The 57,671-nt window shown below is 34.8% G+C and carries 62 protein-coding genes and 1 pseudogene; 31 read left to right on the forward strand and 32 right to left on the reverse strand.

The annotated features are described in order from the left end of the window. Nucleotides 1-10 precede the first annotated feature (10 nt). The 3 genes from ACFX4N_RS27435 to ACFX4N_RS27445 all read right to left on the reverse strand — a co-directional run bounded on the left by ACFX4N_RS27435 (nucleotide 11) and on the right by ACFX4N_RS27445 (nucleotide 1,303). On the reverse strand, nucleotides 11-490 hold the full coding sequence (locus tag ACFX4N_RS27435; protein WP_053488408.1) for a site-2 protease family protein: 480 nt from the start codon (nucleotides 488-490) through the stop codon (nucleotides 11-13). Between the two features lie 380 nt (nucleotides 491-870). Further along, nucleotides 871-996, reverse strand: coding sequence for a hypothetical protein (locus ACFX4N_RS27440; RefSeq protein ID WP_255263101.1), 126 nt, complete (start codon nucleotides 994-996; stop codon nucleotides 871-873). 31 nt (nucleotides 997-1,027) lie between these two features. Further along, entirely contained in the window at nucleotides 1,028-1,303 is a 276-nt protein-coding gene (locus tag ACFX4N_RS27445) for a GlsB/YeaQ/YmgE family stress response membrane protein (RefSeq protein ID WP_192100856.1), read from the reverse strand. A 279-nt stretch (nucleotides 1,304-1,582) separates the two neighbouring features. On the opposite strand from ACFX4N_RS27445, the gene ACFX4N_RS27450 reads away from it, so the two are divergent. After that, on the forward strand, nucleotides 1,583-2,023 hold the full coding sequence (locus tag ACFX4N_RS27450; protein ID WP_192100857.1) for a cell wall hydrolase: 441 nt from the start codon (nucleotides 1,583-1,585) through the stop codon (nucleotides 2,021-2,023). Nucleotides 2,024-2,540: 517 nt separating this feature from the next. Next, nucleotides 2,541-2,981: a YitT family protein gene (locus ACFX4N_RS27455; RefSeq protein ID WP_340643117.1), complete on the forward strand. Its 441-nt coding sequence runs from the start codon at nucleotides 2,541-2,543 to the stop codon at nucleotides 2,979-2,981. Nucleotides 2,982-3,112: 131 nt separating this feature from the next. Here the strand turns inward: ACFX4N_RS27455 and ACFX4N_RS27460 are convergent, their stop codons facing one another. The 5 genes from ACFX4N_RS27460 to ACFX4N_RS27480 all read right to left on the reverse strand — a co-directional run bounded on the left by ACFX4N_RS27460 (nucleotide 3,113) and on the right by ACFX4N_RS27480 (nucleotide 6,546). Then, complete coding sequence (locus ACFX4N_RS27460; protein WP_192100858.1) at nucleotides 3,113-3,790, reverse strand: DUF421 domain-containing protein; 678 nt, start codon at nucleotides 3,788-3,790, stop codon at nucleotides 3,113-3,115. A 320-nt stretch (nucleotides 3,791-4,110) separates the two neighbouring features. Next, a complete protein-coding gene (locus ACFX4N_RS27465; RefSeq protein ID WP_192100859.1) occupies nucleotides 4,111-4,590 on the reverse strand; it encodes a site-2 protease family protein in 480 nt (159 codons plus the stop codon). 374 nt (nucleotides 4,591-4,964) lie between these two features. After that, complete coding sequence (locus ACFX4N_RS27470; protein ID WP_274598754.1) at nucleotides 4,965-5,090, reverse strand: hypothetical protein; 126 nt, start codon at nucleotides 5,088-5,090, stop codon at nucleotides 4,965-4,967. 34 nt (nucleotides 5,091-5,124) lie between these two features. After that, the gene (locus tag ACFX4N_RS27475; RefSeq protein WP_192100860.1) at nucleotides 5,125-5,397 is read right to left on the reverse strand and encodes a GlsB/YeaQ/YmgE family stress response membrane protein; all 273 of its coding nucleotides are present in this window, start codon (nucleotides 5,395-5,397) and stop codon (nucleotides 5,125-5,127) included. A gap of 777 nt (nucleotides 5,398-6,174) precedes the next feature. Further along, nucleotides 6,175-6,546, reverse strand: coding sequence for a hypothetical protein (locus ACFX4N_RS27480; RefSeq protein WP_377263442.1), 372 nt, complete (start codon nucleotides 6,544-6,546; stop codon nucleotides 6,175-6,177). Nucleotides 6,547-6,668: 122 nt separating this feature from the next. Here ACFX4N_RS27480 and ACFX4N_RS27485 point away from each other — a divergent pair, with 122 nt between their 5' ends. After that, nucleotides 6,669-6,800: a hypothetical protein gene (locus ACFX4N_RS27485; RefSeq protein WP_377263443.1), complete on the forward strand. Its 132-nt coding sequence runs from the start codon at nucleotides 6,669-6,671 to the stop codon at nucleotides 6,798-6,800. Nucleotides 6,801-6,836: 36 nt separating this feature from the next. Further along, the gene (gene gdh, locus ACFX4N_RS27490; RefSeq protein ID WP_192100862.1) at nucleotides 6,837-7,622 is read left to right on the forward strand and encodes a glucose 1-dehydrogenase; all 786 of its coding nucleotides are present in this window, start codon (nucleotides 6,837-6,839) and stop codon (nucleotides 7,620-7,622) included. 82 nt (nucleotides 7,623-7,704) lie between these two features. On the opposite strand, the gene ACFX4N_RS27495 is transcribed toward gdh, so the two are convergent. Beyond that, the gene (locus ACFX4N_RS27495) at nucleotides 7,705-7,845 is read right to left on the reverse strand and encodes a hypothetical protein (protein ID WP_377263445.1); all 141 of its coding nucleotides are present in this window, start codon (nucleotides 7,843-7,845) and stop codon (nucleotides 7,705-7,707) included. A gap of 288 nt (nucleotides 7,846-8,133) precedes the next feature. Here ACFX4N_RS27495 and ACFX4N_RS27500 point away from each other — a divergent pair, with 288 nt between their 5' ends. Next, nucleotides 8,134-9,114, forward strand: a complete 981-nt coding sequence (locus tag ACFX4N_RS27500) for an aldo/keto reductase (protein ID WP_192100863.1) — start codon at nucleotides 8,134-8,136, stop codon at nucleotides 9,112-9,114. Nucleotides 9,115-9,339: 225 nt separating this feature from the next. Here the strand turns inward: ACFX4N_RS27500 and spxA are convergent, their stop codons facing one another. The 3 genes from spxA to ACFX4N_RS27515 all read right to left on the reverse strand — a co-directional run bounded on the left by spxA (nucleotide 9,340) and on the right by ACFX4N_RS27515 (nucleotide 11,593). Then, entirely contained in the window at nucleotides 9,340-9,738 is a 399-nt protein-coding gene (gene spxA, locus ACFX4N_RS27505; protein ID WP_192100864.1) for a transcriptional regulator SpxA, read from the reverse strand. 494 nt (nucleotides 9,739-10,232) lie between these two features. Beyond that, complete coding sequence (locus tag ACFX4N_RS27510; protein WP_029325524.1) at nucleotides 10,233-11,045, reverse strand: MetQ/NlpA family ABC transporter substrate-binding protein; 813 nt, start codon at nucleotides 11,043-11,045, stop codon at nucleotides 10,233-10,235. A 35-nt stretch (nucleotides 11,046-11,080) separates the two neighbouring features. Next, nucleotides 11,081-11,593, reverse strand: coding sequence for a GNAT family N-acetyltransferase (locus ACFX4N_RS27515; protein WP_098383264.1), 513 nt, complete (start codon nucleotides 11,591-11,593; stop codon nucleotides 11,081-11,083). A gap of 142 nt (nucleotides 11,594-11,735) precedes the next feature. Between ACFX4N_RS27515 and ACFX4N_RS27520 the strand changes: the two genes are divergently transcribed. Continuing rightward, nucleotides 11,736-12,650: a LysR family transcriptional regulator gene (locus ACFX4N_RS27520; protein ID WP_029325522.1), complete on the forward strand. Its 915-nt coding sequence runs from the start codon at nucleotides 11,736-11,738 to the stop codon at nucleotides 12,648-12,650. A 1,070-nt stretch (nucleotides 12,651-13,720) separates the two neighbouring features. Continuing rightward, a complete protein-coding gene (locus ACFX4N_RS27525; protein WP_192100865.1) occupies nucleotides 13,721-14,599 on the forward strand; it encodes an Rpn family recombination-promoting nuclease/putative transposase in 879 nt (292 codons plus the stop codon). Nucleotides 14,600-14,833: 234 nt separating this feature from the next. Here ACFX4N_RS27525 and ACFX4N_RS27530 read toward each other — a convergent pair whose 3' ends face one another. Beyond that, a complete protein-coding gene (locus ACFX4N_RS27530) occupies nucleotides 14,834-15,628 on the reverse strand; it encodes an SDR family NAD(P)-dependent oxidoreductase (RefSeq protein WP_377263448.1) in 795 nt (264 codons plus the stop codon). A gap of 154 nt (nucleotides 15,629-15,782) precedes the next feature. Then, a complete protein-coding gene (locus tag ACFX4N_RS27535; protein ID WP_192100867.1) occupies nucleotides 15,783-16,625 on the reverse strand; it encodes an aldo/keto reductase in 843 nt (280 codons plus the stop codon). Between the two features lie 807 nt (nucleotides 16,626-17,432). Between ACFX4N_RS27535 and ACFX4N_RS27540 the strand changes: the two genes are divergently transcribed. The 3 genes from ACFX4N_RS27540 to ACFX4N_RS27550 are packed head-to-tail and all read left to right on the forward strand — an operon-like array spanning nucleotide 17,433 to nucleotide 19,474. Further along, nucleotides 17,433-17,636: a hypothetical protein gene (locus ACFX4N_RS27540; RefSeq protein WP_244659752.1), complete on the forward strand. Its 204-nt coding sequence runs from the start codon at nucleotides 17,433-17,435 to the stop codon at nucleotides 17,634-17,636. A 12-nt stretch (nucleotides 17,637-17,648) separates the two neighbouring features. After that, nucleotides 17,649-18,782, forward strand: coding sequence for an FtsK/SpoIIIE domain-containing protein (locus ACFX4N_RS27545; RefSeq protein WP_192100868.1), 1,134 nt, complete (start codon nucleotides 17,649-17,651; stop codon nucleotides 18,780-18,782). Next, nucleotides 18,779-19,474, forward strand: a complete 696-nt coding sequence (locus ACFX4N_RS27550; RefSeq protein ID WP_098547484.1) for a hypothetical protein — start codon at nucleotides 18,779-18,781, stop codon at nucleotides 19,472-19,474. Before ACFX4N_RS27545 ends, ACFX4N_RS27550 begins: the two co-directional genes overlap by 4 nt. Before the next feature lie 741 nt (nucleotides 19,475-20,215). Here the strand turns inward: ACFX4N_RS27550 and hutH are convergent. The 7 genes from hutH to ACFX4N_RS27585 all read right to left on the reverse strand — a co-directional run bounded on the left by hutH (nucleotide 20,216) and on the right by ACFX4N_RS27585 (nucleotide 30,753). Then, nucleotides 20,216-21,754 carry a histidine ammonia-lyase gene (gene hutH, locus ACFX4N_RS27555; protein ID WP_199866528.1) on the reverse strand — a complete coding sequence of 513 codons (1,539 nt, stop codon included), beginning with the start codon at nucleotides 21,752-21,754 and terminating at the stop codon, nucleotides 20,216-20,218. A gap of 143 nt (nucleotides 21,755-21,897) precedes the next feature. Then, nucleotides 21,898-23,271, reverse strand: a complete 1,374-nt coding sequence (locus tag ACFX4N_RS27560) for an MFS transporter (protein WP_192100869.1) — start codon at nucleotides 23,269-23,271, stop codon at nucleotides 21,898-21,900. Nucleotides 23,272-23,734: 463 nt separating this feature from the next. Continuing rightward, a complete protein-coding gene (locus tag ACFX4N_RS27565) occupies nucleotides 23,735-25,069 on the reverse strand; it encodes an MFS transporter (RefSeq protein WP_377263451.1) in 1,335 nt (444 codons plus the stop codon). Between the two features lie 106 nt (nucleotides 25,070-25,175). Further along, nucleotides 25,176-26,159: an agmatinase family protein gene (locus ACFX4N_RS27570; protein WP_192100870.1), complete on the reverse strand. Its 984-nt coding sequence runs from the start codon at nucleotides 26,157-26,159 to the stop codon at nucleotides 25,176-25,178. After that, nucleotides 26,134-27,429, reverse strand: a complete 1,296-nt coding sequence (gene hutI, locus ACFX4N_RS27575) for an imidazolonepropionase (protein WP_192100871.1) — start codon at nucleotides 27,427-27,429, stop codon at nucleotides 26,134-26,136. Before hutI ends, ACFX4N_RS27570 begins: the two co-directional genes overlap by 26 nt. 19 nt (nucleotides 27,430-27,448) lie before the next feature. Next, the gene (gene hutU / locus ACFX4N_RS27580) at nucleotides 27,449-29,116 is read right to left on the reverse strand and encodes a urocanate hydratase (protein ID WP_377263454.1); all 1,668 of its coding nucleotides are present in this window, start codon (nucleotides 29,114-29,116) and stop codon (nucleotides 27,449-27,451) included. 149 nt (nucleotides 29,117-29,265) lie between these two features. Beyond that, nucleotides 29,266-30,753: a helix-turn-helix domain-containing protein gene (locus ACFX4N_RS27585; protein WP_192100873.1), complete on the reverse strand. Its 1,488-nt coding sequence runs from the start codon at nucleotides 30,751-30,753 to the stop codon at nucleotides 29,266-29,268. 255 nt (nucleotides 30,754-31,008) lie between these two features. On the opposite strand from ACFX4N_RS27585, the gene ACFX4N_RS27590 reads away from it, so the two are divergent. Then, entirely contained in the window at nucleotides 31,009-31,119 is a 111-nt protein-coding gene (locus ACFX4N_RS27590) for a small, acid-soluble spore protein, H family (protein ID WP_377263456.1), read from the forward strand. A 269-nt stretch (nucleotides 31,120-31,388) separates the two neighbouring features. Here the strand turns inward: ACFX4N_RS27590 and ACFX4N_RS27595 are convergent, their stop codons facing one another. From ACFX4N_RS27595 to ACFX4N_RS27620, 6 genes are all read right to left on the reverse strand, one after another. Next, nucleotides 31,389-31,616, reverse strand: coding sequence for a helix-turn-helix transcriptional regulator (locus ACFX4N_RS27595; RefSeq protein ID WP_053488389.1), 228 nt, complete (start codon nucleotides 31,614-31,616; stop codon nucleotides 31,389-31,391). Nucleotides 31,617-31,940: 324 nt separating this feature from the next. Then, entirely contained in the window at nucleotides 31,941-32,420 is a 480-nt protein-coding gene (locus ACFX4N_RS27600; protein ID WP_192100874.1) for a MerR family transcriptional regulator, read from the reverse strand. 146 nt (nucleotides 32,421-32,566) lie between these two features. Further along, entirely contained in the window at nucleotides 32,567-32,725 is a 159-nt protein-coding gene (locus tag ACFX4N_RS27605; RefSeq protein ID WP_157835298.1) for a hypothetical protein, read from the reverse strand. 93 nt (nucleotides 32,726-32,818) lie between these two features. Next, nucleotides 32,819-33,607: a ParB N-terminal domain-containing protein gene (locus ACFX4N_RS27610; RefSeq protein ID WP_192100875.1), complete on the reverse strand. Its 789-nt coding sequence runs from the start codon at nucleotides 33,605-33,607 to the stop codon at nucleotides 32,819-32,821. 109 nt (nucleotides 33,608-33,716) lie between these two features. Then, nucleotides 33,717-35,021 carry a replication protein gene (locus tag ACFX4N_RS27615; protein WP_377263459.1) on the reverse strand — a complete coding sequence of 435 codons (1,305 nt, stop codon included), beginning with the start codon at nucleotides 35,019-35,021 and terminating at the stop codon, nucleotides 33,717-33,719. A gap of 524 nt (nucleotides 35,022-35,545) precedes the next feature. Continuing rightward, a complete protein-coding gene (locus ACFX4N_RS27620; RefSeq protein ID WP_192101398.1) occupies nucleotides 35,546-36,112 on the reverse strand; it encodes a hypothetical protein in 567 nt (188 codons plus the stop codon). Nucleotides 36,113-36,583: 471 nt separating this feature from the next. On the opposite strand from ACFX4N_RS27620, the gene ACFX4N_RS27625 reads away from it, so the two are divergent. The 8 genes and pseudogenes from ACFX4N_RS27625 (at nucleotide 36,584) to ACFX4N_RS27660 (ending at nucleotide 40,997) form a co-directional block, all read left to right on the forward strand. Continuing rightward, entirely contained in the window at nucleotides 36,584-36,883 is a 300-nt protein-coding gene (locus ACFX4N_RS27625; RefSeq protein WP_328251595.1) for a C40 family peptidase, read from the forward strand. 14 nt (nucleotides 36,884-36,897) lie between these two features. Then, a complete protein-coding gene (locus ACFX4N_RS27630) occupies nucleotides 36,898-37,479 on the forward strand; it encodes a MerR family transcriptional regulator (RefSeq protein ID WP_192101397.1) in 582 nt (193 codons plus the stop codon). 10 nt (nucleotides 37,480-37,489) lie between these two features. After that, a complete protein-coding gene (locus ACFX4N_RS27635) occupies nucleotides 37,490-37,855 on the forward strand; it encodes a hypothetical protein (protein WP_192101396.1) in 366 nt (121 codons plus the stop codon). Further along, complete coding sequence (locus tag ACFX4N_RS27640; protein WP_301264717.1) at nucleotides 37,849-38,376, forward strand: hypothetical protein; 528 nt, start codon at nucleotides 37,849-37,851, stop codon at nucleotides 38,374-38,376. The genes ACFX4N_RS27635 and ACFX4N_RS27640 overlap by 7 nt, the downstream gene beginning before the upstream one ends. A 125-nt stretch (nucleotides 38,377-38,501) precedes the next feature. Beyond that, entirely contained in the window at nucleotides 38,502-38,687 is a 186-nt protein-coding gene (locus ACFX4N_RS27645) for a hypothetical protein (RefSeq protein WP_377263462.1), read from the forward strand. 15 nt (nucleotides 38,688-38,702) lie between these two features. Then, nucleotides 38,703-39,263 (forward strand): hypothetical protein, encoded by a 561-nt coding sequence (locus ACFX4N_RS27650; protein ID WP_053488379.1) that lies wholly within the window; start codon nucleotides 38,703-38,705, stop codon nucleotides 39,261-39,263. A gap of 123 nt (nucleotides 39,264-39,386) precedes the next feature. Then, nucleotides 39,387-40,339 (forward strand): annotated as a pseudogene (locus tag ACFX4N_RS27655) (toprim domain-containing protein). Beyond that, complete coding sequence (locus ACFX4N_RS27660; protein WP_192100989.1) at nucleotides 40,332-40,997, forward strand: restriction endonuclease; 666 nt, start codon at nucleotides 40,332-40,334, stop codon at nucleotides 40,995-40,997. Before ACFX4N_RS27655 ends, ACFX4N_RS27660 begins: the two are co-directional and overlap by 8 nt. A 340-nt stretch (nucleotides 40,998-41,337) precedes the next feature. On the opposite strand, the gene ACFX4N_RS27665 is transcribed toward ACFX4N_RS27660, so the two are convergent. Continuing rightward, nucleotides 41,338-41,853 (reverse strand): DinB family protein, encoded by a 516-nt coding sequence (locus ACFX4N_RS27665; protein ID WP_192100990.1) that lies wholly within the window; start codon nucleotides 41,851-41,853, stop codon nucleotides 41,338-41,340. 390 nt (nucleotides 41,854-42,243) lie between these two features. Here ACFX4N_RS27665 and ACFX4N_RS27670 point away from each other — a divergent pair, with 390 nt between their 5' ends. The 3 genes from ACFX4N_RS27670 to ACFX4N_RS27680 all read left to right on the forward strand — a co-directional run bounded on the left by ACFX4N_RS27670 (nucleotide 42,244) and on the right by ACFX4N_RS27680 (nucleotide 44,786). Further along, nucleotides 42,244-43,173 (forward strand): DMT family transporter, encoded by a 930-nt coding sequence (locus tag ACFX4N_RS27670; RefSeq protein ID WP_192100991.1) that lies wholly within the window; start codon nucleotides 42,244-42,246, stop codon nucleotides 43,171-43,173. A 50-nt stretch (nucleotides 43,174-43,223) separates the two neighbouring features. Beyond that, on the forward strand, nucleotides 43,224-43,784 hold the full coding sequence (locus ACFX4N_RS27675; protein WP_053488415.1) for a cysteine dioxygenase: 561 nt from the start codon (nucleotides 43,224-43,226) through the stop codon (nucleotides 43,782-43,784). Between the two features lie 642 nt (nucleotides 43,785-44,426). Further along, nucleotides 44,427-44,786, forward strand: coding sequence for a winged helix-turn-helix transcriptional regulator (locus ACFX4N_RS27680; RefSeq protein ID WP_053488375.1), 360 nt, complete (start codon nucleotides 44,427-44,429; stop codon nucleotides 44,784-44,786). 72 nt (nucleotides 44,787-44,858) lie between these two features. On the opposite strand, the gene ACFX4N_RS27685 is transcribed toward ACFX4N_RS27680, so the two are convergent. Beyond that, nucleotides 44,859-45,386, reverse strand: a complete 528-nt coding sequence (locus ACFX4N_RS27685; protein ID WP_098548338.1) for an NAD(P)H-dependent oxidoreductase — start codon at nucleotides 45,384-45,386, stop codon at nucleotides 44,859-44,861. Nucleotides 45,387-46,167: 781 nt separating this feature from the next. On the opposite strand from ACFX4N_RS27685, the gene ACFX4N_RS27690 reads away from it, so the two are divergent. The 6 genes from ACFX4N_RS27690 to ACFX4N_RS27715 all read left to right on the forward strand — a co-directional run bounded on the left by ACFX4N_RS27690 (nucleotide 46,168) and on the right by ACFX4N_RS27715 (nucleotide 52,190). Next, entirely contained in the window at nucleotides 46,168-47,784 is a 1,617-nt protein-coding gene (locus tag ACFX4N_RS27690; protein WP_192100992.1) for an FAD-dependent oxidoreductase, read from the forward strand. Between the two features lie 104 nt (nucleotides 47,785-47,888). Further along, nucleotides 47,889-48,452: a methyltransferase family protein gene (locus ACFX4N_RS27695; RefSeq protein ID WP_192100993.1), complete on the forward strand. Its 564-nt coding sequence runs from the start codon at nucleotides 47,889-47,891 to the stop codon at nucleotides 48,450-48,452. Between the two features lie 896 nt (nucleotides 48,453-49,348). Beyond that, complete coding sequence (locus ACFX4N_RS27700; protein WP_192100994.1) at nucleotides 49,349-49,963, forward strand: polysaccharide deacetylase family protein; 615 nt, start codon at nucleotides 49,349-49,351, stop codon at nucleotides 49,961-49,963. 241 nt (nucleotides 49,964-50,204) lie between these two features. Beyond that, nucleotides 50,205-50,540 (forward strand): hypothetical protein, encoded by a 336-nt coding sequence (locus tag ACFX4N_RS27705; protein ID WP_377263467.1) that lies wholly within the window; start codon nucleotides 50,205-50,207, stop codon nucleotides 50,538-50,540. A gap of 1,132 nt (nucleotides 50,541-51,672) precedes the next feature. After that, a complete protein-coding gene (locus ACFX4N_RS27710; RefSeq protein ID WP_029325514.1) occupies nucleotides 51,673-51,870 on the forward strand; it encodes a DUF2292 domain-containing protein in 198 nt (65 codons plus the stop codon). 158 nt (nucleotides 51,871-52,028) lie between these two features. Further along, on the forward strand, nucleotides 52,029-52,190 hold the full coding sequence (locus tag ACFX4N_RS27715) for a hypothetical protein (RefSeq protein WP_192100995.1): 162 nt from the start codon (nucleotides 52,029-52,031) through the stop codon (nucleotides 52,188-52,190). A 45-nt stretch (nucleotides 52,191-52,235) separates the two neighbouring features. Here the strand turns inward: ACFX4N_RS27715 and ACFX4N_RS27720 are convergent, their stop codons facing one another. Next, nucleotides 52,236-52,436: a hypothetical protein gene (locus ACFX4N_RS27720; protein WP_098240055.1), complete on the reverse strand. Its 201-nt coding sequence runs from the start codon at nucleotides 52,434-52,436 to the stop codon at nucleotides 52,236-52,238. Nucleotides 52,437-53,116: 680 nt separating this feature from the next. Between ACFX4N_RS27720 and ACFX4N_RS27725 the strand changes: the two genes are divergently transcribed. Then, entirely contained in the window at nucleotides 53,117-53,359 is a 243-nt protein-coding gene (locus tag ACFX4N_RS27725) for a hypothetical protein (protein WP_053488370.1), read from the forward strand. 162 nt (nucleotides 53,360-53,521) lie between these two features. Here the strand turns inward: ACFX4N_RS27725 and ACFX4N_RS27730 are convergent, their stop codons facing one another. Further along, the gene (locus ACFX4N_RS27730) at nucleotides 53,522-54,073 is read right to left on the reverse strand and encodes a L,D-transpeptidase (protein WP_098547487.1); all 552 of its coding nucleotides are present in this window, start codon (nucleotides 54,071-54,073) and stop codon (nucleotides 53,522-53,524) included. 166 nt (nucleotides 54,074-54,239) lie between these two features. Here ACFX4N_RS27730 and ACFX4N_RS27735 point away from each other — a divergent pair, with 166 nt between their 5' ends. Next, nucleotides 54,240-54,428 carry a ribbon-helix-helix domain-containing protein gene (locus ACFX4N_RS27735; protein ID WP_029325517.1) on the forward strand — a complete coding sequence of 63 codons (189 nt, stop codon included), beginning with the start codon at nucleotides 54,240-54,242 and terminating at the stop codon, nucleotides 54,426-54,428. A 972-nt stretch (nucleotides 54,429-55,400) separates the two neighbouring features. Here ACFX4N_RS27735 and norA read toward each other — a convergent pair. Beyond that, nucleotides 55,401-56,600, reverse strand: a complete 1,200-nt coding sequence (norA, locus tag ACFX4N_RS27740; protein WP_192100996.1) for a multidrug efflux MFS transporter NorA — start codon at nucleotides 56,598-56,600, stop codon at nucleotides 55,401-55,403. Nucleotides 56,601-56,744: 144 nt separating this feature from the next. On the opposite strand from norA, the gene ACFX4N_RS27745 reads away from it, so the two are divergent. Continuing rightward, nucleotides 56,745-57,572, forward strand: coding sequence for a MerR family transcriptional regulator (locus ACFX4N_RS27745; RefSeq protein ID WP_192100997.1), 828 nt, complete (start codon nucleotides 56,745-56,747; stop codon nucleotides 57,570-57,572). Nucleotides 57,573-57,671: the final 99 nt, after the last annotated feature.

Genomic DNA, 57,671 nt, shown 5'->3' on the forward strand with positions numbered 1-57,671 from the left:
TTCAGCTTTATTAATCAGGGTTACATGTTATTTTTCCATATCTCAATGCATCATAAATAGCACGTCCATCGCTTGAAGTTGTTTCTGTAAATTTAATAGGCAATAGTGAGAAGACAATATAATAAACAGAAAAATAGACAAACTGGTAAGAAAAGAGACTTGCTGAAAGGATGTCAGCCATAACTAAGCCATTTATAAGGAAAATAGAGGCTAAATTAGCAATGGCACCTCCAGCATAGACACAAGCATGGGTAAATCGATTGTCGTATTTTAGCTTTTCATATACACAAAAAGAATCCAAAAAGTAAACAGATTTTATTTTAATTTTCTTCCATTTAAAAATTGTTTTTCCTTTTCCAATGGTAAAATCCACTCTCCCTCCGAAAAAGATCGCCATGATAGAATGACCTAATTGATGAACAAGAGACACAAGTGGTAGTACAAGTAAGAAAGAAAACAAGAACTTAGGCATATCACTGAATCCAAACACACTTCCATCTCCTTTATTATGAAATGATTTACTAAATCGTTTGCTTATTAAAATAGATAAAATCTATTTTAATAATGGACAGACTTTTCTCAACAGAGGTTGTGCCTTTTTAATCATATGTACAATCATCCGTCTGGCATCCTAAAAGGTCTTTAGTTGGAGGCTAGGACCAATCAATTTTTAATAAAGTAGTAGTTAAAGTTATTAATAATCTTTGAGCATTGCTTATAAAGAAGAATATCTTTACTTTATTTTCAAACATTCTCCATAACAATAAACGACCCTATGTATCGTAAACAAAGTTACTAAGGTCGCTTATGTTATATTCTGATTTATTATTCTTTTCTCTTTTTCTTTATAATAAAATATTTGGTTTGTCATTAAGTTTCTAACAGAATTTCGTTATCATGATTAATTTGATCGAACAAATAAGTAAGGTAAGATTCTAGTTCAAATTGATCGTTTTCAACAAAATCATCTAACACAGGCTTACTTTCTTCTTCCATTTTTAATCACTCCAACTTAATTTTTTTCGATTTATTTTGCATGATGACCGTGATTGTTTTTTTGTCCCATCTTTCTTAGAACAAAGCTTACAATTAACACCAGAATGATTGCTCCAATTATGGCTGGAATGATGGCAAAACCACCAATAAATGGTCCCCAACTTCCCAGGATCAGACCACCTAACCAAGAACCAATAAAACCAGCGATAATATTACCAATAATGCCTCCAGGAACATCACGTCCTGTAAGTAAACCAGCGAGCCACCCAATAATTCCACCTACAATTAGCATCCATATAATTTCCATCCATAGTACCCTCCTTTTAAAATAGTTAGTTGACTTTACCCCCGACTAAAACTCATTAATCCTGTTATTTTTTTCCTTAATAAAGTTTTTCTCCTGATGTACTAAAATCATATAGCTTTGCTTGCAATCTATTTTTGTTCTTTTGGACACCTTCTAATGTCTCGTCCATTTTATGAAAAATATAAGTGACTAGACTAACCCCCAGCGTATAAATTGCTATCTTATAAACAATGACATCAATATAGGCTTTTTTTCATACTATATTTTGGGGGTGAGTAAATGGCAAGAGTAAGTTACCGAAGTGCAGACATTAACTTAATGGCAAGGATGATGCGAGCAGAAGCTGAAGGTGAAGGAAGACTAGGGATGTTATATGTCGGAAATGTAATTGTTAATCGTCTTGCAGCAAATTGTATAGATTTTAAAAATTTAAGAACCGTTTCACAAGTCATTTATCAAGTGCAGGGGGGGAACTTTTCGTTTGAAGCTGTTCAAAAAGGCAATGTTTTTTATCAAAGAGCAAGAGGTGTTGAAAAAAGATTAGCAAAGCAGAATTTGGATTATTGGAGGCAACACCCAGCGAAATATGCTCTTTGGTATTTTAATCCACATGCTCCGTGCCCTCCAACATGGTATGGTCAACCTGCATCTGGTCAATTTAAAAATCATTGTTATTACGAACCAAAACCTGATACATGTGCTAGTGTTTATAGAGGTTAAGTTATTGAGGAGTTATGATTAATTCTGGAGTAGTATGGTGGAACTGCGAATACAACATTTTAGTCGTAGGTGCTGGTAGCTAGCCCTATTTATTCAATGCAACTCCTATAGATCTTGTAACAGTGGCCGATTGAAAAAAAATTCGCCCCCACCGTAGCCTATTTCTTTAATCTTTGTTTTGATGTATTTTTATCTGGCGAAATAAAAAAGGGGATTCCTGGTTAACAGGTATCCCCTTTTTTATATGAAACATAATAATCATTTATACAAGAAAGTAAACATCTATGAAGTAAACGTAGTCTATTTATTTTCGTATAATCTAGCAATAATCCTCATATTAATAGAATAAAGGACTAGAAAGAATGCGAGTGAATAGAATGAAAAGAAAATGGATCATGATTGGACTGGGTGGTATGTTTATCGGGATAGGAATCAATTTATTTATTCTTCCCTCTCACATTATAAATGGGGGGTATTTGGGATTAGCTTATTGTTAAAGTACCTACTGGGGTTTAAGGTGGGCATTAGTATCGTTTGCATTAACATTCCCATTTATTTATCAGCTTTAAAACATAACCGTTCATACTTTTACAATAGCTTATTTGGTTTAACCATTACATCTCTCGCTATTGATTTGCTCTTCCCTTTAAATGGAATTTTTGACCTCCCTGTTTTTATAAGCGCCTTACTAGGTGGCCTAACCATTGGGCTGGGGGTAGGAATTATGCTTAGACATAATACATGCCCTGGGGGAATCGATCTTCTTGCTTTTTTACTTTCAAAATGGACATCTGTGAATATAGGGTTCCTCCTTCTTCTCATAGATACTTCTATTGTTTTGATTGGCTTATGTATAGTTGGAGACAAAACCCTTATCTATTCACTCATCACAGTAGGAGGAGTGTCCGTAACGGCAGGTATACTAACTTCATTTAGGTCTGTTATTTACTTACGATAGAGATAAAGTAGTGTACATAGGACACTGCCTTATTTCTACGGTTTGAATAAATCTTATGTAATTTCTTATTAGGGGAAATATTTTACTAACTAAATACTATGTAAATTGCACACGAACACATTTAAAAATCTTCACTGGTAAGTTTGTACAAAGAGTCCGTCATCTTCTAGCCATTCGGCTAAAAAGATAGATTTATACTCAGTTATCCTTTGAGATGAGAGTTGAGCTTTTAACCACTCTTCATTAAAACCTAAATCTTTTACTTCATCCCATAAGACTTCGCCGTCCCGTATAAGGGTAACAGGAACGTAAACTGGTTTTACAGGCATATTAAAATCTTCTTGGGTAGTTTTTTGATATTTGGTCTTCTTTAGAATGCTAATCGAGCCATTTGCTTCTAAATAACAAAAAGCAACTTCTCGAATAGAGAAAGTTTCACTTTGTCGAAGTAGGCTTTGCAGCTGATTAATGTTCATTCGATTTTTTCTTAACTCTTCTCGATCAACTATCCCGTTTTTAATAAGAGCAGAGGGTTTTCCTTCGACAATGCCACGAAATGATAAATATTTTTGCCCAAGGTACTCAACTATAAAAAGTAAAAGAGCCCATAATCCCATGGAGTAAATAATATAGAAAACACCAATTTGATGATCATATAATGCGTTTCCTAATAATTCACCGAGTACTATAGAGGCAATAAAAGTGAAGGGAGTAATTTGATTAATAATCTTTTTCCCTACAAACTTGACGATGATAAAAAGGAGAAAAAATCCGGTAATAATTTCTATGGTTAGGTACATGATTTTCATAATATAGATGCTCCGATCTCACTCTATGCATTATAAGTTTATTTGTTTTTACTTACTATTGCTTATAATACAAATTTGTAACAAATTTATACCTGTATAAAGATTTAGTTTCAAATAAGAAAACCCTTCAATAGAGAATATATTTTACTTGGATCCATACAGAATATACATTTACTAACAATTCGTTAGAGAAACGCCTTTCAATGGGCGACTCTAACTTGCTGTATCCCGTCGGAGAAGCGTTACATTAAGTTTTCAAATTGGCGTTACAATATGTAGCTTCGCAAGACCTGTATCTTCAAGTTACGATTTTAGCTTTATTAATCAGGGTTACATGTTATTTTTCCATATCTCAATGCATCATAAATAGCACGCCCATCACTTGAAGTTGTCTCTGAAAATTTTATGGACAGTAGCGAGAAGACAATATAATAAACAGAAAAATAGACAAACTGGTAAGAAAAGAGACTTGCTGAAAGGATGTCAGCCATAACTAAACCATTTATAAGGAAAATAGCAGCTAAATTAGCAAGGGCACCTCCAGCATAGACACATGCATGGGTAAATCGGTTATCGTATTTTAGTTTTTCATATACACAAAAAGAATCTAAAAAGTAGACTGATTTTATTTTAATTTTTCTCCATTTAAAAATGGTTTTTCCCTTTCCAATGGTAAAATCCACTCTCCCTCCGAAAAAAATTGCCATGATAGAATGACCTAATTGGTGAACTAGAGATACAAGTGGTAGTACAAGTAAGAAGGAAAACAAGAACTTAGGCATATCACTGAATCCAAACACACTTCCATCTCCTTTATTATGAAATGATTTACTAAATGGTTAACTTATTAAGGTAGATAAATTCTTATTAACAGTGAACAGATTTTCCCAACAAAGAATGTGCCTTTTTGATCGTATGTATAATCCTTCGTTTGGCACTTCGAAAGGACTTTAATCAAAGTATAGAACCAATCGTTTTTTACTAAAGCAGTAGTGAAAGTGATTAATAATCTTTGAGCTTTGCTATGAAGAAAATCTTCATTTTATTTTTAAACATTCTCCATAACAATAAACGACCCTATATATTGTAAACAAAGTTAATAAGGTCGTTTATGTTATATCCTGATTTATTATTTTTTTCTCTTTTTCTTTATAATAAAATATCTGGTTTCTCATTAAGCTTCTGACAGAACTTCGATATCATTATTAATTTGATCGAACAAATAAGTAAGGTAAGAATCTAATTCAAATTGATTATCTTCAACAAAATCATCTAACACAGACTTACTTTCTTCTCTCATTTTTAATCACTCCAATTTAATTTTTTTCGATTTATCATGCATGATGACCATGATTCTTTTTTTGTCCCATTTTTCTTAAAACAAAGCTTACAATTAACACCAAAATGATTGCTCCAATAATGGCTGGGATGATTGCAAAACCACCAATAACTGGTCCCCAACTTCCCAAGATCAGCCCACCTAACCAAGAACCAATAAAACCAGCGATAATATTACCAATAATGCCTCCAGGAACATCACGTCCTGTAAGTAAACCAGCGAGCCACCCAATAATTCCACCTACAATTAGCATCCATATAATTTCCATCCATAGTACCCTCCTTTTAAAATAGTTAGTTGACTTTACCCCCGACTAAAATTCATTAACCCTGTTATTTTTTTCCTTAATAAAGTTTTTATCTTTTTGGACATCTACTAGTGTCTCGTACATTTTATAAAAGGAACAAACGGTTGGGGCAAACCCTGGGATCTAAAAGCCTAGAACACCTTACATCATTACCTACATAGTATCTAAAGGCTATCTACTTCGTTAGTGTTACTGCGTTAATACAGGCTTTATGTATGTATTGGAGCTAATTTCGGAAGGAGGTTATTGTTAATTTGTTTTTGATAATAGTTTTGATAACAAATCGTCAAGGATTTTACGATCAAAAAATGAGAAAATAAAACTTATCAAATACATTCGTTTTTGAGATTGGTAACACAGAAAAAATGTCATTCTTCAACTTACTTAAGGTGGCTTTTTATTTCGAGAACCGAATATTTAAGAAACGCGCTTGATTGTTGAAGATCATTGCAAAGCCTTATTGAACAAAGGCTTCCTCCACCTTCTAATAATTGAGCGATTAAAAAATTTTTAGCTTTTCTATACTAGGGGTCACGTCACCAAAAGTGAAAAATTGTACGTTTAGACACATTTTAGCCGGTTACCTGTACGTTAAGGAACGCGATATTGTTATTATCTTAATTTTTTACCTTTATTTAGTAATCAAAAAATACTGCTATTATGGCAGTATTTTTTAAATGCGAAAAGATGGAAAAACACAAAAAATAATATTATTACTATCATCTTCAAGCAATAATATTATTTTTTATTTTTGTATAATGACTTCAATACGTTTCGGTACTCATCATCATTCATTTCCTGTTTCTCTTTATTACTGCCTTTAGCTAAATTGCACACTGCTTGACGAAACATTCCATCTTTTTCTCCTCTATGGTGACTTTCCCTTTGCTCGTGAGTAGGTGGTTCATGAGGAATTTCATTTCCCACTTCTACTTCAATTTTCTTTCCGCTTTCATCAACAACTGCTTCTTTATATTTTTTAGTAAGATTAATGAATGTAATAAGAATCGCTAATGTCAAAATAAAATAGATGGAGAGTGCCAATAAGGCTGGTCCAAGTCCTGCCCCCAATCTTCCGTCATAATAAAGTAATGCCCTTATTCCGTCCACAATATATCTTGTAGGTAGAATATAACTGAACAGTCGATGGACGGTAGGTAATGTTGATAGAGGAAATGCTCCACCACTAGAAAATATACCCATTCCCCACTGATATGTAGCTTTTCACAACGATGTATTTGGGTGTAATCGTGTTTCATAAATGGTCAACTGCTACTTTAGGCGTTCTTGCATTTATTTTTAGCGTAATCGAGATTGTACTTATCATTTTGGGCTGCGTATTCCTAGGGTTGACTAAAAGTTAACGTTAATAAGCATATTAAGTTTGAGAGGATCTTATTATGTATGCAGATTTAAAAGATAAAGTTGTAGTAATCACAGGTGGATCTACAGGGTTAGGTAGAGCAATGGCAGTTCGTTTTGGTAAAGAGGAAGCAAAAGTTGTTATTAACTATTACAACAATGAAGAAGAAGCTTTAGATGCGAAAAAAGAAGTAGAAGAAGCAGGCGGACAAGCAATCATCGTTCAAGGCGACGTAACAAAAGAAGAAGACGTTGTAAATCTTGTTCAAACAGCTATTAAAGAATTTGGTACATTAGACGTAATGATTAACAACGCTGGTGTTGAAAACCCAGTTCCTTCTCATGAGCTATCTCTAGATAACTGGAACAAAGTTATTGATACAAACTTAACAGGTGCATTCTTAGGAAGCCGTGAAGCAATTAAATATTTCGTTGAAAACGACATTAAAGGAAATGTTATCAACATGTCTAGCGTTCACGAAATGATTCCTTGGCCATTATTTGTTCACTACGCAGCAAGTAAAGGCGGTATGAAACTAATGACGGAAACATTGGCTCTTGAATATGCGCCAAAAGGTATCCGCGTAAATAACATTGGACCAGGTGCGATGAACACACCAATTAACGCAGAGAAATTTGCAGATCCAGAACAACGTGCAGACGTAGAAAGCATGATTCCAATGGGTTACATTGGTAAACCTGAGGAAGTAGCTGCAGTAGCATCATTCTTAGCATCTTCTGAAGCAAGCTATGTAACAGGTATTACATTATTTGTAGATGGAGGAATGACAAAGTATCCAGACTTTCAAGCAGGTAGAGGTTAATAAACTAAAAAAGACTTTCTGTATTAGGAATTCGTAGCGCACTTTAAGTGAGCTTTCCCAATATACTTGAAGGTCTTTTTATTTACTTCTTTTTAGGATCTGGAACATATAATTTGTCATGCTCCCACTGTTCCTCAATACGTTCTACTTTAGTCCTTGGGACATCTTTGGATCTCTCGTCCAGTTCATGAAAAATATAAGCGACTAGGTCAATCCCAAGCATGAAAAAAGAGCACATATTCCATTACCCTCTAACGATCACCTTCTGCGGTATCGTTTCTTTTTTATTTCTGAGAGTAGACAAACAAGCTTACTGAAGTAGCTACATAGTATCTAAGGAATCACTACTCCATTCATGAATCAGTATCTATTCCTTTAATGTTACCGCTTATCTTTGCGCCAAAACCCTTATTCTTTACTCATTTCTTAATCCTAGATTATAATAAAATCAGTTATATTCAGATAATTTAAACTATTCTAAACCCTAATTTAAGCAGGAAGGATGATTAATATGAAGAAAAGAACACTTGGAAAATCCGATTTAGAGGTTTCATCTCTTGGTTTAGGCTGTATGGGCATGTCTGATTTTTACAGCGGACGAAATGATGACCAATCAGTAAAAACCATTCATCGTGCCATCGAACTGGGTATCAATTTTCTTGATACAGAAGATATGTACGGCGTTGGCCAAAATGAAAAATTAGTTGGTCAAGCTATTAAAGATCGACGTGATCAAGTTATTATTGCCACAAAGTTTGGGAATGTAAGAGGGGAAGATGGATCATTTTTAGGAGTTAATGGCCATCCAGACTATGTAAAACAAGCTTGTGATGCAAGTCTATCCCGCTTAGGAGTAGATTATATTGATCTTTATTATCAGCATAGAGTAGATCCTAATGTTCCAATTGAAGAAACAATTGGTGCGATGTCTGAATTAGTTCAAGAGGGAAAAGTACGCTACCTTGGCATGTCTGAGGCAGCTCCTCAAACGATCCGCCGTGCTTATACAGTACATGAAATAACAGCTATTCAGACGGAATATTCACTATGGAGCCGAGATATCGAAGACGAAATTTCACCTGTTATCCGTGAGCTTGGAATTGGATTTGTAGCCTACAGTCCTTTAGGAAGAGGCTTTTTAACAGGGCAAATTCAAACATTTGAAGACTTGGCAGAAGATGATTATCGCCGCTTTTCTCCTCGCTTTCAAGGAGAAAACTTTACAAAAAATTTAGATCTTGTGAATCAAATTAGAGAATTAGCAAGAGAAAAAGACTGTCAGCCTTCACAGCTGGCACTTGCTTGGATTCTGTCTCAAGGTGATGATATTGTCCCGATTCCAGGAACAAAACGAATTCAATATCTAGAAGAAAATATTGGAGCTCTTAAAATTCAATTATCCAAAGAAGAGCTTTATCGCATTAATGAAGTAGCCCCAAAAGGTGTGGCAGCAGGAGAACGTTATCCGGATATGGGCAGTGTTAATTTGTAAGGTTCTGGTGCAAAAACATTCACTAGAAACATTGAGATCCTGTTCCCTTTAATATAGATGATTATATAGTAAAAAGAGGAGGTTTCCCTTCTCTTTTTTATTTAGATGTAGTTGTGTTTACTCATTTTTAGAATCTGAAATATATGCCTTACTACACTGCCAATGCTCCTTATTACAATCTCCTTTAGAAGTTAAGGTATCCGTTGATTGCTCTTCTATTACCCTCTAATGATTACCTACTGCTGACTGTTCTATAATAGTGAAGGTACGAAGTCTCCGAGGAATAAAAACTCGTATCTCCTCCTCCTTATATCCAATTTGCAACATTTTCTCATCTTGTATAATGGGTCGTCTAAGTATAGTAGGATGGGTCCTTAACAATTTATATAGCTCTTGTAACGAAAGTGTATCTATCTCTATATTTAACTTTTGAAGTATCTTTGACCTTGTAGAAATAATTTCATCTGTACCCTTTTCTGTCATGCTAAGAATGCTTTTGATTTCATCTTCCTTAAGAGGATCATGTGACATATTTCTCTCAATATAATCAATTTGATTTTCCTCAAACCAAGCTTTTGCTTTTCGGCAAGAATTACAGCTTGTTGTCGTATATAGATTAATCATTTTTTACACCTCATCGATATTTCTTTTCTCTTCGAAATATTTAATTAATGAATCGTGTTTAAACCAGGAACTCATGCTATATAGCGTTACAGAAATCAGGTTTAATTGCTATTCCACTAGATGCAACAAGAATACCCAGATCTTCACCTTTGCGTATTTTCCATAGCTTCGCTGCAACTACGGATTTGGCAACGAGTGATTGGTATATATGTTTTTACATTAACTAATCATAAATAAAATTAACTTTAACGTCAACGTTAGTTTCATTCCATAATAGAGAGCTGTATAGACATAACTGATGTACGTATAGTTTAGAGGTTAATCTTTAGAAACATAATATATTAAATACGGTTCTAGATTTTCACTCAACTTAGGAAAGTGGGACAGTATATCTAATATAGAAACAGGAAAGAACACTGCACCAATTTCAGTGAGTGTTTTTTCTGTTGTACATATTGGCTAAAAGTTGCTGCCTAATGGTAGGCTACATTCATTTACTTAGTAACAGGTAGGACAGCTCCTTTATATTTGTCTGTAATAAAGTCTTGAATTTCTTTAGAGTGTAATACACTCATTAACTTTTTAATCTTATTCGAATTCTCATCTCCTTTTCTAACAGCAACAATGTTAACATAAGGAGATTTAGATCCTTCTAAGATTAAAGCATCTTTATTAGGAGTTAAACCAGAATCTAAAGCATAATTAGTATTAATTGCAAAAAGATCAGCTTCGTTATTTTCATAAGCTTTAGGTAACAGCCCAGGGTCAATAGGAGATTTAAATGTAATATTTTTTGGGTTTTTATCGATGTCCTTGATAGACGCTGTAACTTTATTTACTCCCTTTTTAAAGGTAATTAAATTTTCTCTCTCTAATAGCATTAGAATTCTTCCCTGGTCTGCAGAATTACTGCTGATTTGAATAGTAGCATTTTTCTTGATATCTGAAACCTTTTTATAGTTTTTAGAATAAATTCCAAATGGTTCAATATGAACAGCACCTGCATTTACTAAGTTATATCCTTTTTCTTTATTCTCACTCTCAAGGTATGGTACATGTTGAAAATAATTTGCATCGATTTCCTTATCCGCCAGTGCTTTATTAGGCATCACGATATCCTGGAATACCTTGATTTTTAAATCAAATCCTTGTTTTTTTAATAATGGTTTTGCTTTTTCTAAAATCTCAGCATGTGGTACATTAGCAGCCCCAATTACAATTGTTTTATTGTCTTGTTCAGTTTTGTTTCCACAAGCAGCCAAAATTAATATAAATAATGCTGTTACAATTAAGCTTATTTTTTTCATTGTTGTTAATTCTTCCTTTGTAGTTAGTATGTTTTTTAATCTTCTATAGGGTTTTCAGGTCCATTAAGTAATAACTGATAAAATGCTAAATCAAGCCATTGATTGAATTTGAATCCTGCTTTCTCTATTGTTCCTGAATGAGTGAAACCAAAATTCTTATGCATTATAATGCTTTTTTCATTTGTTGCTTCAATTCCACCAATTAACGTCATATACCCTTTTTCAGTTGCAATTGTGATCAATTCTTTTAGTAAAGAAGCTCCAATTCCTCTTCTTCTATATTTCCTATTTACATATATAGAGTGTTCTATTGAATATTTATAGGCAGGCCATGCCCTAAAAGGACCAAATGAAGCAAATCCAACTACTCTGTTGTCTTGTTCACATACTAATATTGGATAACCTTGATCTAGCTTTTGGTTATACCAAACAGCTCTGTCTTCAAGAGTTTCAGGTTTATAAGTATATACAACTGTAGTATTAAGAATTGCATCATTATATATATCTAGGATGTCCATTAAATCTTCTTTAGTTGCTTCCCTTATCATCTTTTCCTTCCTTTCAATACAAAGTTTATCTACATCTATTTTAAAGCGCGTCATTTAAAACGTAAAATTGAACTTTTTAACTACGTGCTATAGAATAAAGTTATAACAAAACATCTGTTCATTAAAAAAGGAAGGTATAGATATGACACTTCAACAATTCCGATATATAGTGGAGATTGCCAAGCATAATTCTATGAGTAAAGCTGCGTCTGCGCTTTATGTGACTCAACCAAGTATTAGCAAGGCCGTGAGGGACCTGGAAAGAGAACTAGGAATTACTATTTTAGATAGGACAAATAAGGGTGTTGTCTTTACCAAAGATGGTACAGAATTATTGTTTTACGCTAAAATGTTTTTAGAACAAATGGAGTCCGTAATTTATCATTTTAATAAAGAAAAGAAAGCAGACTTAACAAAGTTCTCTATTTCTTCTCAACACTATGGTTTTGCTATAGAGGCTTTTGCGAACTTAATGGATTACTTTGCTGAACGGAAATATGAACTGACGATTCGAGAAGGAAAGACAACTGATGTAATTGACGATGTTTACAAAAGTAAAAGTATTCTTGGAATTTTATCTTTGACTGATCTAAATCGCTCTTTTTTTGAGCGCTATTTCGCATCGAAATCACTAACTTTTATTCCTCTTGCTACTTTAACTCAACACGTTTATCTCCGGAAGGAGCATCCTTTAGCTCATCTAAAATCCATTACCTTGGAGCAATTACACGACTATCCTTCTTTAACCTATCAAAAAGATGATTTAATGCTCTATTTTGCCGAAGAATCTATCGATATGTCAGGTATTGCAAAGGTAGTATACCTTAAGGATAGAGGAAGCATGATGAACTTACTATCGAATACAAATGGATATAATTTAGGAACAGGATGGGTGGGCTCTAATTATATCAGTTCGAATATTATTTCAATTCCCTTGAAGGAAGATAATTTAATTCAAGTAGGCTTGGTAAAACGTAATGATGTCTCCTTCCCAGAAGAGATTCTGGTATATATAGAATTTTTGAAAATAGCTTTAAAAGAATCTATATCTAAATAATATATAAAGATTTGACCATAATGACTTTAGCTCTATATCCTTCAACAGTACAGTATTAATCTAACGACCACATTTTACTTGTGGTCGAACAAGATAGCTCTCTATCAAATGGTTTGTACAAAACAGGCACTTAGGTACTCCCCAGTATATAGGAAAAGGGCGCATACTCCTGCACCATCTATTCATTACCTATTGCGGTATATTTTCTTTTTTATTTATAGGAGTGGACAGGCAAGCTTATCGCAGTAGCTACATAGTATCAAAAGAATCTTATCTTCATTATCTGCTTAGTAGTTAGTTCAGTATCGATACCGCGTTAATTTTACTTGGTTCAAAGATAATTATCTATATGATAAGGGATGAAATTGAGAGGTGACTAAAAACTGTTTATTTTCGTTATTACACTACTAGCAATCCTCCTCTTACTAACTTTATTATGCGTATTCATTTCGAAAAAATTTCTTAAAAAATTAGCACATAAGAGAAAGCAATGGTGGCTTATTATACATGTTATTTCTGTGATCATTTATTTCAGTGGAATTTTTGGTCAGCTTTTAGTGACAATCTCAATGACCTTCTTTTCTGAACAATCACAGATATATGTAGGTATTTTATTTGTTAGTTATTTTGATCATTATCTAACGATACCTGGTGCATTAGCTTCTTTATTCACAGGGATATGGTTAGCTCTGCGTACTCACTGGGGCGGCCTAACAAAATATTATTGGATTCTTACAAAGTGGATAGGTAACATGTTTGCAATTATCCTGGGATCATCAATCACCGGGAACGTTGTATATAATTTATTCCCCTAGATTCTTTCTAGTAATTTGCACCCTTTACAAAATCCTCTTTATTTTCAAAGTCGGAAAATGCTGTTTTTGGGTATTTCAATAAGTTTCAGCCTTTTAACTTTTCTAGTCGTTATTTCTTATATAAAACCTTGGGGAAAGAGAAAAATTAGGTGAAGGTTTTCCAATGCAAACATGTGCAGTTATAAAGTGAAATATAGGAAGAGGAAATCTAGTCGTGATATACTAATAACAAACATAAACATGACGGAGGGCATTATGACGAAACGATTAGATTTGCGTGTCGACTTTGCGTTTAAATCGTTATTTGGCACCCATGGAAATGAATCCATTTTAGCTGCCTTTTTAAATGCGGCACTTTGCTTTCCAGATGAGAAGAAGATTCAAACGGTTCAGTTATTAGATCCGCATTTTAATAAAGAAAACCAAGAAGATAAACGTTCAATTTTAGATGTACACGCGCAGTTAGAAGATGGAAGCCGCGTTAATATTGAAATTCAGCTTAATAATAAACATGATATGGAAAAGCGAACACTCTATTATTGGTCCAAAATGTATAGTAGCCAAATGAAGGAAGGTATGGATTATGGAGAGCTTTGTAAAACCATTACGATTAACATTGTGAACTTCCGTTATTTATCACATATGCATGATTATCACTCCACCTTTCAGTTATATGAGCGCGAACAGAAATTACTTTTAACCGATATGCTGGAAATTCATTTTATGGAGCTACCTAAGTTATTAATTAAATGGCGTAACAGAGAGGTAGATCCACGAGAAGATCAACTTGTGCGATGGTTATTATTACTTGAAGCATCCGAAGATGAAGAAATCACTCAAGTATTGGAGGAGATTGCGATGCAAGAAGATCACGTATTAAAGAAAGCAATAGATGAATGGGAACGTGTAAGTCAAGATCCAGAAGTATTACTTGCTTATGAAGCAAGACGAAAAGCTCTTTTGGATGAAAAATCGGCTTTGAAAAGAGCAGAAAAACTGGGTGAAGAGCGAGGAGAAAAAAAGGGGATTCAGAAGGTTGCTTTAGGCATGATCCAAGAAGGTATAGACAGTAAAATGATAAGTAAACTGACAGGTCTTACAATAGAAGAAGTAGATAAACTTCGTTACCAATAAATATTAATAAAAAGAGCCGTATCGTATGATATGGCTCTTTTTATTATAGATTAGGTCCTTGTTTTTCGTTACTCAAATAAAATCACAAACCTCTTGTTCTACAAGAAAGTTTGTGATTTTTAGTATTTGATTCATCTAATTGAATTCCTGCTACTTATTGCTTTGTTCTCTGGTCTTATATTTTGAGGCAAACATCTAATGAATATGAATAATTCATCTTTAGATATAAAATGCTTAAAATACGCTACGTACTAGTCCTCCATCTATCCGCAGTGCTGAACCATTAATAGCTGAGGATAGTGGACTACTTAAGAAAGTAACAAGGTTTGCAATTTCTTCTGGACGGATAAACCTTTGGATAATAGAAGTGGGGCGATTTTCTTTCATAAATCGCGTTTCAGCTTCTTTTAGGGTTAATTGTTCATTTGGATAAAGACTATTTAGCATTGTTTCTACTCCTTCAGTTAGAGTTGAACCAGGCATAACGGTATTAACTGTCACATTTGTGCCTGTGCATAATTCAGCTAAATTACGAGAAAGAGACAATTGCATGGTTTTAGTTGCACTGTAATGAGCCATTTCTTGAGAAGGCATAATAGCTGCCTCACTTGCAATGAAGATTACTCTTCCTTCTTCTTTTTGAATCATTTTCTTGAGGTAAGAGCGTGTTAATCGAACGCCACTCATAATGTTGACTTCAAATAACCGAAACCAATCTTCATCTGGTATATCAAAGTATTCAACAGGTTCAAAAATACCAAGATTATTAACGAGAATATCTACTTCTGGATACTGTTCCATTAGCTGTTGACAACCCTGCTCTGTTCCTAGATCATGTACAGCTGGATGAAGAATAGCTTGAGGATACTGAGTTTGAATATCTATAATGGTTTCATAGACCTTTTCCTCTCGCCTTCCATTAATAAGAACTGTAGCTCCCTCTGCTACTAAGGACAGAGCGATAGCCTTACCTATACCGGCTGTCGATCCCGTAACTAGAGCTGTTTTTCCTTTTAAATTTAATTCCATATCAGGTCACTCCTATTTTTATATAAAAACTATATTTTTGGTTAATAGAACTAATAAAATAAATACAATCTGTCATTAGTTTGGATAAACCTTCGAATTTTAAACAAAGAAGGAGATAGACAACTACCAGTGTGTCTATCTCCTCACCCCCTCATTAAAAATCAAAGTTGTCAGGATCTGGACCTACACGATGATTTTGATTCAATTCATCAATACGTTCTATTTCTTCTTTAGTTAATTCAAAATCAAAGATTGACGCATTTTCTACTATACGATGTTCTTTTGTTGATTTTGGAATGGTAATAATACCATTCTGTACATCCCAACGTAGAATGACCTGGGCTACAGATTTATTATGCTTATTTGCAATCTCTGTTAAAACCTCATTATCTAATAATTCTCCTTGCATTAGTGGAGACCATGCTTCAAGTTGAATATGATGTTTCTCACAGAATGGTTGAAGTTCTTTTTGTGTTAGACGCGGATGATATTCTACCTGATTAATTACAGGCTTGATTTCTGCATCTTCCATTAAATCCTTAAGGTGATGAACTTGGAAATTACTTACCCCAATTGCTTTAACCTTACCCTCTTTATAAAGGGTTTCTAAAGCTCTCCATGCTTCTTTGTATTTCCCTTCAACTGGCCAGTGAATCAGATAAAGGTCTAAATAGTCTAATCCAAGTTTTTTTAGACTTGTTTCGTAAGCTGCAATTGTTGCGTCATACCCTAAGTCTGCATTCCATACTTTTGATGTGACAAATACATTCTCTCGTGAGATACCAGCTTCTTTTAGACCTTTACGAATCCCTTGGCCTACACCTTCTTCGTTACCGTAAATGGCTGCTGTATCAATACTACGATACCCATGTTTAATGGCTACTTTAACTGCATTTACTAATTCAGGACCTTCTTCTACTTTAAATACACCGAGACCAAATCCGGGCATCTTTACTCCATTGTGTAAAGTGACTGTATCCTGTAAATTTTTCATCATAACAATATTACCTCCTGCTTATTATCAGTTAGTTTTATTTGTATTTGTATCATTTCTTTTTTGAATTAAGCTTGGAATCATCGCAAAGACATAATATAAATGAGCCATCATCAATTAGTTCATCTGACAAAAGTTATTATCCAATATAAAAACAGGAAAAAAAAGTACGCACTTTAAAGTAATATAGGTACCAAAAAGTAATAATAGTAAAAAAAGACGGCCTCTTTTAACGGTTACATTCAAAGAGTGGGAACATTAACTTTGCCTTATGCTACACGGACAAAGTTTGATGTTCTTAAAATTGCTGATCCAGGGTGAGTCATTTATATTTTGAAAATAAGTATCTACTACATTACTTCTTAAAAAAGGCATTATTGGGACAAACTCCAGCATATAAAAACCCATTACTTCTTACATAATCAGCTACCCCTTACTTACTGCAGTAAGGGTTCTTTGTTATTTTTTGAATGGACAGGCAAGCTTACTGCAGTAGCTACATAGTATCTAAAGAATTACAGCTTCATTACCTAATCAGTAGCTAGTTCATTATCGCTACCGCGTTAATACAAGCTGTATACGCTTAGTGACGCCCTTCATGAAACCTGTAAGGGAGCTGAGCCGAAGAGGCGAAGGGGGCGACCGGATGCGTCGAGCTGAAATCATGCATAAATTAAAGGCAAAAAAATTGAACGAATGAAAGAAGGTATCAACATGAGAAAAACAAAAGGATTGACCTTTCGAAAGATCATTCCTCCATCCCCAAAATCATCTCTCACGAGACCTCGTCCTTTCAAGGCGTATTCCTTTGTGCCGTTTAGTCCACTAGCCATGCTTGACCCCACTATTCTAACCATAGGAGGCATTGTCTTAGGGATTGCTATCATTGAACGAATATTAGAGCGATGGGGTGTCATTGACCTTGTTGATCAGTTCGCAAAGGTGATGCGTTTTATCTTGCCTGTTACCTTTTATAGCGCCTTGATTTACTTTTTTGCGACCTTTATGTTTTGAGGAGGAATGTTCATGTTTGAAAAACTGAAATTGCGCGGCCAATTGATAAAAGCGTTTCGTACGGCGGAGATTTACCGGGTGGTGAAACGTGGAGACCGTACCTCCTATCTGTTTCCGAAAATTCATCAAATCGATAACCATCATACGTACACTCGGTACGCTTTTTCCTTACTAAATGGGATTGATCCTGATCTTTTAATGAAAAAAAGGTGGGCATTACGACAAGTATTAGGCAGCAACATTGAAATAAACGGCATCCTGAAGAATTTCAGTATCACGGTTCATCACAAAAGCTTACCGAAGATGCTTACTTATCAATATGATTCAATTCATCCTCATATTAAGAAAATGGAGCTTCCAGTATGCATTGGTCAAGATATCTATGGAAACCCTGTTTCATGGGATTTTGCGGATTTAGAAACGTTACTGATTTCTGGCGAAATTGGTGCTGGAAAAAGCAGCTTAATGCGCGTGATTCTGACCACATGGGTGAAGAATGCCTCGCCTGAAGATTTACGCTTAATCTTAGTGGACCTTAAACGAGCCGATTTAGGATTATTTCATGGAATTGAGCACGTCGATGCGCTTTGTTTTGAGGCAAAAGACATGCGAAAGCCTTTTGCATTGTTACGCGCTGAAATGTATCGACGGGGCGATTTACTGTTAGAGCATGGCGTGACACATATCAGCAGACTTCCTTTTAAGCTGCCTCGGATTGTAGTGGTCTTAGACGAAATGAGCATCATTAAACGAGAAACGGACCTTGTAGAGATGATTCAACAGTTTGCGAGTCAAGGTCGTGCGCTAGGTGTTCATACGATTATTGCCATGCAGCGTCCGGATGCGGATTTATTAAATTCAGCGTTAAAAGCTAACTTACGGGTACGCATCTCTGGAAGGCAGGCCGATGCCACAAATGCGAAAGTAGCCGGGGTGATAGGAGCAGAAGAAATTGATGCCGCAGCCAGGGGGCGTATGAAAATTAAAATTGATGAAGTCAAAGAGTTTCAAGCGTATTTTTTAGATGAAGAAGCGTGTAAAGAAATGCTTTCTCCTTATAAAACACGGGTAAAAGATTCTGAACCTCAACTGGAGGTCGTATCACAGCCTATCTTTGGATTATTAGAGAACGAGGAACAGCGATGAGCTTTCGGTTATCTCAGCGTGATAAAGACATCATTGGGTTTATTAATCAGTTTCGGGCTGTAGATCGAGACTCATTAGTGGAACTGTTCTTTAAACAGCTCAAATCGCCTATTAATGCCTGTAATAGTGTGATGATACGTTTATATCGGTTAGGGCTGATTGAACGCACTCAGCAGTATTCCCCAACGGTATATTTACCTGTGGATGCGAAGATTAAAAAGAACTCTCAAAAAATATTACATTTCCTTTCAATTCTAGATATCTATAAACAAATGTGTACGCATAGTGCCCCTAAACAGGTTATTGTTGAAGATAAGCCCACAGGACGAAAAGGAGGCATTGAACCCGATCTCTTTTGTATCTTTAAAGGATCTCCGTTTTGGATTGAAATTCAGAGAAATCAGTATTCGGAGCAGAAGATGCAGGCGAAGGTCACCCTCTATGAGGAGTTTTTCTTTTCGGATGAGTGGAATGACTTGCACTGGCAACCAGAAGGTCGATCACCTATCTTCCCTTCGGTTATTCTGATTACGCCTGTTCGGTATGCAGTGTCTTCAGAGCATATACGGATTATTCAAGTAGCAAGTATTCATGAACTGATGGAGAAATATAAGAGTTCTACTAAACAACATAGGGAAGCAAAACCGATAACACAGTCCTCTTCTGGTGGAATTAGAATCAACTTAACCTAGAGTGCTAAAAATTCAGCCTACAAAAAGAGCTCCTATCTAATTTTGAGCAAATGGAATAAGAAATCAGATAGGAGAAAGAAAAAGACACATATAAAAATATGCGCAAACAAAAGATAAATTCTAACATCTATGAAAGTGAACCTCTACGTTATGTTTGCATGTAGATTGGTATGGATAGATAGTGGGTAAATTTGATAAATGTAAAAAGATTTCTCCCTCCTCCTGACAAGGAAAGAAGAATCTTTTTATGAGCTGAAATGCATGATGAAACATGCCATACCGACCTAACAAATCGTAACATATCTTTATAACAAGAAGGAGGCAGTAGTGTTTCTTTTTATAACGATACTATTTCAGGTAGGTTACAGCATATATATAAATATATTTTTACTTTTTGTAATTTTAAAATATATAGAGGGGAAGTTTAATAATTGATTAAGACAAGTATTAATTTAATGAAAGTTGTCATGGATACTACTATGAAGAGTAACTTAGTTTTTATGAATTATTATCTTAATTCTAGGAAGATTGTTTTATCTAGATATAAGAAGCCTTACAAAGGGGTTTTTTATGGAGTATATAGATAAAAAAGAATACAATATCCTACTTTTTTATAGGAACTAGCATATACATGGAAAAAGAATCCTTGGCGGAAATTCACTGCCCCAAGGATTCTTCATTACATAGATTCAGTTAAGAGATATTATATTAAGTAGAGAAATAGTTCATACCAATTCTTTTTTAGACTTGCAACTCTCCTATGTGTATCTCTACCTGTTTAACCAGTGCTCCTGTATGGACTAAATTTTCCGATTGGTTTATATCTTCTGATATGACTCGGTCATCTTCTAGTGGCGAAACGTATTGTCGAAGTAATTGATATGCAGCTTCTGTACCCATTCCTGATTCTAAAGGCTTTAGAAAATCTAAACCTTGGGCACTGCACATTAACTCAATTCCAAGGACTTTCTCTGTATTCGAAATAACCTTCAACGCTTTCAAAGCAGCAGATGTTCCCATACTTACATGGTCTTCCTGTCCTGCTGTTGTAGGGATCGAATCGACTGAAGATGGATGGGAATATACCTTATTATCAGAGACTAATGCTGCCGCCACATATTGTGAGATCATATACCCTGAATTCACCCCACTCTTCTCAACTAAGAAAGGAGGCAATTCACTAAGTTGAGGGGATAAAAGTCGAAAAACCCTTCTTTCAGAAATATTTGCTAACTCTGAGATAGCAATTGTTAAAAAGTCCATAGCTAAAGCTACTGCTTCGCCATGACAATTAGAAGAAGATATAGCAATCCCTTTTTCTCCTTCATGAAAAATCAGAGGATTATCAGTTGCTGAATTCATTTCCCTCTCCACCACTTCCTTTGCATAGTTCATAGCATCTTTACAGGCTCCATGCACTTGAGGAATTGATCGAATACTTAAAGCATCTTGGGTTCTATACTCCTTAAATGTCTCAGCAATTTTACTTCCATTAATAATTTTATGTATATTTGAAGTTGTTTTTTGTTGTCCTGGATGAAGCTTCACTTGGCTAATTCTTGGATCGAATGCATAGTAGGTTCCACGCAAAGCCTCAAAACTCATCATAGATATAATGTCAGCAGATTTAAGCAAATTCATAGCATCATAAATTGCTAAGGCTCCAATCCCTGTCATATCAACCGTTCCATTAATAAGAGAAAGTCCTTCCTTTTCATGCAATTCAAGTTCAGAAATACCTATGGACTGAAGAGCTTCTTTTCCACTCATGACTATCCCTTTGTATTTCGCTTCACCCATTCCAAGAAGAACTAAACTAATATGAGCCTGATGATTTAAATAACCTAAAGATCCTTCTTTAGGAACAATCGGTGTAACTCCTTTATTTAATAGTTTAATTAAAGCCTCCACTGTTTCTAGTCTTATGCCTGAATAACCTTGTGAAAAGTTTTGAATCATCATAACCATAATAGCTCTGACCTGTTCTAGTTTTAACGGCTCGCCTACCCCACAAGCATGGCTCATGATTAATTTTTTTTGCATTTCTTTAGACTCGGTTGTTGAAATTCTAACTTTTGAATTTTCTCCTACACCTGTCGTAATTCCATAGATAACTTGATTCTCTTCTACAAATCTCTCTACTAATTTCCTTGCTTGAATAATACACTTCTTCCTTTTCTCAGAAAGTTCTAAAGAAGCATGATGCCTTGCTACTGCTACCAGATCCTTAATGGTAAGGTTGTCTTCAATTACTACCTTCGTTTCTCTTACTTCAATCAAGATTACTCCTCCTCAATGTGATGGTATTTAATCTGAAATTAATTTTTATTAGTAAGTTCCTGTAGTCAGCTTTCCCTCTCTACAGTGCTAGCTTTTTAGAATCTAATGTCTATATAAGAGAGCAAAAGCTGACCTTATTTTGTTTAAGCTTTACGATTCATAGAGTTTAGAGTTGTCTTATCTTCTACATGTAAAGGGTTATCTTCTAAAGGATTACTTGCTTCACTTAGAGAAAGAGATTTTGTTTCAGGCGCCCACATAATTGAAACAATAGTACCTAATAATAAAATCGCAGACATTCCGATCATTGTTGCACCTAATCCCATATTATTTAAGCTTAAAGGCAGCAGAAACGTTCCAACAGCAGATCCGATCCGGCTGAAAGCTGTCAAAAAACCTACTCCCGACCCGCGTATTTCAGTTGGAAATAGTTCAGCAGGATATGTCAATGTTAGATTCGAAGCTGCTGATATAATGAAAGTAAACATTAAAAACAAAGTGATAAGTAAAATATCAGGCCTCTGTAAAATACTCAGCATAAATAAACTTATGGTCATCAATGCAAACGTTCCAATGGTAAAACTTCTCCGAGAAAGTTTTTCCATAAGCCAAAGTCCAACCAACGATCCAACAATTAGAAATATATTTAGCCAAAGGTCTACTGTGAAATTTTCAGATAATCCCATGCTTTTTAATATTGAAGGCAAAAAGGTATAAATAGCAAAATAAGGAATAACAATGCAAACATAAAATATTCCTCCAAAAGTAGTGCGCTTCCAAATTTGTTTGTTAAAAAGTGATAGATATCCTTGGTTTTGCTGATGCTCTGTTATCTTTTCATCAATTTCTGCGTTTACCCCAATGTATTTTTTAACAATCTGGCGTGCCTCTTCATTACGTCCCATGCTAATAAGCCATCTTGGTGATTCAGGTGTACCAATTCTTAATAGCAGTACGATAATTGCAGGAATTGCCGATGTAGCAAGCATCCACCGCCATGATTCGTTGTCATTTGAGCCTAAATAGTGGCCGACTATGGTCGCAGCAACATACCCAACTGTCCAGAGCACATTTAAAGAAGCTAGTAAGATACCCCGGTATTTTCTAGGCGCAAATTCTGCAAGTAAGGTTGAGCCTACGGCATAATCACCTCCTAGAGCAAATCCTATTATTAGACGCAAAATAAATAGCTCTACTGGACCATTTACGAATAACTGTAGAACAGAGGCAATAGCAACTACTAGAAAATTAAACAAATATATTTTCTGTCTACCTACACGATCGGATAACCCTCCAAGCACTAGACTTCCTAAAAAGAGGCCAATTAAAGCTGAGCTGCCTATTAGCCCTTCCCACATGGAATTAAGTTTCATTTCTGGTCCAATTAGAGCAAGAGCTATACCAATAATACCAAGAGCATAACCATCGGTAAAATTAGACCCAAAAGTAAGTGCAGTAATCTTTAAATGAAACTTATTAAGTGGAGCATCATCCATTTTAAATTTGTGTTCCGCCATAAGAAATTTACCTCTCCTTCAACTGGAGTAATATTCTAATAATTTTTTGGTAATACCTTGAAAAGGAGCTTGTATTAATTCTATTCTCCATTTACTTACTCTCAGAAAATCTAACTAAGTAAGATTTTAACCAAAGTTTAAAGTAAATGAAGAGATAAATAAGTAGCCAAGCGCTTTTTTGAGAAAGCCTTGGCTTTTTCTTATGTTTCAAAAATTTGTGTGATATTGATAAATGAAAATCTTGGCTATCCTGTAGTAATAATTTGATATAAGAAAATATACGTCTAAAAGCATACAATAAAGTAGATAGATATCTAAGTAGTAGAGTAGAACAAAATTATTGTTTTATTAAGAAGCATGTTTGTTAACAGCTGTTTATTTTCATGGTTTTATATTCCTTCGTTCTTAAATTAGGTATCTCTTTTTGATAGAAGCTCTTTATCCTATAGAAGAATAATGGTTACTATAATATGATATTTTTCTCATTATGCATATCTGATATATGACTTCGTTGTCCTGGTTTTACAAATATCATAGATACCATTCCAATTATTACGGCAATGGCAGCAGCAGTAAACATAGCATTATATCCATGTGCCGCAACAAGGCTTCCTGTTAGTGTAGGCGCAATAATAGTAGCCAGGTTCGCAATAAAATGAGTTACTCCCCCAAAAGTTCCGGCTTTATTAGGCTCTGTATCAAGAACAACTGTCCAATAGATCGAATTGGGTAGGTAATTAAAGGCATTACCTATACACATTAATAAAAGTACTGAGGTCGCACTTCCAACCGTGGGGATTAGCATAAAACAAATAGCTGTAAAAAATAAGCAGACTACTGTGAACCAGGATCTGGCTATACGTAAATTCCCAGTTTTCTCACGTAACTTATCGGAAATTTTCCCTCCTACTAATCCTGTAACAATAGCACCTACCCATGGAATCATACCTATATATGAAAGAGATGCTAAAGAATAGTTAAATTCATCTTGCAAATATTTTGGAGTCCAAGTTAGTAATAGAATATTGACATACAAAAATGCAAAGTACCCAATGGCATTCATTACTAATGTAGGGTTTTTAAAAAAATAATACCAAGGAACATTTTTGGAGTTTGTTTTTTCTAATTGTGATTCACCTTTTATTAAACTATCTATACTTCGAATTTTTTGAAGTTCAATCTTTGAAACTCTCGGATGATCTTCAGGTAAATTTGTAAATATTTTTCTCCATATTAATACCCAAACAAAACCTAACAGACCAAGAATAATAAATGTTACCTTCCAATTAGTAAACGTTAAAAGGCCCACTACGATAGGTGCGGTGACCAATGCTCCAATTGGAGTTCCAACTAAGCCAAGTGCTACAGAAAAACCTTTTTCTTTTGGAGATACCCAATTTGCCATCGTTCGGTTCATTGTAGATAAAGTAGGTCCTTCAGCCAGTCCAAACAAAACACGAAATACCGCAAAACCAGCTAATGCAGAACCCCCAAAGAACGCTGCACCTAAGTGACCAGCAAATATTGTCCCAATTTCAAATATAGACCATGTGGTTCCAGCAAGAATCCACATAAACTTAGGACCTTTCTTATCTGCCAACGCCCCTCCGAATAGTGCACCGAAAATATAACCATAGCCAAAATACCCCAAAATTGCTCCCCAGCTTACGGGATTTAAGTTGAATTCTTGAATAATTTCAGCCTGAGCGTATGAAAGTGCTCCTCTATCTATGTAATTTATAATTGTTATAATAACAATCATAAAAATAATAAAGTAGCGATAATTGTTTTTCACCAATTACTTCTCTCCTCTCTCATTTTTTCACTTTTCTTCCTGAGAAAGAAAGTTTCATGACAAATCGCTAGAGATTTGTCACTTTCAAAAGGATAAGGAAATTAATATTTTATTTTCTATTTGCAAAGCCTGTTAAAAAATTCAAGAATACATGAACTCCTGCTTTAACAGTAATTCCTGATTTATCGCGTAAGGGATCTAAACATACAATATCCATTGCTTGGACTAATGGATGTGAGCCCGCAATGTATATAGCTTCAAATAATTCATCCGTTCTCATTCCTCCTGTTGTTCCTGCTGGTACACCAGGGGCATAAGCCACATCAAGAACATCCATATCTACTGTTAGATAGATGACATCCACTTCCTTGGCTAAATCATCTAAGGCTCTTTCAACTATACAAGAAATCCCTGTTTTTCTAGCTTGAAGTAAGGTTACGTAATTAACACTTTTAGTATCTGCATACTCTTTGAGAGATTTTGAGTTATAAAATCCATGCAGGCCAATATTCCAAACGTTTTTGCCTTCAATTGTACCACTCTCAATCAGGTTTCGAATTGGCGTTCCATTTGATGGTCCGTTATCTTCTAAACTGCGTAAATCAAAATGTGTATCGAATTGAAGAATTCCTATACGTTGTTCTGGATGCGACTCTTTCCAGCCTTTTACTAACATAGCCGTAATCGAATGATCTCCCCCTAACATGATAGGCAATGTATGAGGGTGATATTTCCGCATTGAAATCATTGCTTCTTTAATATACTGATGAGAAAGTGAAATATCTGTTACATGCTGTTTGACATCGCCTAAGTCTAAAACCGATAAGGGGGTCAAATCCGTATCGTATTCAATATGATACGGATTAAACGATTTCCATAGTTGTCTCATGGCCAAGGGAGTTTCACTTGCTCCTGATGCACTAATAGAAGATCTGGAAAGAGGGACTCCCAAAACGGTTACATCTACAGCTTGAAAATCTATTTCATCTTGGACCTCAAAAGTCTCGATCCAATCACTTACCTTAGGTTCAGTTGAACGCTGTCTTTCCCAATGAAAAGAGGGACGATTAAGTTGTGGGTACGGGTACGTCACGCAAAGCCCCACCTTCCACAATCACTTGTCCTTTTTTAATGACAGTATCTACAAGGTTCACTGCATAGTTATACTGCAACGTTTGATAATTCGGTGCATCAAATAAAACAAGGTCCCCTTTCTTTCCTACTTCGATACTCCCCACTTCATCAGCTTTTCCGATGGCATGAGCTGCATTAATTGTACATGCTGTTAGAACTTCGGCTGGCGTCATCTTCATCGTAAGACACGCTAGATTCATAATAAAAGGTAACGATTCAGTAGGTGATGACCCTGGATTACGATCAGTTGAAAGGGCAACCGGAACTCCGGCTTCAATCATCTTTCTTGCATTCGCAGGCTTCTCCATTAAAAAGAACGCTGTACCCGGTAACAAGACTGCAATAACACCACTTTTAGCCATTTGTTTAATACCTTCATCCGATGCTTGTAATAAATGGTCGGCCGAAACAGCTCCCACCTTGGCTGCAAGTTCTGCACCGCCGAATTGAACAATTTCATCTGCATGTATTTTTGGTTTTAAACCATACCTTTTTCCTGCCTCAAGAATTTGCTCCGACTGTTGAATTGTAAAAACTCCTTCTTCACAAAAAACATCGCAAAACTCAGCCAAATTTTCTTCTGCAACTCTTGGAATCATTTCCTCTATCACTAAACGAACAAATTCGTCTGGATTTTCTTTATATTCAACTGGAACAGCATGGGCTCCCATAAATGTCGAAACTATATCAATAGGATGCCTTTCATCGAGCTTTTTTGCTGCTCGTAGCTGTTTCAATTCATCTTCCAGTGTCAAACCATATCCACTTTTCGCTTCAACCGTCGTAACTCCATATTGTAGAAAACGATTTAGGCGTTTGGAGGTTTCTTGAATCAATTGTTCTTCTGTAGCTTCTCTTGTACTTGTTGTTGTCTGGAGAATTCCTCCGCCTGCCTTTAGGATATCAATGTATTTAGATCCGTTTAATCGCATCTCTAGCTCTTTTTCACGACTTCCCCCAAACACAATATGAGTATGAGCATCGATTAGACCTGGAGTAACAATTTTTCCTGAAGCATCAATCGTATTGATATGTCCATTCAACGTATGAACATAGCGTTCTGCTTCAACATCTGATCCAACAAATGTAATCATTCCATTTTCCACTACCACACTGCCATGTTCGATAATACCGATATCGGACATATCTTGAGCACGTTTTGGTTCTTTACTTCCACCTCTAACTGTAATCAGTTGTGAGGCACGTTTAATATACATAATAGATGACATACTACTCACTCCGTTTCCTTTAGTCTAATGTTGGAATGTTCATGCCTTTTTCCTTGGCTGTTTGAATGGCTAACTCATAGCCTGCATCTAAATGGCGAACAACCCCCATACCAGGATCTGTTGTTAATACACGTTCAAGACGTTTAGCCGCATCTTCCGTGCCATCTGCTACTACGACCATACCTGCGTGAAGAGAATATCCCATGCCTACGCCACCACCATGGTGAACAGATACCCAACTTGCCCCTGCGGCTGTATTAACTAGTGCATTTAAAATAGGCCAATCTGCTACAGCATCACTACCATCTCTCATCGCTTCTGTTTCGCGGTTTGGCGAAGCAACAGATCCCGCGTCTAAATGATCTCTACCAATAACAATAGGTGCTGAAAGTTCTCCAGATGCAACCATTTCATTAATGATTTTTCCAAATCGTGCACGTTCTCCATATCCTAACCAACAGATACGCGCCGGTAATCCTTGAAATTCAATTTTTTCTCTCGCCATTTTAATCCAGTTACAAAGGTGAGTATTATATGAGAATTCACGTAAAATAACTTCGTCTGTTTTATAAATATCTTCTGGATCACCTGATAAAGCTACCCAACGGAACGGTCCTTTTCCTTCACAGAATTGAGGGCGAATATAAGCAGGTACAAAACCTGGGAAGTTGAATGCGTCTTTTACGCCTTCATCAAGCGCTACTTGACGAATATTATTTCCATAGTCGAAAGCAATGGCTCCTTCTTTCTGCATATCTAACATAGCCTGAACATGAACAGCCATACTAGCTTTAGATTTTCTTACATATTCCTCTGGATTCTGATTACGTAATGTTTCTCCTTCCGATAGAGTTAATCCAATTGGTAGATAACCATTTAATGGATCATGTGCGGAGGTTTGATCCGTTACAATGTCTGGAATAAAGCCACGTTTAATCATTTGAGGAAGCACTTCAGCTGCATTTCCAACCAACCCAATAGAAAGCGCTTTCTTTTCTTTTTTTGCTTCTTTAGCTATTTTAATTGCCTCGTCCAAACTTTCTAACACAACGTCACAATAGCGTGTTTCAATTCGTTTTTCAATACGTGTTCGGTCAACATCAATTCCAATGACTACGCCCCCTGCCATTGTAACGGCTAATGGCTGAGCGCCTCCCATGCCTCCTAATCCAGCTGTTACGGTAATGGTACCTTCGAGACTACCATTAAAATGTTGTTTCGCACATTCAGCAAATGTTTCATACGTACCTTGTACAATTCCTTGACTTCCAATATAAATCCAGCTACCGGCTGTCATTTGCCCATACATCATCAATCCTTTTTTATCTAATTCATGGAATTTTTCCCAATTCGCAAAGGCCGGAACAATATTGGAGTTAGCTAAGAGTACACGTGGTGCATCTTTATGAGTTTTAAAAACAGCTACTGGTTTTCCAGACTGTACTAATAGTGTTTCATCCTCTTCTAGATCTTTCAAAGTGGCTACGATACGATCGAATGCATCCCAATTTCGAGCTGCCTTCCCTATTCCCCCATATACAACTAATTTCTCCGGATGTTCTGCCACTTGTGGGTCTAGGTTATTCATTAACATACGAAGAACAGCCTCTTGGACCCACCCTTTTGTATTTAATTCAATTCCTTTAGGAGCGCAGTATTTGCGCAAGTTAACTGATTGAGTATTCATCATATAGTCCCCTTTCTGTTAATTAATAGTTTATTAAAAAAACACTAACAGAAACAGAAGATAATAATCAGAATATAAGTAATATTAAAACTATAACAATCTTTAATATTACCAAATTCTTCATTAATTATAGGAAAATAACTAGATATCTAGATAAACATTTGATTTTTCCAGATAGAAGGTGATACACCAGTCTGATTTTTAAATACCCTACTGAAATAATTTGGATCCGAAAAACCTATAGAAAATGAAATTTGCTGAATTGACAGTGATGTTGTAGATAATAGATGTTTAGCTTTATTTATCCGAACATTCGTAAGGTATTGCTGAAATGTTTGTGATGTTCTCTGAGATAATACATAACTAAAATAACTTGGACTTTTATTAACATAATCAGCTACTACTACGAGGTTTAAATCTGTCCGACTGAAGTGTTCATCAATAAACCTCAAACCGAGTTCAATAAAGTCATTTTGAGTATTTTTTTGCTGAGTTTTAACTTGTTCTAAAATTTTATCAATAAAAAGTAATAATTCCTGTACAACTTTAAAAAGTACTGGTGAATTAAGAACAATATTAAAAATGTTTTGATATTGTTCCTCTAATGCTTGATTTTTTTCTAATCGATAGGATTTCATATGCCTCCGTATCTGTGCAAGAATACTAGTAAGGCTAATACGGATTAACTCAGGTTCAGGGTACCCGTTAGGAAAATTAGTGAATTTCTCATAAAGCCAATTTTTTATAGGTATTAGGTTTTCTCCCTCTAACATTTTAATCCATATTCGTTGTTCTTCAGAATTTAATAAAGGATCAAATTCTTCAAAGCTCGGGAATTCGGAAGCCTTCATAACTTGTGTATATCCCTTGTAAAATACCATTTTTAACGTCTGGATACACCTCATATAACAGGCATGTAAGGAGTCCTCAACTTTATTTATGGAGTCAATACTAATAAAAACTCCCCCGTTCAGTAATTTGATTGAATTACTAATGAATCTAGTAGAATCTATGTACAACTTGTCCATTTCAAAAACAGAAAAAAGACATACTATGTAATCACTAAATAATAAAACAACCGGTGTTTCCATAAATATGTATTCATTAATATACTTATAAAGTTCTTTTAAATCGTCTGGATATTCCGGTTTTATTATCATCATTCCTTTATAATCATTAGAAAACTTTACCTCAGTTTCTATCATCAATGATTGGTAATATCTATAATTTTCATCTTTGTTTTCTAAATGAATAGGCTTCTCTTTAAAATTTGATAGCTTTTTTATACTCTTTTCTAATGACTCTTTTAGTTTCTCAGGTAACAATGGTTTTACTAATAAATTAACAGCTTGAAGTTGAATTGCTTGCCAGGCACGTTCAAAAATTGCCTCAGTAGTGATAGCTATTATAACTCCTTGGTAATTTTCCACTTTTCTTAAGATAATCTCCCAACTGTTAGTTGAAAACATTTCTAACTCTAAAATCAATATATCTGGTTCACTTTTTTCAAATTCATTAATAAACTGCCTTGCATCTTCAACTAAACATACTTCATTAAATTTCATAGAATAAGAATTTATTAACCATTTAATACCTACTCTTTCTGTAGAGTCTCTATCGGCAATTATTATTCGCATTACTCTGTCCTCCTATAATTTAACAGGGAATAATTAGACATAGCTATTTACTCAAAAGATAAATTGTAAAAAACTAAATCTGGATAATTCCTGCTCTTATTATATAAGTATATATAATACTTAGGCTCCTAGCACATAAGGTATTTAATGGTAAGTGGTCATCCTTCTTTTTTTCGAAATAGAGGATTAAATGGATTAAAAATAATCAAAAACCAATACTGTTACTTTTATAAATAAAAAGGAGGCGAGATAAAGGTGGATGTACAAAGAGCACAAGAAATTGCAGATTCAGTGGACATGGTCACTGTAATATATAATGGGAAAAGTATTTACATTGAGCATATAGAAAGAGGAATAATAGCTTGAAGACAGTTAATTTAATAGAGAATGAGGTTTATTCTCTAAAACGATTATATGGGGACATTAACTTTAAAGATAAAAATTTATAGGCAAGTTCTTTCTAAGAGGAGCTCTAGATTGGTTTAACTAAATTTTATTAATTAGTTATAGCTTAAAAGAAGGCGAGATACTTAAAACAACCTTTATCTCGAATTGATCCTAAATCGAAATATAGCAACATAATTTACATTTCCATATAACACTAAACCCCATGTTATATATCATTTACATGGGGTTTAGAATTGAAAGAAATCATCAATATCTTTTGTTTTATCTACTTTTTGAACGGTGGCCATGATCTTTTTCATTACTCTAGGAGTTGGAATATAACCTTTGGTGTTACAAACTCGCCAAATAGTGTTTCGGGAAACACCACTTCGTTCAGAAAATTCACTTTGTGTAATTCCTTCTCGATCCAGCCAACGACCAAATTTACTGCGATTCGGGTTACGCCACCAAAACACATCTCTCACTCTCCTTTTTTATTAGCTTGTCCACTTTGCACCAAATTGAATCAAAAGTGTTTGAAAAATTAGGAATAAGGAAGCGTTTTTAGCATAGAATAAGAGAAATAAGATTCCTCTACACATGTTGTCGATATTTTTGTCATAATCATATAGCATGAATACAGTTAAGACCGCCTTATAGACTGATACATAATGGGCGGTCTTTGTTATGGATATTCTTTGAAATTGAACTTCACATAAAAAAAACCTTTTCCCCTACCTAGAGGGAAAAGGTTTTTTTGTGTGAATATTAGATAATGAGATGCCACCCATTGTAGCAAATTATTTTTCAAAAAAGGTTTTTAACCACTTATAAAAACTCTTCTTTTGTTGTTGTGCTTTTTTTAACGACCGAATTTCGCGAGCCATTGAAATTAATTGACGTTCTCGTTCTTCAAATTTTGCATCGATATAGCTTTGTATCTCTTTCATTTGTGCTTCGAGTGGTTCTAGGATAAGGGTTTGTTTTTCAGTTGAAATGTTAGGTGGAGTGTCTGGTATTTGTACTAAGTTAAATTTTTTTGCAACGGTTATAACGGCTTTTTCTAAGGTCATTTCGGGATGGGCATAAATTCTTTTTAGTTCATGAAAGATAGTAACGTCGTCATTTGTATAAGCTAATCTGCCTTGTTTTTTAGTAAATTGCACACCAATTTTGGCAAAATGGAAGTTGTACTTTCGGATAGTTGCTATGGACAAACCAAGTATATCAGCTAATTCTTCGGTGGTATATGCTGCTTCTGCGGTTATGACTCTCAACATATGATCACCTCCTCTTATCAAGAGAACTATTCTAGGTATATACGTTAAAACCTTCAAATAATAAGAGGACCATATTTGGTGTTTTGCCATTTTGCCGTTAATATACCAAGAAACAGTCTTGGCTGAAAATAAGCTAGTACGTTCAACTATTTAATTATTTCATAAATTAAATAGTTGCCCCAATCCCTCATTACAATGGTTTCTCCTGCTCCAGCTTCTTTCTGTAACCACTTTTCATCTTCGTTCATATTTTTTAATTCATGTTTTACCGTTAATAATCGACAGCCTAGCATTCTCATAGCCATGGGATAATCAAGTCCACCTGCTCGATATTTGGGCTCACTTTTTCATCTTGAGTCAAGGTGTTCTTCTTCTATACCAGTCTACTCTCACTTTATTTACTTTTGATATTCATAGACAACAGGAACTTGATCCATTTTGACCGTTTTAGCCACGACATAACGGCGGTATCCATCTTTTAAGATCTTCGATCCTTTTTCAATCGTCAACGGCTCATCTAAACGTCCTGTACGCTTCACAAAATCGATAACCTTTTGCGTTTTTTCAGGGTTTGGGCGTGTCTTTAAGAACTCTTCAGGAACGATAATATCATCAAAGTTCAATAGATCCTGAGTTCCCTTCGGTTGGTTTGATAGTGTTGTCTTTTTTTCCTCAGCCTTTTTCTCTTCTGTAGGTGCTTGTTGTACTTCTGGCTGAATAGGCTTTACTTCTTTCTTCTCTTCCTTTGCTACAGGCTGAGAAACAGGTACTTTTTCTTCTCCCTGTTTAGTAGATTCCGTGTTCTTTTGGGCTTCAGAAGGCTTAGATGCTTCTTGTTTAGGTTCTTTTTTCGCATCTGACTCATTCTTCTCTTTGTCATTTTTATTCGGAAGAACGGTAATCTGGAAACAAATCACCCCTATTTCACCAGGGCATTCATCAATGGGAATGTCTAACGTTGGTTCCCCTTGAATTAAAATCTTTTCATGCATGATGCTTTTCTTCGTGAGTCCTGTTTTATTAAAGGCTTTCTTCGCAACAAATACGGTATACGAAATAAAGGTACTCTTCTTTAATCCTTTAGGCGCAGATGGTGACCCTTTTTCACGCATATCAAAGGCAACGTAGCGATCATATTCTCGTAGTGGTCCTGTGGCTGATCCGGTTAACGTAATTTTATGTGGCATAATAGTCTCCTCCTGCGTAGATTATTAGTTATTGTTTATTTAGAACACAATTCTAAATAAACATATTCTATTAAAACATCAGCTTCTAAGGAATTTCTACTTTTTTTGATTAGGAAGCTGTGTCTTCTAACTGGTTATGTTGACGTAAACATTCTTGTTCATCTGGCGTTAAGGCTCGTCCCAAGTCCTGTTTTACTTGAGCTATCTCCAACAAACTATACGTGGAGCTGTGCTCCTCCAGCAAGTTCTCTTCTTCTGGTGTTAGCTCTTGTCCTAAATCTTGCTTTAACTGAATCATTTCAAGCTGTTGATCCAAAGAAATATCTGATTCTTTTATAGCTTCTTCTTGTTTCTGCTGTTCAGTTTTTAACCAATCAGGAACCAGTTCCTTACGGATAATATGTTTTGGTTTGGCCAATGTTGTTGTTTGAGTTTCGTTATGTATAACTTCTTGTTGGTTTGCGTATACTGATGAATAATCCTGCCCTTTAGGGTTTACGAATTCATAGAATTGGTTTTTCGCAATTTGATAGATTAATCGACACATATCCCGCAGGGATAAGGGATTGCCTTGTTGATTAGCTTCATGGACATATTTATCTAATCCCACGATGGATGTATACGCAATTTCATGGACTTGCTCTTTTTCAATCTCAATTTCTGTATCTCGTTTGACAGCTTTTGCAGCATTTTGAATACGAGCATAGAAGTCTTGTAGTTGATGTCCATACTTACCTGCATAGACTTGATTGACTTTTTTAGGCACACCTTTGATATAGGTGAAGGCCTGTGAAACAGACATTAAATGATTATTTATATGATTTACAGGTAAATCAAGGTTAATAAAGGCATCAGGTGATTTATCGGCCTCTAAGCTTGGTGTATCAACGTTTTCAGTGCTTTCTGGATGCGTCACAGGACGTGTCACAGGAGTGGTCATTTCTTCTTGCTGAAGCGTTTGTACACCTGTTGTATCATGGGCAAAAAAGATTTCGTCGCAAATGTGATGAAAGTTCTTATGACTTTTAAGGATAAATACATAGCTATCAGGATGAGTACCTGTTGCATCTTCTTTAATGTATCGTGCCACAAGTATAAAGGGTGTCGCTTTTAGCGAGCGTACAAAACGAGAAACCGTACTTTTGGAAACATTAAATTTTTTCATCAGCGTTTCAGAACGGATCGCTTGAATGCCCGTAGCCATTAGGTTATAGATGACGTGATCAAGCATTTCCATTCTTTTTTTAGGAAATTCTTTATGTATGGCTGATTGATGTTGTTTAAAGTGGGTACGAAGACTTTCTAAAAACTCTTCTTTCTTTTTCCGAAGTGTGGACTTGTTGGTCCATAACCATTTGAACCGCCCATTGAAGGTATCTACATCTTTTAGATAACAGGTTAATATTTTTGTCATTTGTTCATCGTCTCCTTTAAGGAACACAAAAAAGACACTGTTTCCCTGGAAAAAGGAAAACAATGCCTTGATTTTGATGAACTAAGCCCTTGAAATAGATGTCAATTTCATATAAAATAAAAACATAAGTTTTATTTTATAGAAAAACTAACTCTATTAACAAGAGACTTCGACAAGTGTTTTCCCTACTGTGATTAGGGGGAACGGTTTAAGTGTGTTGGTCGCACTACTTAAACAGTTGAAGTCTTTTTTCTATTCCGGTCATTTTTGTTAGTTTTATTATAGCGTTAATTAATCTCATAATTCAATAAAAATTAGTAATATATCTCAAAAGAATTCTTTTGAACTGTTTTTCCTTAATAATAAATTTGTTTTATTATACAATTCATTTTAAAAAATAAGGAGGGTCAAAAAAATACCCCTCCTCAATATATTTAAAATATGTTATAATTAATAGATTTTATAATCGGATTATAACACTATAATAATAAAAAGCTTCTACTATCCCTAGTAGAAGCTTTTTATTATTTACCCATTAATTTTTCCCACCATGTTTTTTTCTTTTCTAACTCTGCACTAGCAGAAGCTTCTTCAATCATTCTTTTACTTTCTGATAATCCTTTTCTTAATTCTCCAATCAACTCAGCATCTTTTCTGTTTATCATTTGCTTTAATTCTTGGTTGGTTTGACTAACTTTCTGTAACTCTTCTACTAACTTTTGATTAAATTGCATTTGCTGTGTCATCTGTTGTTCTTGTTGTTGTAACATTTTTCTTATTTCACTCAGCTCCTCGTTTATAGAGATAGAACCTTTCTCTTCTTGATTTTTGACTGTAATAGTTATAGGAAGCCCATCACTTGCCAAATTATCGTTTACATCTTCTTTTAATAATCCCTCACTATAAAGTTCACGGATTTTCTTTAATAGATCTAGTGATTCAATACTTATTTTATAGCGTCTACCTTCTTTTTTGAAATTTAAAAACTGTTCATGATTAATTAGATATCTTTTTAATGTTTCAGGAGGAATATTGGTATATTCAGATGCTTCTGGTACACCAATGAAATTTGCATTTTCAGAATTATTCATTTAATCCACCACCATTTATTAGTGTTTTATGTACATTCACTCAGTTCACAGTCATTCACATATGAATTTTATGAAGATTCATTCGGTTCACGGTCATTCATTCAAGGTATTTGCTTATGTTCACTCAGATCACTGTTATTTACCTGCTAGGTTTATGAATATTCACCCGATTCACAGTCATCTATTCATTTAATTTTATATGATTTCGACAAAAAATCAACAATTCCTGTTTTGAGTTTGTATATATGGTTTATTTTATGAACTGTTGCGACTCTAGTTTAACTTAAGTTCTACTCGGGTGAATATCGGTGTGTTTCGTGGTGAATGTATGGTGAACTTATGTGTGTTTTGGTTGAACTTGTGTTTTAGGGGTGGGAAGAGCGATCATCAAGTGCTACTAAAGGTTAACTTGAGGTTTTTAGTGACACCAATCGCTGTTTTATAGAAATAGGGAGAATAACACAACAATGAATTAATAGCAGTTCAAGTTTTGTCAGATGGGCATTCGAACAGGTAGGAGTGAATGTTGGTCCGATGTCAGGAGTAACAACCGATACACTCAAAACTCAAGGGCAAGCGATTAATCCAAAAGACATGAAGCCTGGGGATGTGGTGTTTTTCGATACGTATAAAATAGACGGCCGCGTAGGCATCTATGTTGGCAATAATCAGTTTTTAGGTTGCCAAGGAAAAACAGGTGTAGCCATCGCAAGTATGGCAAAAGGAACGTATTTTGGTGAACGATTCAATGGAAGAGTAAAACGATTTTAAAAGGAGAAAAGGCGATGAAAAATAAAGCAGCACTACTATTTGGAGCGCTTGCCGTTGTGGTGGCAGGCGTAACCATTTTCAACATTTACCTGAACTACAATATCTCCAACACAACAGCTTCGAAACAAATTCAAGTCACAAATGACAGCTTAAAAGAAGAAAATCAAGAGTTGAAAAAACAATTAAGTGAAGTTCGTCCTTCTGCCCAAGAACAACAAAAACGAGATTACTTGAATACCGTTAAACAGTTTATTGATGTCTCTTATCATCATGAAAAAGATGGATTTGAGGATCGGAAAAAGATCGCAAAAGCCATCATGGATAAAGAACTCTATGCGCAGTTTTATCCTTCTGAAAAGTTCGTGTATGGAGATAGTTACACTTCAATTCCAAACGATCTACAGCTTTATGTTCAGCAATATGACGGAAGGCAGGGAGAGGTTGAAGTCATTGCCGAATTTACAAATCATCTTGTCATAAAAGATGAAAATGTGGACGATCAAACGCATGACATTATTAAAGTTTCTTTGCGAAAAGAAGCGAACAAATGGGTGGTTTATAGTATCGAAGATTTGAAAACAGAAATCATGAAATGAGGTGGAACAGGTGGCATTTAAGAAGCAATTGGAAGACTATCGGTTTAATTTAAGTCGCAATCGATCATGGAAGTATACAGCTGTTTTAATCTTTTTCTTTATTGGTTTTTTATCCTTACTGACATCAAAATTTTACTTAAAAACAGAAGATCCCTTGCATCATACGAATACCCATGAAGCTGTTTCTTCCAACATAATAGGAACAGTAACGATTGAAAATCGTGCGTATCATCCGGCTTCAAGTTCACTCGATATGGTCATCAAAATGGATCAAACGGATGAAGAAGAAGTAAGCTTTGTGGCACAAGAAAAGCAAATCCAAACATCAAATTACCTGTTCATTTATTGTATGAAGATGATGGCTATTATGTGGTAAGAATCAGCGATTTATCTCCAAATTGGGAAGCACTTGCCTTTGATCTTTATCAAGAAAATGAAGAAAAAGGAACGGTAAACGTGGATGATGTAACGAGTGATTCAGAAACATATTCAACAGAGGAAATAGATGCTCATGCGTTAATTACGACGCTCTATTCTGACCAACGAAAAACGAAAAGCGAAGAAGGAAAAGGAGTAAAAACCAAACAAGAATATGCGCTTTTGGTTAATGATTTAGAAAAACAGTTTGTCAAAAAGAAAATGAAAAACTATGAAAAAGCAATCACGGTAGAAGCCAAACATAAACGTCAAACCCAACAAGAAATGAACGAGTTACAACGTGATATGAAGTACCAAGTGGACGAGGAAAAAGCCGATACAGAATCAAAAATTGCGATGAAAAAGGATGCTATTCAATCAAGTGATGAAAGTATTCAGCTCTATGAAGATGAACAAAAAAGTTTACAAGAAAAGCTCCAAAAATTGAATAAAAAGCAACAAGATTTAGCCATGAAGTGAAAAATCACAAGGGGACGCAAAGGGGACATATAGCGACTTTTTTTGATATCATGGTTTTGATAGGCTCTGCCTAGCCTATCACCCCGTGTGATAGCAAAAAACCCTTATGCTCTTCTCTCTATTTTTTGAGAAGTCATGATGTGAATTCTGTTTTAGAGAAAGATCGAGAAACGCAGCTCAAAACAAGCTATCTTACGTTTTTACAAGCGCATGATAAAGAGAAACCTCAAGATATTGATAGTATGTTAGCCCGTGTGAACGCAGAAAACGATTATGTGATATTAAAATCAAGTGCTTTAAAGGAAAAGTAGTTCACTCCTGATCAATTGAAAGGAATAGAAGATAAACTTTCTCATCAGTTTCAAGCACGAAAACAGGCACAACAAAAGGATCAATATCAAGAAGGTTACAAACAAGAAGTACTAGAAGTTATGCAGCAACCTAGTGAAGAAACACAGTATAAGCAGCTATTTAAACAAAGCTTGTTAGCCCAATTAGGCATATCAGATGAAAAAGATTCTTCTAAAGAAGCGAAAAAGGAAGCTGAAGCAGAAAAAGTTTCTGTTGAAAAGCAGCTCAAGCAAGAAACACCTCAAGAGAAAGAGCAGCGTGTGGCCAAAATGAAGGAATACGAACAAAAGCATTCCTTTGATAAGGTGTACAAATTGAAAAAAGAAGCGCTGCAGGAATTAAAAGAGATTAATTTGACTGATTCTCAACGTGAGAAGTTAACGAAGCTTGAAAAGGTTTTGGACACAGAGAAAAAGGATCACGACAAGCAGAAAAAAGAAGAGAAATCAGAAAATGGATTCACAAAATTTTTTGCACGGAATAATGGAGCATTTTCTTCAAAAAAACAGAAAGACCAACAAGAAATAGAACGTTAAAAATGGCGAAAGTTTGAAAAAGGTAAGAGGACTAAATATTATATTTAGTCCTCTTTTTTCATAGGTTGAAAGAGAAGGAGGGATTAGGTGGGAGAACGAAAACACGTCAATGAGGGGGAAATCATGAAAGCACGAGATGTTGATTTGTTGTCGTATCTGGAAGCCAAAGGTGAAACCTTTGTAAAAGAAGGAAAGTATTATCGTCATACGGAACATGATAGCTTACTCATCAAAGGAAATATGTACGCTTGGAACAGCCGGAATGAAACAGGATATGGAGCAATCAGTTTCGCTCGAATGTATTATGGGATGTCGTTTCCACAAGCCGTATTAGATATCAGCAAAGGTGATTACAAAGAGCTTTCTCAGTCGAATGAGCAACCATCGGTTTCACCATCAAAAGAGCCTTTTCGCTATCCAAAAGAGTTAGAAGTAAAGGATCAAAGCAAAATAAAAGATTATCTCATAAAAGAACGTAAAATAGATCTCGGTTAGTTGACTGGCTTCTTTAAAAAGGTTTAATCGCCCAGGACAAACGGAACAATGTCGTGTTTAAGTGGTGTGAACACGGGGGCAAAGGAAAGGTAATTGGGGCAGATCGGCAAGGAACAGCTTCCATGAACAATAAACGAGGTTCCTTTAAGCAAGTCTTACCGAACGACAACCCTCATACAGGCTTTTCAATCGATGCCGGACATCCAAATAAGATTCATTTTTTTGAAAGTCCAATTGATCTTCTTTCCTATTGGAGTATTCAAGAAAACAAGCTACAAAACACACGCCTTATTAGTATGAACGGCTTAAAGCCTAAAACAGTCGCCCAATCTTATATCGAAGCTCGAAGAGAAGGCTTAAACATTAAAGAAATGGTGTTAGCTGTCGATAATGACCAAGGAGGAAAAGAATTTATTGACAAAATGAACCAAATCGTTAATGCTGATTTAATAAGAGCAGATATTCCAAAGGGAGCGAAAGACTGGAACGAAGAATTAAAGAAGAATGGAAAAAGCATTCAACCTGTGGCATCACGTCTCCGGAATAAACAAACTGAACAGGAGCTTTCAATGAATGGATAAAGTGTTTCAAGGTGTATTTTACCTCTTTCTTATCATGATTTTAGTGAAACTTTCTCAATTTGCTTACCGTGTCCTTCGTGAACGGAGGTACATGAAAGAGTTAGCCCAATCGGGTATGCCCTATATTGATAAAATGGATGGTTACCAATTTGAAATTTACTTGCAGGCCCTTTTCCAACAGCTAGGATATAAACCACAAGTGACGAAAAAGTCTGGTGACTTTGGGGCTGATTTAGTGATGAAAGGCAAAGAAAAAATTGTCATTCAAGCTAAACGATATGGAGTTAAAAATCGGGTTAGTATTTCAGCCGTACAAGAAGTGTATGGGGCAAAAGCGTATTATAAAGCGAATCAGGCGTGGGTTGTGACCAATAGTTATTTTACGAAACAAGCAAAAGGGCTTGCAGCTGCATGTGAAGTGACCTTATTGGATCGGGCCGATCTTCAAAAGTTTATTAATGAGGTAAACCCCGTTTTCAAAGCACGGGAAATCTTTGAAAATATCACACCAGAACCTCGTAAATGTCCAAAGTGTGGGCAAGATCTAGTCGTACGAGATGGGAATGGCACACGCTTTTTTGGCTGTTCCTCTTTCCCTTCTTGTCGTCATACGGAAAAAATTAATAAGGAAGTAAGTAAGAGCAGACCTTCAGTATAGTAAGGTCTGTTTTTTCTTGCTCTAAATAGGTACTGAAATTTGTATTGAATGGGGAAGTTATATGCAAAACAAAAGTTAATTACGTCAGAGAGCGTTTCTCTGCATGTTAAAGTCTTTGATTAACTAGTTTTTTATTTATAAATGATTGTGACGAGAAAGCACCTTTTTATTTGCACGAAAGGTACTTTCTCGTTTTTTATAAAAATATAAAAATGGAGGAACGAAAAAAAGCCCAATTTTTCTAGTTTAATACTTAGGAATTGGACCTTTTAATATTAGAGTTTCCTTAACGTTGTAAATCCACATTTCCTGACAATACCCCTTTTAGATAGAGTAGAAACTACCCTTGTATATCCCTTTCATATAAATATAAAAAGTAATCAGTCATAACACCAGGATGGCCCAATTGCCGTAGCGTAGCTGTGATATTGCCACGATGATATGTTCCATGATTGACAACATGTTGTACTAAGTCAGATAAACGGGTTTCGAGTCGTCCAGCAAATGAAGTTTCAAGCACTAAGGCCGTTTCCATATCTTCTTGACGATCGAGAAACGCTTTGTACCGGTCAGATAAATCGAAAAACATCGTTTCTACTTCCTCGATTCTTTTCGTTTCCATCTGTTCTCTCAATTGATCAGCCAACGCATATACTTCATCAAATTTTTCACCAGAAATAAAATCTAACCATATGTTGTCAGAGACATAAATGTGCGCCATCACCTTTGATATAGAAGGAAAAACGCTCTGAATTTCCTTTTCGTAAATACCCTTAGAAAGTTCTTTTAATCGGTCGAAAATTTTTTGGTTTGCCCATACATGGTAGTCGTACAATTTTAATGAGTAATGTGACATTTGAAATCCCCCCTATTTCCCTATTCATTATTGATATTACACAAGGTATCGGTAGTCAACTTAACTATACTTCTATAAAAATATCCTCCAGACCTTTTGTTTAAAGGTTTTTTTTGTTCACGTAATATGAATTATGTTAAACCTCAAATAGACTTAATTATAAAGTAATAACTATAAGTACTTTATATAAAATAGTGTTACTTATTATATATTTTGTAGAAAAATTGCAATCTTTTCTATAAAGAAGGTTAAAAGAAGATTATAACTATGGGAAATGCTAGAGTTTCCAACATTTTTTTTAGATTGGAATGAATTTTTTCATTTTCTTTTAGGAAAGGCATATGTTAGTTAATAGAAGATACCTTTACTGTTGAAAGGAAAATTGCGCCTATGATTGCGTCAAAGATTAAATTTGCTGCCTCGTTATATGCACTAATGTCTATTAGTTTTTGGGGGATCTCTTTTGTCTCTACCAAAGCTGTCTTAGATAAGCTTGATCCATATACACTCCTTGTTCTTCGTTTTGGTATTGGGGCACTTTTTTTATTGGTATTATTAGTGCTAAAGCGATATCCATTAAACATTCCACTTAAGTATATTCCTCATCTGATTGTGTTAGGTATCCTTGGGGTGTTCGTTCACCAAGTGATTCAGGCAACAGCACTTCTCACAATAAATGCTTCTGCAGCAGGGTGGATTATTTCGTTTTCTCCTGTATTTACAGTCATTCTCTCAGTATTCTTTTTGCATGAAAAGATGACCGTATTAAAAGCATCAGGGATGATTGTAGCCATCATTGGAGTTCTACTGGTGACTACTTCTAACAATCAGCAGTCCTTTCAGCTCTCAATCAATGTTGGTTACCTATTAATGATTTTAAGTACGTTAAACTGGGCCATCTATTCTGTCCTATTAAAAAGGTTACATATCCAACTTCCCTCTCTTGTTGTTACGTTTTATATGTGTTTAATAGGATTTACTCTAACGACTCCCTTTCTCGTAAGGAATAAAGGATGGGAGATGATTCCTTTTTTAACAAACGTGGAGTGGGCTCATTTATTATTTCTCGGTGTATTCGTTTCAGGTGTTGCCTATTGGTACTGGGCAAAGGCATTAGAAGTTTTAGAAGCGTCCCAAGTATCTGTGTTCCTTTATTTAGAACCAGTAGCAACATTGGTAACAGCTATTCTACTACTACAGGAAAAGATTATCCCCGTAAGCATATTAGGAGGCATCATAATTATAATCGGAGTTATTTTAGTTAATGGAAGACTACTAACCTTTTTAAGGTACTTACCATGGAGAAACAAGAATTTATAACTATGTTGAAACCACCAAATTTGATCTACTCATGGGGAGGTAATGTTTGTATGAGCTTAAGTGAACAAGTAAAGCCTATTTTAGATAAATTAAATTCTCCTACCAAATTGGAATTGAGAGAAGCCCTTTTGGCTTTAGATATAAATCTTGATGAGTTAAAACCACTATTGCAGTCGGCAGAAGATAAGCCATATTACAGAAAGCTTCTCTACCAAAATGACGAAATAGAATTACTTGTTATGAATTGGTCCGGAATAGAGTGTGCTCCTCACAATCACGGTCATTCATATGGATGGATCCAAGTAGTGAATGGCACAGCTATAAATACCGTTTACGAAGTGAAAGAAAACCAAATGCCTAAAGAGCTGTTTTCCCAGTATCAGGGGGAAGGAAGAATTTTTTTTGCTCCTAAGAAGGGCGTTCACAAGATGAATAGTGCAGAAGGTACGAGTCTCGTCACTCTTCACCTCTACTCTCCACCGATTAAAGAAATGATGGTTTATGATTTAAAAACATGCGCTGCTTGCATTGTATCGGATGATTGTGGAGCATGGTGGCCAGAACATCTTCGTCAAAAGGTAAGAGAGATTCAATTAAAGAAGGGAGAATGATGTTTGTTGACCCTTTGAATATTTCTAATGCTAAAAAGAAACAGATAGTAAGTCCAGCCAAAGGAAGTACATTATGAAATTTTCTCCCTTACAGTTGTTCAGCTGCCTTAGTAAGAAAACTATGAATAGCAATTGTTAATTTATCCGGACATCATATGGGGGTTAACACAACTCATTTTGAAGAGTTAGCTAAGAGATTGCATAATATTTTAGATGGTTACGAGAGTAAGATACAGCAAGAAATTTTATAAAAACCCAGCTAATGTGATAACGATATTAACTGGGTTTTTGTCACTAATCATGATAATAAATATTATAATAATTTCAGTATAAATAACATATCTCGTTAAATTGATTAGTTTTACCATCTTCTCTCTATGACGACAAATATAAACTTATTTAAGTACAATTATAATCAATATGTAAATAAGTTCCTATAAAAAACATTATGGTAACTGTTTTTAAAATTTCTTTCTTAGTTAGATTAGATTCTTTGCATGAGAATGAAATAATATATGACATTAAAAACATTAAAGAAAATAAAAACGCGTTACTTTACATTCTTGTGATAAGATTGCATAGTAATTTACTATAAAGTATTCATATTGATAGGATATTCTTATCAGAAGGAGAGTGGGGATTGTGAGAGAAACCTGTGTTCCGACTGGCGTAGAACTAAAAAACACTGGTTTTGGATATACGTTATCCTTAATAGGTGGTAAATATAAAATGATTATTTTGTATTGGTTGTCTGAAAATAAGGTTATGAGGTTCAATGAGCTGAAGCGACGTATTGGGACTATTTCCTTTAAAACACTAAGTGTTATGTTAAAAGAGCTTGAGGAAGATGGTCTTATTATACGCAAAGAATTTCCCCAAATACCTCCAAAAGTTGAATATTCATTATCTGAACGTGGTTGTTCACTTATTCCATTGTTAGATATGATGTGCGAGTGGGGAGAGAAAAATAATTTTCAAGCTCTAGAAGATGTAACAAAATAGGCATAGCGTAAAATGGAAGTACCTTCTTGTTTAGGAGGTACTTCTTATTTTAACTTTTATAAAAGTTACCCATTACATATTATCAATGAAATTTAAATAATCTTGAGTGCTTTTTTCTATTTCACTTACAGATGGCTCAAATTCTGCTCCATAAAACGCAAAGAACGAACGATAATCTGCTTTGCAATAGATGGCTGTCGTCTCAAACGGACTCAACACTTGTTCAAGTGTATAATGGTATCTTCCAGTTTCACTATAATCCACATTTTTGATCCCGGCAGATACCCCTAAAGCAATTTTACGATTCTTTAATTTATCTCTTTTTGAACCATAAGCCCATCCATAAAGGAAAACATCATCCAGCCACTTTTTTAAGAGAGGAGGACAGTTGAACCAATATACAGGAAATTGGAAAACAAGGTTTCCGTGAGTTTCAACCAATTTTTGTTCTTTTTCCACATCTATGTTCTCATCAGGATAAACCTTATACAATTCGTGCACAGTATATTTTTCTGGATATTTTTTTAATTCTTCTACCCATCGCTTATTAACAACAGATGTTTCTAAGCTTGGGTGTGTTATGATAACAAGAGTTTTCAATGTTTCTTCCTCCTTAGGCTGATTTCATTTTTATTGTAAAGTCCAAACTAAAAATATGTAAGTACGCACTTTTATTACAGGTACTTACATAAAGGTAAGTACCTTCAAGTTTAAATCCATTATCCTAAAGTTTATTATGCTTTACTTTAACTTTTAAACGTGATAATTATCATCCGCGGAGCAGTAACTCAAGAATTTATGAAATTAATTTAGTCGAGTAATGATGTTCTTTATAATACCGATAACTGGTTTTATGTTAACTAAGGATGTGTATCATATACATCTAAAAAAGAAAAACCCACCTGATTTGTCAGAGGTGGGCTTTTCTTTTAGCTAAATATTAAGGGTGTAATTGCTTGTTACTTACATATCATTTAATATTTTTGTAGATATTTATTATAACCTATCAAATCATTTTGAGAAAGTAGAAAATGAAAACGGTTACTTAATATTAAAACTAAAAGGGGTCTTTTCTATTTCATACCGATAGAATCCATTATGAGAACTTAACATGTATAAAATATAAGGACACAGACAGTAAGATAATACAGAATGGAATACATGTATAAAGTCAGGAAGTGTCTGTTGTTTCCATTAACATTGATAAGTATTCTTTTAAAAGTTATAGCAAAAAAAACGCCCCTTATTTGGGGCGTACTCTATTATCATTATAAAACTTAACCTAAAAAAAGTCTACAATTTCATTTTTTTATATATTATAGTTTGATTACTGAATTCAGTAATGCCCATGGGTAAATATAAAATTGAAAGGGAAATTTCTATGACACACAAACATGTTCCTGTTTTAATAGTGGGGGGAGGTCTTAGTGGACTCACCTCTGCTCTTTTTTTAGCACGTCACAACGTTGATTATTTACTCATTGAAAAACACGCTGGAACAGCTATGCATCCAAAAGCCGGAGGGATTACATTTCGTACGATGGAAATATTTCGACAACTTGGACTAGAGGCAGCTATCCGTACTGCTAGTGAACCGTTAGATAATATTCGTGGAAGGATTGCTGTAGAGACAATCAAAAGCATGGACCTCGAGAAATTAAAAACTGCGGAGAACTCCCAAAGGGCTATTGACAAAGAGAGAATAGAAAGTTTTGAAAAGGTTAGCCCTTCAAAGCCAGCATCTTGTTATCAAATGGAACTAGAACCTATCCTTCTTCAAGCTGCTAAAGAAGCAAAGGGGCATATACGCTATAATACTGAACTTATATCGTATCAACAAGACGATTTAGGGGTAACAGCCACTATAATGAATCGAGCGACAGGAACGAAGGAAACGATTCGAAGTGATTATTTAATTGCGGCAGATGGCGCTAAAAGCACAATTCGTCAACACACAAAAATTCCAACTACAGGAAGAGGCGTCATCGGTGGACATTATATTAACATCTATTTTCAGGCTGATCTAAGTCATTTTCTGAAAGGCAGCCAGTTTGGTTGGATTCAAATCCTAAATCCGAAAGTATTTGGTGCGCTTATCACTGTTAATAATCGTGATGAATGGATTTACCACGTGGCTTATAACCCCTCACACGGGGAAAGTCCGGAAGACTTTTCTGAAGAGCGATGCTGTGAGATTATAAAAAAAGCTATAGGAGTTTCAAATCTTGATATTGTCATCTTCAGTATTTTACCTTGGGCAGCTGCAGAACAGACAGCCACTCGTTTTCAAGATAATCGAGTCTTCCTAATTGGAGACGCAGCTCATCTTATGCCACCTACTGGAGGATTTGGTTCGAATACAGGTATTCAAGATGCTCATAATTTAGCTTGGAAGCTGGCTGCAGTGATACATAAACAAGCTCATCCACGATTGCTCCAAACTTATCATGATGAAAGACACTATGCTGTAGAAGTAACAACGAAATATGCCAGTAATTTGTTATTTAGTATTATAAATAAAGGTGTAAGCACTCTCAATAATATGGACCATACTGCAGTTACCGTAGGGTATAAATATAACTCAACAGCCATTATCAAGGAAAACTCCGATACAACACATCGAATGGATCAATTAGAACTAAAAGGAAGACCAGGCACACGTGCTCCACATATGTGGTTGAAGTATCAAGATAAGTGTATATCCACCTTAGATTTAATAGGTGAAAATTTCGTCTTATTTACGGGAGAAGATAGTAGCCTTTGGCGCACTTCTGCCCGGAATGTATCTTCTCACTTAGGTGTCCCTATTAATGTTTATGGCATCGGTTCACAAGGAGATTGTGTTGAGTGTGAGGATAGCTGGGAAGAATTGTACGATGTTACCTCTCAAGGAGCTGTATTGATAAGACCAGACGGTTTTGTAGCATGGCGTACAAAAGAGGGAGAATCAAATCCTCATCTACTTCTTAAACAGGTCATGACTAGCATACTATGGTAAATAAACTAATACGCCTGATTTAGAATTGGTTAAAATCCTTATATATAATAAATGGGTAATAAATATTAAAGAGAATATAGGATAATTAATAATGGGGGAGAGTTATGCAAGGATATTTTGCAATCATATCATTACTTTTAATGATGATAATGGTTATAATTCGTGCTAAACAGTTGAAAAAAAAAGGAATTAAAGCTTTTAAATTTGGTGAGCTAGATAAAAAAGATTTCTTTATTATCCCATTTGCATTACTGTTTTTTTATCTTATTTTCTCTAGTGTTTTTGATTTGCCAAAACTAGGTACCAAACTATTTAGCAATGAAGTCTTTAGTTGGATAGGGGTAGTTTTATGCACGATGGGCTTAGTATTATTCTCGTTAAGCATAATTTCATTTGGGAAAAGTTTTAGAGTTGGAATTGATGAAGAAAAACCAGGTGAACTTATAACAACAGGTGTTTTTGCAATTAGCCGTAATCCCATTTATACAGCTTTTGGATTTGTTTTGATAGGGACATTCTTGATTTTACCAAACTGGATATTATTATTGTACGTATTTGCTGGAGTTTGGCTTTTTAATCGTCAGGTTCAACTTGAAGAAAAATCCTTGAAAAAGATTTACGGTGAAGAATACGAAGCGTACTGTAAAAAAGTTCGTAAATACCTTTAGCATTAGTTGTTGATGGAAAAGGATACGTCTTTCATACATACTAAAAGTAAAAGTGGAAGATTAACATAGTCAACAAAATAAAGAATGTAGAAAGATGTACTTAACCAAACGGGTGCTTTAGTTTAAGATGATAGTATTTGAGGATCTGAAAGTTTGAAAATAAGAAGGCAAAATAAAACCCTAATTCTTCTACTCAGCGTAGATAAATCAAGGTTTTATTTCTAAAAATGTCTTAACGTGGGTTTTGGAAAAAGGCTGTTTTATTGGGACAGAATTTTACTGATCAGCATGCAGTTGATGATTTAAAAGAATTGCTTTCATCAATTGATACATTTCAAAAGTTTAATTATAGATGAAAAGAGTCCTCATGGAATAAGGGCTCTTTTTGTTATCTCGGTAACTCCCATTGTGGTAACTAAAATTGAATATGACATATCGTCTATAAAGGTTAACTACTTTTTGTGCGTGAAAGAATGTCTATTTTTAAAAATTAAATAGACGTTTCATCATTGATTTTTTCGGCATCTAGAACCGTGTACCTTTTCGGACTGTGTACAGGGAAGCTTTAATCAATCTAAAAAATAATATAACATACGGCTTCATAAAGATTTGTAGTGAAATTTACTCTATTTCTGTAACATTATCTTATTCACCACAAGTAAATACAAAAGCCGGTGGAATGTTCCACAGTACTCTTTCTATCTCAATATTTACAAAGAAAGACTGAAAAAATTGTTGTTTAAGGCGTGTATATTGGAACAAAATAAATTTCCCATATAGGAGTATGAGTATGAGTTCTTTTACTGACATATTTATAGCCCATGGCAGAGGACTTATACATAAAAAGCACTCAATAGGTTATCTTAACAAATAATGTTTTAAATAAGGGGATGCTTATGAGACGGATGGTTTTGTTGGTAGGAGTATTTTTATTTACCTTATTTCATAATGAATGGAAAAAAGTTAACGTCTATTCATTGATGAGTCCGTCATTTTCTGTTTCTCTACCTCAAGAGCAGATCATTGATTCTATTCCTATCCAAAAGAAGAAAATAGCTCTTACGTTTGATGATGGACCAACATCAGATGAAACGGTTCAAATCTTAGATCTTTTAAAAGAATACGATGCAAAAGCGACTTTTTTCGTCGTAGGGTCTCGTGTAGAACATTATGCATCTATTGTTGAAAGGGAGATACGAGAAGGTCATGAAGTTGGAAACCATACATTTCATCATTTGATTTGGACTCGCAACGTTTCCGAGAAACAATTGATCAAGGAAATTGAATTAACTCAGGAAGCTATTTTTAATATAAATGGGTATCAGCCTTCACTATTTAGACCCGTTCAAGGATTTTATAACCAAAAGCTCGTGGACGTGGTAGAACGCTCTAACTTGCAGGTTGTGTTGTGGTCTCAAAAGCATGATACGCGGGATTGGGATCGACCTGGAGTCGAATATATTGTCCGAAATGTATTGAATGATATAGAAAATGGAGAAATCAATCTTTAACATAATATAACCTAAAAAAAACGCACGAGTGTTTTTGTTCAAAGGTTCTTTCCAAAAACAAACGACGTTCATTTATTAACACTTCAATATCTCTTTATAAAATACAAAGCTAACAGACTACTATATACTTCTTTTGAGTAAATGTAATCTTTTTAACGGTTCTGGTGCAAAAAATTCAAAGCATCTGTAAGTGATCTCCCAAACTTGGAAATACTGATACTATAAATCTAAAAAAGGGATGGTGTTCAGTTATGAAAAAGGAAAATATATTATCCTGGAATTGATTCGTATGAATGCGGAACACAGCAGTTGGATAGAGGTAATTATTTCTCAAACAGACTTTAAAGAAATGAATAGGGAGAGATCCCCTGAAGTCCCACCTCCACATGTTGCAGTGCAACGGGTGATAGAACCTCTGTTTAAAAATATGGACAGCATGGAGGATTCATTCTTTCGGAGTACACTGATGGCTTGGAGTTTAAACCCTATGTTAATTCGGACATTTTTTGAAAGAGGATACTCTGAGGAACAAATCGCAGAGCAGTTTGCACAAGTTTTCTTACGGGGTAATGACTAGTAAGTCGATAGTAATAGCCTAGTGTAGAGTGTAATTTTTGATCATACGAAGAAAGGTCTCTCTTTATGATCAATTTTCTATAGTGCTTATTAAAAAATAGCATCAGTAAACCTTACGAATAAATTATTTTTAAAGTTTGTTCGAAAATAAAGAGCCACCTTGAATTTCAAGGTGGCTCTTTATTTATATAAAACAGAGAGAATAAACTATTTTTTCTATATTGTGTACTATTAGCATATAAAATTTTAGAATCTTTATATGAGTATATTTGCGAGAAGCCAACCGATCTACGTTACCTGATGAAAGAAAGTAGAGTAATCTCTCCTTCCACAGAGATATGCTGTTCTAGTTAGGTAAATATGTATACAACATTCTCTGCATTTACGTAAAAGGATTATTTTAAAGTTATTCTGGTTTTTCTACTAGTTGCATCTGTTAAATTTGCGTTTCTTGAATACCTGCTCTTTGGAGTTCCTCTTTAAATGATTCTCCTTCTTTTAGTTTAATGATTATCTTTGAACCATCACGTAACGTGTATACTCTAAAATTGTACATGAATGTACCTCCACCAAAATAAATGCTTCTTATATACGATCTCTTCAGGAACTAAGCCAAGCGAACATAGATGAGCTCGCTTAATCTCATTTTATTCTTTAACTCAAATACGCCATCAATGAAAATAAATAAATCCCCAAGAGAATCAACAAACTTAATGAATCCTGTCTCTGTTATGCATTCTAGATACTGATTAGGTAATGAAGTCGTAATTCTTTAGATACTATGTAGCTACTGCAGGAAGCTCGCCTGTCCATTCTAAAAATAAAAAAGAACCCTTACCGCAGTAGGGGATCATTAGATGGTTATATAAGATGATTTGGATTTTTTAGATGCTGAGGATTATCCTAGATAATTAAAACCCATTTTGACTATATGGATAATGTGTGTTATAAAAATATAAATAACTGAAAAATTAAAAATTTTATTCGTTAAGTAAAAGGCAGTATAAGAAGAGCCTCTTTTTATTAGTAGTCTTTAAATAGAGTGTTTGTCATTCAAATAACTGATCAAGCAAGGGTGTTTAGATTTATTATTTCTTACTAAACCTTTAAAAACCGATTAGGAGGAAGTAGCTGTGGCAAAAGTAGATGAGGAAAAAATCAACTATATAATGACTGTATTAGAAAAGATTCAGTACGGATCCTTAAATATTACCATTCACAATGGAGAAATCACTCAGGTAGATTGCAGTGAAAAGCATCGATTTAGATTGCCTGAGAAGCAGTTTTCTCAAAGTAAAGAAAGCGCGAGTTTAACCGCGTTACGTAGATAAAGTTTGAGGACTAAAAATAGCAGCCTTTATGGGTTTAATGCATTTATACGACAACAAACAAAGATATATAGGCTGATATAAATATCAATATAAAAATCTATATTTATTATTTTTTAATCTGTAGTGTTTCATACTTAGACATTAGGAGGAGAGAAAAAGTGCGAGTTGGCGCTGTGGTTCTATTTAAAGGAGAAGAATACAAAGTTGTATGGATCTATGATAACGTTACATGTGAGATTAGGAAAATGGATGGTTTAGGCAAGGTGGAAATCGCAGCAATCTCTGAATTGAAAGTTGTTTTGGATTGTAGAATAGGATAAAAAGGCACCCTACCTAAAAAAAGATAAGGTGCTTCTTTTATGTACTTAGTAATTTTCCTTCATGCTCATCATAGATGTCATCATTTCATTGCATTTGTGCATTTTAGACATTATCTGATCCATGTCCATGTTCATCTCCATATTCATATCGCATGCTTTATCCATCATCATTTTCATGTTAGTCATTTCGCACATCATTCTTTCCATACACGCCATCATCATCATATCCATACACATTTTTTCCATTTTCCATTCCTCCATATTGAATAATTTTTGAATAAAAAGGAAAATAAAAAACGCTTAAAAAGTTTCTTGTCTGTATTTAATAATTGAGTGCTTACAGAGACATGGATACCATGTTGTGTAATTCAAATTACTATCATACGGAAGAATCTTTTTAGCGCTTCTTGTCATCAAGTCAGCTTTTCCTTTTTTATACAAGTTAAATTATATAACTCCAATTTATTACTTTCAATCTTTTTATTACCTATTTTATATAAAATTTACAATTTAACTTGAAGTTAATATATTACTATTACATTTACACTCTATTAACCCCCACTGCAATCCATTGAGTGCTAGTTACACTAGGCGGACGTAGCTTGTATTAACGCAGTAGCGCTACTGAAATAGATACTGATTAGTAATGAAGCTGTAAGTCATTAGATACTATGTAGCTGCTGCAGTAAGCTTTCCTGTCTACTTCTTGAAATAAAAAGCAATCATACCGCAGTAGGTGATCGTTAGAAGATTACTGAATATGTTATAGAGAGCAACATTATAAATCGGGTACCTCAAGTTTTAAAAATACACCTTTGCAATAAATATAATCTCTCAGCCTATACGATTTGCAAATTGGTGCTAATTCATTTGTATCATTTGTATCATTCACTCATATAAAACTTTAATTTTTAAGGAGAGAGAAAATGGGAACATTATTTAATCAAACAACACGAAAAGATTATTTTAATAATGATGCTGTTAAATTTCTTAATACAGTAAAAACTCTTGCAAGAGATCATGGCCTGACAGTCGAGGAGACCTGTCGTGTTTTAGAATTATCTATGAAAATTGATGATTATGATCGCAAAGATGAGCAGTTAGCAGTATTGGGGCGATTAATAAAGGATTTAATTGATGAAATTTCTATGTTAAGAGAAAAGTTATAACATGATAAATTAGAAAAAACACTTAGACATTATTGAATCTCTAAGAGAGGAACTTCAAAGAGCAGGTATCAAAGAAACAGAAATATTTCAAATGCAGATGGCAGAACGTAAATAACAAAAATTTCAGATAATAAAAGCCATCTATTATAGATGGCTTTTTACTCATTTAGTATTATATCCTTTGAATTTGTATCCGTAGATCTTTGCTAATTCTTGAAAACTCTTAGGTGAGTTTGTAATTTTAACAGGCGTACCCACTTGCACTTTGTCATAAAGCTTTTCAATGGAAGCATTATGCATTCGTACACAACCTTGACTCACATATTTACCAATGCTTGATTCATTTGCGTTACCATGAATCGCATAGGTATCACCATTTGTTCCATTTGCATTTAATCCTAACCAACGTTTCCCAAGTGGATTACGTGGATCACCCCCTGGAATGTGTCCTGTATAGTATGGGCGGTTTTTAATTTTATTTACAATTTTAAAGTGGCCTACAGGCGTTTTCTCCCAACTTTTCCCCGTAGCAACTGGTTCAATCATCTCAACATACCCATTATGGTAGTAGATAAGTTTGTTGTAGTGTTTGTTAATAATAATTAAATCATCATTTTTTGTTGCGGTTGCTTCAGCTGTAGCTCCTAAGCTCCCGAACAGGGTTACAAAAGCAAGTGCAAATACTGTTAAAGAATTTACTAAGAACTTTTTCATTGACCTATATTCCCCTTTTTTCCTGTTTAGTATATACATAGCACTAATTATATTGGTCATATAACCAATATAAGTAATATATGTAATGTGTACCATTATAACCAACATAAGGCTTATGTTCAATATCTGTTATAGTGGGTATACTACTTAAAAGGAGGGATTTATTTTGGTAGTTGATAAAAGTAAAAACAAACAAATCCTTGTTACCTTCCCACTTGAACAATTAGAGGAAATAGAAGATTATTGGCATGAAAAAAGATACAATAATCGAAATGAAGCAATAAGAGCATTAATTAAAGAAGGTTTAAAACACAGCAATAAAACAGAGAATCAAGAAAATCATTCAATAGATTAGAATATATTTGTAAAAAAGTAGTTGAATTAAAAATAGGAAGCCAGCAAGTAGCGCTATAAAAGAAAACCTATTAGTTATGTATTTTTTATAATTTTTTTACTCTCTGGGATAGAGGACAGAATATCTTATAAAATAAAAAGGAGATTGCTAATACATACTCTCATACAATTCCAGGACAGATCTAAATTATAAATTGCATGTCTTCAAGACGAGGATGTATTAAAAAGACCGGTAAGTCGTGTTATAATAGCAATGGGAATAATACGTGAATTATCTAATGTATTCAACGTAGCAAAAAGCCACTTGTTTCATACAAGTGGCTTTTTATATTGCTGATATATTAAATAAAATGTACTAAGACTAACAAGATAGATACTGTGTAGCTACTGCAGTAAACTTTACTGTCTACTTGTAAAAATAAAAAAGAAAATATACCGCAGTAGGTGATCGTTAGATGAGCATAGCATACGTGATCTATTTTATATGTTAGGGATTGGCCTAGTGAATTATATTTTTTATGAAATGGACGAGAGATTCAAAGATGTCCTAAAGATTAAAGTAGAGCATAATGAGAAGCAGGACCAGCATGAATAGTGATAAGTGAAAAAGGAGTCACCCTTAGGTAACTTCTTTTTTTATTCTAGTATGCATATGTAATCAACATTAAAAAGAAAAGAAGGTACCAAGCAGTCCTCACAACCATAAATGAGACACGCATAAGCTTGCTGAAACCTTAAATATTTTTTCAATGATAATAAAGAGGAGCTCAAGTATCCATATTTCAGGGGTCGAACTAATTTTATCATATGGACGCTTCCACCCGGCATAAATAATAAAAAGTCCAACTAAGATCATGCAACAAACTTGCAATATACATGAAAGCTGAGTGAAAACTCAAAAAAGAGAACCCTTCTTTAGATGGTGTTCTCTTTTTTACTTCCTTTACGGAAAATCGGAATTAAATATAAAAATTTACAAGGTACTCTTTTTAGATAGATTTAACTCTTCAATTTTAGGTTTTTTCCATAGCATAGTGATGGCTAAACCAATGATGATTACAACCGTACTGAAATAGTATGGGTAATTAATATTAATATCAAATAAAATGCCACCCAAGATAGGGCTAAACATGTTAGCCAAAGAGGTGAAAAAAGAGTTCATTCCTCCAACAAAACCTTGTTCGTTGCCGGCGATGCGTGATAAGTATGTTGTTATAGCTGGACGAATTAGGTCTGCACCTATAAATACGGTAAATGTGACTGTCATAACTGTCCAGTACGAGTTCACCAATGTCATGGTAAAAACTAAAATCGCAGACAATACCAATGACCAACGAATTACATTAATTTCACCCATATACTTTACTAACGGTTCGAATAGTACAACCTGAAATATTGCACCTATAATGGCACCACCTGTGATTGAAATAGCAATATCCAATGGACTAAACGCGAATTTATGATCAACATATAAACTAAAGAATGACTCAAATGCTGTTAACCCAAAGGTCGATACAAAAATGACTACAAAAGCAATAAGAAACATAGGCAGAAATATCTTCTTCAAGCCACTCTTCTTCTCTACTAGCCCTTTGGTTTCTATATCCTCTTTAGGAGAAGCTGGTTCTTTTAATAGCATAACGGATAAGATTGCAGCAACAAATCCAAGGGCTGAAGCTGAGTAAAAGGGTACTCGCGTGCCAATCTCAGCTAAGAAGCCGCCGACACCAGGCCCGATAATTAGTCCAGTGGTAATAGCTGCCGACATATACCCTAGCATCTTTGGTCGTGTTTCCAATGTTGTTATATCTGCAATGAAAGCTGTCACAGCAGGCATAATACAAGCGCCACTGACACCGCCTAAAATACGTGATATGAATAATAACTCTATTGTTTTCCCCATTCCAAATAATAATTCTGAGACACTGAAAATAAATAACCCTATCACTATCATGATTTTTCGGCCAAATTTATCAGCTGCTTTCCCTGCGAATGGAGAAATAATTAACTGTGTTAGGGCAAATATTGCTGTTAAATAGCCAACCGTTGTACCACTAATGTTTAATTCATTCATAATGCTTGGTAATACAGGTATGACTAAACCAATTCCTAAAAAAACAATAAATATGTTTATAAGTAAGAGGTATAGTGTACTTCTTTTTGTCTTACTCATATGTAAACCTCCGTCTATATAGATTGCTATGCAAAAGTTTATATAGCTTGATGTATCTTTATCTTCCATGCTATATAATACAGCGTTCGCTTATGATAAAGTATGAAGTATGGAGTTAGTCTATAGTCAAGAGGAGTTTTTATCTTGGAGAGAAAAAATACTAAAACTTTAACTACAGGAGAATTTGCTAGCTACGTGGGGGTGAAGAAAGATACATTATTTTATTACGATAAAATTAATCTTTTCAAACCTGCGGGCAAACTTTTAAATGGTTATCGCTATTATACCTATGATCAAATTAAATCATTCTCCACACTCCAGTCTCTGCGAAAATTGGGCGTATCAATTGAGGAATTGAAAGAGTACCTTAGTTCTCAAAACAAACATAAATTTGTTCAAATGGCAAAGCAACAAACCGTTATAGTGGAAAAAGAAATTGAAAAATTACTTCAAATCCAACGTTTCTTTAAACAGATTATTTCAACGGAAGAGGAACTAAAAGATGTTAAAATTAGGAAGGTTTATATTCGAAAAATGGAGAAAAAGTACATCATTCTAAGCAATGAAACTGCAAATGAAGGCATGAACACTGTAGAAGAGTGGTCAGAGCAATATAAACACTTTGGGAAGCAAATAGGTTTGCATGTTCCGGTTCCTATTGGATCTCTATTGACAAAAGATACCCTAATTCAAGAGAGGTTTGAGAGGGTTGATTATTTATTTTCTTATAGTGAGTTGGAAACAGAACATTCAAGGCCAGAAGGTCTTTATGCCATTTATTATCACGAAGGCCCCTATAAAAATATTGAGTCATCGTACCTTTATATAACTAATTTTATTAAGTCAGAAGGCTATGCTATTGTAGGACATGCGTATGAAGAGTATCTATACGATTCACTAAAAACTAATGACGAAGAAGAATATCTTACCAAAATTAGCATACAAGTTAAGCAACAATCAAAGGAGCAGTAAAAGTCACTCTTTATTCGTATCTATGCAGTTGCCCAAAAGGGCTGTTTTGTACGAAATAGTACAAAACAGCCCGCAGAGAAAAAGGAAGAATGAAACTCA

The organism is Priestia sp. YIM B13551, from assembly GCF_042787905.1.
GTDB lineage: Bacteria > Bacillota > Bacilli > Bacillales > Bacillaceae_H > Priestia.

Bases quoted from the DNA above. Each gene is read 5' to 3' on its own strand.
- ACFX4N_RS27440 (WP_255263101.1), bottom strand. From the start codon at position 996: ATGGAAGAAGAAAGTAAGCCTGTGTTAGATGATTTTGTTGAAAACGAT.
- ACFX4N_RS27445 (WP_192100856.1), bottom strand. From the start codon at position 1,303: ATGGAAATTATATGGATGCTAATTGTAGGTGGAATTATTGGGTGGCTC.
- ACFX4N_RS27450 (WP_192100857.1), top strand. From the start codon at position 1,583: ATGGCAAGAGTAAGTTACCGAAGTGCAGACATTAACTTAATGGCAAGG.
- ACFX4N_RS27460 (WP_192100858.1), bottom strand. From the start codon at position 3,790: ATGAAAATCATGTACCTAACCATAGAAATTATTACCGGATTTTTTCTC.
- ACFX4N_RS27470 (WP_274598754.1), bottom strand. From the start codon at position 5,090: ATGAGAGAAGAAAGTAAGTCTGTGTTAGATGATTTTGTTGAAGATAAT.
- ACFX4N_RS27475 (WP_192100860.1), bottom strand. From the start codon at position 5,397: ATGGAAATTATATGGATGCTAATTGTAGGTGGAATTATTGGGTGGCTC.
- ACFX4N_RS27485 (WP_377263443.1), top strand. From the start codon at position 6,669: ATGTATTTGGGTGTAATCGTGTTTCATAAATGGTCAACTGCTACTTTA.
- gdh (WP_192100862.1), top strand. From the start codon at position 6,837: ATGTATGCAGATTTAAAAGATAAAGTTGTAGTAATCACAGGTGGATCT.
- ACFX4N_RS27495 (WP_377263445.1), bottom strand. From the start codon at position 7,845: ATGCTTGGGATTGACCTAGTCGCTTATATTTTTCATGAACTGGACGAG.
- ACFX4N_RS27500 (WP_192100863.1), top strand. From the start codon at position 8,134: ATGAAGAAAAGAACACTTGGAAAATCCGATTTAGAGGTTTCATCTCTT.
- spxA (WP_192100864.1), bottom strand. From the start codon at position 9,738: ATGATTAATCTATATACGACAACAAGCTGTAATTCTTGCCGAAAAGCA.
- ACFX4N_RS27510 (WP_029325524.1), bottom strand. From the start codon at position 11,045: ATGAAAAAAATAAGCTTAATTGTAACAGCATTATTTATATTAATTTTG.
- ACFX4N_RS27515 (WP_098383264.1), bottom strand. From the start codon at position 11,593: ATGATAAGGGAAGCAACTAAAGAAGATTTAATGGACATCCTAGATATA.
- ACFX4N_RS27520 (WP_029325522.1), top strand. From the start codon at position 11,736: ATGACACTTCAACAATTCCGATATATAGTGGAGATTGCCAAGCATAAT.
- ACFX4N_RS27525 (WP_192100865.1), top strand. From the start codon at position 13,721: ATGACGAAACGATTAGATTTGCGTGTCGACTTTGCGTTTAAATCGTTA.
- ACFX4N_RS27530 (WP_377263448.1), bottom strand. From the start codon at position 15,628: ATGGAATTAAATTTAAAAGGAAAAACAGCTCTAGTTACGGGATCGACA.
- ACFX4N_RS27535 (WP_192100867.1), bottom strand. From the start codon at position 16,625: ATGATGAAAAATTTACAGGATACAGTCACTTTACACAATGGAGTAAAG.
- ACFX4N_RS27545 (WP_192100868.1), top strand. From the start codon at position 17,649: ATGTTTGAAAAACTGAAATTGCGCGGCCAATTGATAAAAGCGTTTCGT.
- ACFX4N_RS27550 (WP_098547484.1), top strand. From the start codon at position 18,779: ATGAGCTTTCGGTTATCTCAGCGTGATAAAGACATCATTGGGTTTATT.
- ACFX4N_RS27560 (WP_192100869.1), bottom strand. From the start codon at position 23,271: ATGGCGGAACACAAATTTAAAATGGATGATGCTCCACTTAATAAGTTT.
- hutI (WP_192100871.1), bottom strand. From the start codon at position 27,429: ATGTCATCTATTATGTATATTAAACGTGCCTCACAACTGATTACAGTT.
- hutU (WP_377263454.1), bottom strand. From the start codon at position 29,116: ATGAATACTCAATCAGTTAACTTGCGCAAATACTGCGCTCCTAAAGGA.
- ACFX4N_RS27585 (WP_192100873.1), bottom strand. From the start codon at position 30,753: ATGCGAATAATAATTGCCGATAGAGACTCTACAGAAAGAGTAGGTATT.
- ACFX4N_RS27600 (WP_192100874.1), bottom strand. From the start codon at position 32,420: ATGTTGAGAGTCATAACCGCAGAAGCAGCATATACCACCGAAGAATTA.
- ACFX4N_RS27605 (WP_157835298.1), bottom strand. From the start codon at position 32,725: ATGGCTATGAGAATGCTAGGCTGTCGATTATTAACGGTAAAACATGAA.
- ACFX4N_RS27610 (WP_192100875.1), bottom strand. From the start codon at position 33,607: ATGCCACATAAAATTACGTTAACCGGATCAGCCACAGGACCACTACGA.
- ACFX4N_RS27615 (WP_377263459.1), bottom strand. From the start codon at position 35,021: ATGACAAAAATATTAACCTGTTATCTAAAAGATGTAGATACCTTCAAT.
- ACFX4N_RS27620 (WP_192101398.1), bottom strand. From the start codon at position 36,112: ATGAATAATTCTGAAAATGCAAATTTCATTGGTGTACCAGAAGCATCT.
- ACFX4N_RS27630 (WP_192101397.1), top strand. From the start codon at position 36,898: ATGAAAAATAAAGCAGCACTACTATTTGGAGCGCTTGCCGTTGTGGTG.
- ACFX4N_RS27660 (WP_192100989.1), top strand. From the start codon at position 40,332: ATGGATAAAGTGTTTCAAGGTGTATTTTACCTCTTTCTTATCATGATT.
- ACFX4N_RS27665 (WP_192100990.1), bottom strand. From the start codon at position 41,853: ATGTCACATTACTCATTAAAATTGTACGACTACCATGTATGGGCAAAC.
- ACFX4N_RS27670 (WP_192100991.1), top strand. From the start codon at position 42,244: ATGATTGCGTCAAAGATTAAATTTGCTGCCTCGTTATATGCACTAATG.
- ACFX4N_RS27675 (WP_053488415.1), top strand. From the start codon at position 43,224: ATGAGCTTAAGTGAACAAGTAAAGCCTATTTTAGATAAATTAAATTCT.
- ACFX4N_RS27690 (WP_192100992.1), top strand. From the start codon at position 46,168: ATGACACACAAACATGTTCCTGTTTTAATAGTGGGGGGAGGTCTTAGT.
- ACFX4N_RS27695 (WP_192100993.1), top strand. From the start codon at position 47,889: ATGCAAGGATATTTTGCAATCATATCATTACTTTTAATGATGATAATG.
- ACFX4N_RS27700 (WP_192100994.1), top strand. From the start codon at position 49,349: ATGAGACGGATGGTTTTGTTGGTAGGAGTATTTTTATTTACCTTATTT.
- ACFX4N_RS27720 (WP_098240055.1), bottom strand. From the start codon at position 52,436: ATGGAAAAAATGTGTATGGATATGATGATGATGGCGTGTATGGAAAGA.
- ACFX4N_RS27725 (WP_053488370.1), top strand. From the start codon at position 53,117: ATGGGAACATTATTTAATCAAACAACACGAAAAGATTATTTTAATAAT.
- ACFX4N_RS27730 (WP_098547487.1), bottom strand. From the start codon at position 54,073: ATGAAAAAGTTCTTAGTAAATTCTTTAACAGTATTTGCACTTGCTTTT.
- norA (WP_192100996.1), bottom strand. From the start codon at position 56,600: ATGAGTAAGACAAAAAGAAGTACACTATACCTCTTACTTATAAACATA.